Here is a 55974-nt window from a genome sequence, read left to right on the forward strand (position 1 = left end):
GCCGCCGAACTTGAAACGCAACGGGCGGGGTTAACCCCGCCCGTTGCTTCACCCGCGCTCATGCGCAACAACACCGGTCTGTCTCTGGTTGCCGCTGGATGAAAGGCGGGGGTCACGTCAGCCGAAAACCACTTCCGCGCCGCGCTGACGGCGCTTCACGCGGCGGGGGCCGATGCCGCGCAGGGCTGGACGCCGCAACGCCAATCGCGCTTTCTGTCCGCGGTCGCCGATGGCGCGACGGTGCAGGATGCCGCCGCCGAAGTCGGGCTGTCGCGCCGTTCGGCCTATGCCCTGCGCCGCCGCGCGGGGGGCCAGGCGTTCGATCTCGGCTGGCAGGCGGCAGACCTTCTCGCCTGTGACAGTTTGCGCGAAACATTGTGGGACCGTGCGCGCAACGGGCAGAGCTGGACGACCGTGCGCGACGATGGCGAACGCGTCGTCACCACCACGCGCCACCGTTTCGACAATCGCCTCGCCTTGGCGATGCTCACGCGGCTGGAGGACAAGCTGGCCGACGCACCGACAGCACCCGCCGCGCGCATGGCCGGCAAGTTCGAGCATCTCCTCGCGCATATCGAGGCCGGTCCGTGCTCACCCGATACCGCGGCGCTGGTCGACTTTCTCGACCCGCCGCCGTCCGAACCGGATGCCATTGGCACATGTGAACCGTGTGAACCTGAGGCCCAAAAACCTGGAGCCGATCCCGCCGACATGACGGTGGTGTGGTACGACCCCGATGACGAGCAATGGCTGACGCTGCTGCCCGCGCCCGACGGGTTCGACGGCGAGGAACATGGCGGGGAGAAGGACGGCTATTATTACCGGACGCTGAGCGAGGACGAAGAGGCCGCGATCGCCCATCTTGACCCGATGCAATGCCGATTGCCGCGCACCGCCCGCGCGATCGCCGGTGAATCTCTCCGCACCGACTGGTTCGCCGCCGCCGCCCGCGCCCGGCGCATCGAGGATGTGCCGGGGCTTATCGATGAAGCTCTACCATCCCCTCCCTCCGGGAGGGGCNACGGCGCTGGGGCGCCGACGGGGGAGGGCGTCGCGTTAGAGAACTAACCCCTCAATAAGGCGGCTTATCCAACCCCATCGCACTCGCGGTGAAAATCTCGCAGCCGTCCTCGGTAATCCCCACCGAATGCTCGAACTGCGCGCTTAACGTCTTGTCGCGTGTGACCGCCGTCCATCCGTCGTCGAGCACCTTGGTGTCGCCGCGGCCGATGTTGATCATCGGTTCGATGGTGAAGAACATGCCGGGCTTGATTTCGGGGCCGGTGCCGGGCCGTGCGGCGTGGACCACTTCGGGCGCGTCGTGGAAGATCTGGCCGACGCCGTGGCCGCAAAAATCGCGGACGACGCCGTAACGGAATTCCTCGGCATAGCTCTGGATCGCATGCCCGATATCGCCCATCCGGTTGCCGGGCCGGGCCGCCGCGATGCCGCGCATCATCGCTTCGTATGTCACGTCGACCAGACGTTTCGCCTTCACGCCGACATTGCCGACCAGGAACATCCGGCTGGTGTCGCCGTGCCAGCCATTGAGCAGCGGGGTGACGTCGATGTTGACGATGTCCCCGTCCTTCAGCGTCTTGGCGCTGGGGATGCCGTGGCACACGACGTGGTTGATCGAGATGCAGCAGCTATGGGTGTAGCCGCGATAGCCCAAAGTCGCGGGCTGGCCGCCGCCGTCGATGGTCATGCGGCGGACGATGTCGTCGAGGTCCTGTGTCGCCACGCCGGGCACGACATGCGGCACCAGCGCGTCGAGGATCTGCGCCGCCAACCGACCCGCGGCGCGCATGCCGGCAAAGCCCGCGGGGCCATGCAGCTTGATCGCTCCGGTGCGGGACGGGGCAACGGAATCGGCGGTTACATAGGTGGTCATGTGATCGAGTATAGGGAGTTTAGGCCGATTCCGCTACCGCAACACCTTCTCCGCATCCGCGACGTGCACATCCTGCATCATGTCGAGATAGGCGTCGAAATACGGCTTGTGCGTCGCGCCGACGATGACAAGCACCCGCGCGCCGGGATGCGTGACGAAGCTGGCGCGGATGTTCGCGACCATGCGCAGGTTGCGCACTTCCCACCAGCCGACATACCAGCGGCCGTAATGCTGCGGCGAAGGCTCGCGGACCGCCGCGCCCATATCATTGCGGACCATTTCGACGCCCGTGTCAGTCGTGTTGAAGAAGCGATAAAGGTCGAGCGTCGCGGCGGGCGTGCCGAGCGCCTTTTCCTTCGCGTTCATCGTTGCGCGGACGACGGGCATTCCTTGCGCCTGCCACGCCGCTTCGACCGCCTTGCCCTGTGCTTCCGGGGCCATGCCGATGGTCGTATCCGAACTGTGATCGTCCGCGGGATAGACGCGTTCGAGCCCCAGCCGCACCGCCAGCGCGGCGGCGATGTCCACATTCTCGTTGGACTTCTTGCGTGGCTTGTCGAGAATCGCGACCAATTCGGCGTTGAGCCCGTCGCCCGCATGGCGTTCGGCAATGGGCAAGCGCAGCCACTGCACTTGCGCCGACGTGCGGTCGTTCGCGGCGAGAAACAGGCTGGCGAGTTGTCGCCGGTCCACCGCTGTCGGCGTTGCACGCCACGCACCGAGCCGCTTCTCGATCGCCAGCATTGCCTGCGCGACGGTCAAGCCGGTCGCCGCCTGCGCCGCCTTGGTGTCCCAGCAATAAGTGTCCCAGCTGTTGCTCGTCAGCTCGCGATTGACCGCGAGGAATTCGCAATCGCTGCCCGACAGGCTCTCGATCGTGATCACGTCCGGCTTCCACGCCGCCAGCCGGTCGAGCACCGGCGCCAGCGATGCGGGCGTGAATGCGGCCGGCAATTCCGACAAATGCGGCGTACCGAGCACCAGCACTTCGCTCGGCGGCCCGGCAATCGCAGTTTTCAACTGACGTGGATCGAAGGCGGGTTTGCCCGCAGCGATGATGAGGAGCGGCAACAGCGCCACGAGCTTGCGGAGGTTCATGACAGGTGACTTACTCGACTAATACAGCGGTGGCAAGTGGCGATCATATACATGACAAAGCAAGTTGAAGTGGCTACCTCCTCAGGGGACAGGCCGGAACTCGAAATCACTCCCGCGATGATTGAGGCGGGGGTGGAAGCCCTACATCGTTTTTACGACCCCGAAGCTGACGGTTTGGGCAACGCTCGGTTCGCTGTTGGCGCGATCGTCTCCGCTGTCCTCGAATTTGATCATTAGCTCATGCACCTTGACGGAGGCTGCGCGCGCAAACTTGGCTGAAGCAATAAATTCGGAATGGTCGATAGCTAGTATCTCATACTTGCCCACCTCTCCCTTAACGTGCTTCGCAGAAAGGAATGCTATTCGTGTTGGATCGGACGTCATGCGCCCGATAACTTTGCGATGAGCAACCGCGTTTCGGCAAAATGAGTATTCCTTCATCGCGGTGATAAGCTTCGACATGTTTGTCGCCGCCGCTTTGTTGCCGATGTGATCATAGAGAACCTTGATCTTTTCGGCCTTGGTTTTCAGATCCATGTTGCCAATCAGGATGGAGCCGGATCCAGAACTTTCATCCAGATCGAATACCAGCATTATGAGCCGTGATATGCCGGTATCGAGGTCCGCCCACGCGAGGATCGTTTCGGCCATGATAAGCCGGTCATTATCGGTTATGGAGCGATCCAGATCATCCACATCAAAGGTTTTGATTTTGGCAGCCGACAATGAAACCCCCTCCGAAAACGACGTGCTCCGCCGGATGCTGAGCACCCCGCCTAAGCCGCACGAAACGGGCAAAGAGTCAAAGCCGAAGCGGGCTAAAAAGCCGATGACGCCAGCGCCACCACGGCCAGAGGTGCGCCCCGCGGTGCGCGACTAGTCGACTCCGAAAGAGCGGAAGAAGGCCAAGGGCTAGACTCATGGAATTCATCGGGCATAGCCCCCGAGAAAAAGGGGGATGACTGATGGACGCGAAAACGGCGGCTCGAATATTTCACGATTGGGCGGAAACCGAAGGCTTGATGCCAGATGGACCGGTGTCTCCAGTCTCCAGCGCAGCCCTCGAAATGGGGTTGGTCCAACCGGTAACGGATGCTGGAAAGCTGCTCCTCCGGACGAAGCAGGTTAAGGCCGTCAGCTTCAACGAGAAGCGTGGAGAGATCATCGCGTTCCTAAAACGCGCCGCGCCGACTTCCAAAAAGCTCATCTCCCAACTCCCAGCTTTTGTAGACGACGTGCCGATACGTTACCGGATGGGGGTGCCGAGCCAAATCGGCAATGAACCGCCTCAACCGTTTGGGGGACCACCATTCGTGATGCGAACGGTGGCAGGGCAAGAATTCTTTACCTGCGGTAGCTCCATATCCGTCGGCAACTTTCGAGATGCGGGGACATTGTCATGTCTAGTGCGCGATGCTGCCGGGCAGATGTTCGGACTTTCCAACAACCATGTCACAGGCAGTTGCAGTTATGCCGGCATCGGACTTCCGATAGTGGCGCCTGGCGTTATCGACGTTGTGCCTAACGGACTAAACCCGTTTACCCTTGGTTTTCACGCGAAGGCCCTTCCCCTCGTTGCTGGCGCCGCCGATGTTGTGGATCCGAAGGGCAACTCTGACGCTGCAATATTTTCCATCCGCGACGAAGGGCTGGTGTCGTCCTTTCAGGGCAACGCATACGACACTCCGGGCGCAGTCGATGATCTGATCGACAATATGGACGTGGAAAAAGTCGGGCGCACTACAGGCCACACGCGCGGACGCGTACTAGGGCAACTACATGGCGCGTTTTCAGTATCATACCATGCAACTGCGTACGGCTTCTCAGGATCGGTACCATTAGACCCTGTTTTCGCAATATCGGGTGCCGCAGACCTGTTTTCCGACAGTGGGGATTCCGGGTCGTTGATCACAGCTTTAGACGCTAATGGGCAACGAATAGCAGTGGGCATCGTTGTAGCAGGGATGGCAGACACAACTGCTGCTGGCGGCAAGATAACAATTGCTTTACCAATTAAGCCGATTTTGGCTGCCTTGCAGGTAACGCTGGTTTGCGGTCACAATATATGACGAGCATGAGGAGCATTGCAGCGGAGTTTCAGCGGAGCCTGACCGTGCCGGTTGGGGCCGCAAACACGTTAGTGTGCTCCGGCCCCAGCGGCCCATATCTCAGGGTATTCATCGATCCAGCATTCGCTGTTTGGCGTAGCAAAGTGCCGAAAACCTTTCGTGGCATTGCTGTAAAGGTTGAGACGCGGCAGGCAGCGACCGCTACAACGAACTAACGTCTTGGCCTCCAACGCTGATTGCGCGGCTTTGCCGTTGCCTTCGCCTTCGCCTTAGGCGGCGAGGCCGTTAATCCGCCGATAGGTCAGGCGCTTGCCGCCGATCTGGCTAAGCAAGGTAGCAGCGCGGGCTTCGTCGTTGATGCCAAGCGCCGCACGGTTGCTGTAACGGAAGTCGAACTCCGCCAGATAACGCTGCAAGTGCTGTTCGCCGCAGTGCTGATAGATGCCGCGCATCCCGCGTTTGAAGATCGAGAAGAAGCCCTCAATCGTGTTCGTGTGGATGCTGCTATCGCCGCGCTTCACATATTCGCTGGCGCTGTGATTGACCGTCATGTGCCTCGCGAACTTCCAACCAAAGTAGCGATACACGCTGGCTTCGTCGGTCATCAGCTTGGCTTTAGGTGCTAGGTTGGCTTGAACGATCGGCGCGATGGTCACAACGCGGGTGTTAGGCACAACGTGGCTGCGCGCTTCGCCGGTGGCGCGGTCGATAAGCGATAGCACCTTCATCTTGTGCCAAACGCCGCCGCCGATCCTGCCATCGACGCCTTTGATGCGCCCGATATAGGTTTCATCGACCTCTACCATCGTGCCTTCACCGCCCATCGGCGGGAGGTCGCCAGAGGGTGCCATAGCCGCACGGATGCGATGCTCCATGAACCATGCCGTCTTGTAGGTGACGCCTAGATCACGGTGCATCTGGTGCGCGCTGTAGCCCTTCTTGCTGGAGCAAAGGAGGCGCGTCGCCAGCAACCACTTGTGGAGCGGAACCTTGCTGCGCTCGAACACCGTGCCAACGGTGACACTGAATTGCTGGCGACAGGCGTTGCACTGATAAATGCCCTTACGCACGGCCCCGTCAGGGTGAGCCTTGGTCGCACGACCACGCTGCTCGGGAAGGCGCTTTACGGCGAACGCGCCACAGTGCGGGCAATACGCCCCGTCCGGCCAACGCAACGCTTCAAGGTGTTCGCGGGCTGCATCGACATTCGTAAATTGCGGAGCGGTGAGGTTCGTCATTCACCTTAGCTAGTTTCCCGCCATTGCTTTGTCAAGTATATAATCGCCTGGCAAGTTGCGCGGGTGCGGCGGGGCGCTATGTCGCGTTGATGCCCGCCGCCGAACGCATCTGGACCGCCGCTCTCGTCGTCATCGGCGACGAAATCCTGTCGGGGCGGACGCAGGACAAGAACGTCGCGCAGATCGCCTTGTGGCTGAACATCCAGGGTATCCGCCTCGCCGAAGTTCGTGTCGTCGCCGACGATCAGGACGCCATCGTCGAAGCCGTCAACATGCTGCGCGCACGCAACGATTATCTGTTCACCACCGGCGGGATCGGCCCGACGCATGACGATATCACCGTCGATGCGATTGCCGCTGCTTTGGGCGTCGGCGTCGAAATTCATGCCAAGGCGCGGGCCATGCTCGAAGCCTATTACGCCACGCGCGGCGGGATCAACGAGGCGCGGCTGCGCATGGCGCGTGTCCCCGAGGGGGCGACCCTGATCGAGAACCGTATGTCGGGCGCGCCGGGCATACGCCACGGCAACATTTTCATCATGGCGGGGGTGCCGCACATCACCGCCGGAATGCTCCACGCCCTCGACGGGCAATTGGAGGGCGGACGACCCGTCGTTTCGCGCACCGTCGGTTGCTGGACGGCGGAGAGCGAGGTCGCGGACCTGCTGCGCGAAACCGAAGCCGCGCATGAAGGGTGCCAGATCGGCAGCTACCCATTTTTCCGGGACGGACGCGTCGGGGCGAACTTCGTTATCCGATCGACCGACAATGCGGCTGCGGCGGCTTGCACGGATGATCTGATCGAACGGCTCGGCGCGATGGGGCGCGAGGGTATCGACGGCGGCGTTTGATGGCGAACGTCCTGATCGGCTGGGAATTGGGCGGCGGGCGCGGCCATCTGGTGTCGATGAAGCTGATCGCGGAGGCGCTGATCGAACGCGGACACCGGGTCACGATCGCGGCGCAGCGCACCGACGTGCCGCTGACCATGCCGCCGGGGGTGGCGATGTTTCAGGCGCCGATCTGGCCGGGGCTGCTGTCCACGGTCGGCGCGGGCGACGGTCGCGTCTCGACCATCGTTGATGTGCTGGCGCGCCTTGGTCTCGGCCGGCGCGGGGTGCTGGCCGGCATGATCAGTGCGTGGGAAGCGTTGATCGCCCTATCGCGCGCCGATCTGGTCATCGCCGATTACGCGCCGGCTTTGCTGGTCGCGGCGCGTGGCCGATTGCCCTCGGTCAGTGTCGGTCCGGGATTTCAGGTCGCGCCGTCGGACACCGATCCGATCGCACGTCTGGGTGGCGGATCGCCGGGGCATAATGAAGGCAATCTGCTCGACACCGTCGATGCCGAGCTTCGTGCTGCCGGGCGCAAGCCGCTACCGCATCTCGCCGCCCTGTTTGCGACCGACGCGCCGCTTATCGGCAGTTTTCCCGAGCTCGACCCGTATCACCGGAACGATCAAACGGGCCGCTTTATCGCTCCCGGGCTGGACGGCGTTCCGCAACTCGGCGCGGGCCAAGGCGACGAGGTCTTCGTCTATGCCAACAACCCGATCCAGGCGAACAAGCCGTTCTGGCAGGCTGTAGTCGCGACCCGCTTGCCGATCCGCGCACACATTCCGGGCATCGATACCAGTCTGCGTGTGGCCATTGCGGCGATGGGGGTGACGGTCGAGCCGCGTCCGGTGCCGATCGATCGGATCGTCGCGCGCAGCAGGCTGTGCATCAATCACGGCGCGCACGGCATTATCTGCGCGATGATGCTGGGCGGTGTGCCGCAATTGATGTTGCCGCTCGACCTCGAAAAAGGGCTGCACAGTGCGGCTGTGGCGCATGCCGGTCTCGGTGTGCTGCCGCCGATTGATGAAAACACCGTCGCCAACCTCCCCGCGATATTACGCGCCGCCTATCACGATGCCGAACTGGTGCAGCGCGTCCGAGAGGCCACACCGGGTTTTCACGCGCGGATGACGGTGCCTTATGGCCCCGCGGTGGCGGAAGCGGCGGCCGCATTGTTGTGATGCTCCGGCAAGCGGCGGACCAGCACGATGCACACCAGTGCAAACGCCGCCGACACCAGGAACGCCGCGCCGGGCAAATGCACTGGCGCGCCAGATCCGGTGAAATGCGCCATCACGCCGGTGAGCAGCAGAGGCGCGGCAAGCGTGCCGAGGCCCATCGCCATCGATGCGATCCCTTGCGTTTCGCCCTGCGTTTCGGGGGTGGCGCTTCTCGATAACAACGCCATCAGGCTCGGTTGAGTCAGCGCCTGAACCGCGATCACGATCATGATCGCAAACACCTGCCAGCTCGCGGTGACGAACGGATAGAGCAGAAAGGCGCATGTTGCCGCCGTCAGTCCCACCGTGGCGGCATTGCGTTCACCCAGTCGCTTGACCGCAGGCCCGGTGAACAGGCCCTGTGCTAATGCCATGATGACGCCGACAAAGGCGAGGCTTGCGCCGATCATCGCGCTCGACCAGCCGAGCTGGGCGATTGCCCAAAAACTCCAGGTCAGCGGATAGACCAGGCTGGCGATTTGCCACAGGACAAGGATGGCGGCGATCCGCGCCATGCCGGGCGTCGCTTGTGCCACCCGCCAGGCACCCAACGGGTTCGCGCGGCTCCAGTCGAACGGGCGCCGCCGCTCGGGGGGCAGCGTCTCCGGAAACACGAACGTCCCGTAGAGGAAATTGACGGCTGCCAGCGCCGACGCGGCATAAAAGGGTGCGCGGTCGCCCATTTGTCCCAACAGTCCGCCGATCGCCGGGCCGATGATAAAGCCGACCCCGAACGCCGCGCCGACATAGCCGAACGCCTTGGCGCGATCTTCGGGGGCGGTGCGGTCGGCCAGTGCTGCCTGAGCGGGCGCGTAGCTGCCGCCGAAGATGCCCGACATCGTGCGGCCGATGAAGATCAGCGGCAATGTGTGCGCGACGGCGAGCAACAGATAATCGACCGCCAAGCCGCCGAGCGCGAGCAACAGCACCCGGCGTCGGCCATGCGCATCGGACAGTCCCCCCAGCACCGGTGCCGCGAAGAATGTCGCGAGCGCCATAGCAAAACCGATCCACGCGCCGACCGTCATCGCCCGCGGCAGGTCGATCTGTCCAATGTTCATCAGCAGCCGCGGAAGTACGGGCATGATCAGCCCGAAACTCATCGCGTCGATGAAGATGGTGACCAGGACGAACAATGTGGCGTGCGGGCGGGCGTTGGTCATTGATCCCCTGAGAGCAACGCGCGGTGGCGAACGAGCGGGAGACGGGAATCGAACCCGCGTATTCAGCTTGGGAAGCTGCTGCTCTGCCATTGAGCTACACCCGCATGAGCGCCCGTTTGCCACGGCGGGGCGGCGACGGTCAACCGGCGGCGAAGCGGATTGTGCGCGTGCCGGGGTCGGCGCTGGTCAGGCGGACCGACAGCGCATCGCCCGGTTCGGCCGTCGACCCGTCGAGCCGCGCGACCACCGGCAAATCGCGCAGCTGGATGCGCGCGCCGCGTTCGTCCTTGTCCGTCACCACGGCGGCAAAGCTTTCACCGACGCGGCTTTGCAGCAATTGTGCTTCGGCAAGATCGATGACCGTGCGGCCGATCGTTCCGCCCATCGCATCGGCGCGGGCCATCACTTTGGGCAGTCGTCCAAAGGCATCGGTTACCGCTGTCGGAACCCCTTGGCCGTTCGCTACCGCCAGCGCGGCACGGATGACGTAGCGGTCGGCCAAGCGACGCAGAGGGGCGGTGGCATGCGCGTAAGTGGCGGCCATCGGCGCATGCCACGGCGTGACGCCGTCACGAAACGGCGCATAAGTCGCACCCGGTCCCGCGCGTCGGACCGCAAGGAGGAACGCGGCTTCGCGCGGTTTGGCGGGATCGATCGTCCGCTGGAAGTCAGCGAGCGTCATCTGTGCGGGCCATTCGAGGTCATAGGCCTTGGCCGTTGCGCGTAGCCGCCCGACGGCGCGATCGTCGGGCGCGGCCATCACGCGGAACAAGCCCGTCTTGGCGGCGTACAACGCATCCGCCACCGCCATGTTGGTCGCCAGCGATAATGCCGCGTTGCGATCTTCCGAAGCGAGGCGCGGGCGAAACGCGAGGGTGAATCCGCCCGCGCCGTCGGGCGAAACCTCCTGCTCGGGCGGATCGGCTCGCGCCGCGCCGCGCCGTTCCTCCGCGCTCATGATGCGCGTCGCGAGGTCGGCAAAGCCCGGCGGCAAATCGGCATCGGCGACGTTTTCATAAGCCAGCTTCGCGCGGCTGCGGATGATTGCGCGTTCGGCGCCATCGAGCTTCACCCCGCCATCGGGTGCGATGCGGACGCTGAAGACGACCGCAGGCCGGTCCACATTCGGCAACAGGCTCGCAGCGCCTTCGCTCAGGCTCGGCGGGTATAGCGGCACACGCCCATCGGGCAGATACTGGGTCTCGCCGCGCCGCCAGGCTTCCTGGTCGATCGGGTCACCCTCATCGACGAACCACGCCACGTCGGCAATCGCGTAGCGCAACAGCAGGTCGGCACCGATCAACTCGATGGCGAATGCCTGATCGAGGTCGGTCGAACTCGCCGGGTCGAGTGTCACGAACGGCATCGCGGTGCGATCGACATGTGCGGTCAGCGGTCGCGCAATTGCCGCCTGCGCTGCCGCCTCAACCTCCGGCGGGAAGGTGGCCGGCAACTGGAATTCGACGCGCATCGCCGCGAGGCCGCTGCCCAAAGCATGTGTCGGATCGAGCAGGGTTTTCATGGACCGGCTTTACGCGCCTCAGCGTGCCGGTCAAAAAAAGGGGCGGCGCAACCCCCGCGCCGCCCCCATCAGTCCGCCGCTTCGCCTTCAGGCGAGGACGGCTCGGGTCGCACCTTGGCGCCGGCGGGCGACGCCGCCGACGAAACCGAACCCTGAAATGAGCATCGCCCACGATGCCGGCTCGGGAATATTGCCCGTCACATCGCGCAACTGGTATGAGATAGTCACCTGACCGACATCGAATGGCGCGGCGAGGCCAGTTACCGTTTCGTCGAGGCCCAGCCCGTCGAAGCTGAATGCCGCGCCGGGAAATGCTTGTGTGATTGCAGTCAAACAGTTGCTGCACGCCCCGCTTGTGATGTCGCCGCCGCCTCGCGCAGTCGCCCCGCCGTTCAAGCTGAAGCTCACCGTGCCGAAGGCGTTGGTCGATCCGTTCGGCCCCACCGGCGAGTCACCGTTCACATCGTTGAAATTGATCCCGAACAGCTGTTCACCCGACGTCGGCACGAAGAATGCACCGTTGAGCGTGATCGTCGCGAGGATCTGATCTCCCTGTTCCAGTGTGAAGGGAGTGAACGGATCGAGGATCAGATTGCCCGTTTGATAGGTGCTGGCGCCGATCGTGAACGTGTTGAACGTCGTACCGGCCGTCGTCCCCGTCAACGAGATCGTGTGCACGGTCGCGACGGCCGGCGCGGCAAAGGTCAAGGCGGCAGCAAAGGCAAGTAAGCGCATGGTGGTAATCTCCGAGAAAGCTGACGCGGCTGTGCGACAGCGGCCGAACGCGCGCACCTCTCGAATCCGGGGGGGTAAGCATTTGTCCCGAAACGGAACACGGGTTGGCGAAGGTGCGGAGTGTGAGCTACGCTCGACCGCGAACGGAGTCGCTCATGCTCGATACGATCCTCTCGATCGCCGATGGCGCGATCCGTGCGCGGACAGCGGAGGACGCCAGCGCGGCGCTATGCGATGCGCTGCTGCCGCGCGGATTGAGTTACCTCCAGGTGCGCAATTACCACCGGCCGCGCGGGCGGCTGACGTCGGCGGCGCATTGGGCGGCGGGCGGGGTGCTGGCCCGGCACGTCCGGCCCGGCTGGATCGGCAGCGCCAGTTCCAACTACGTCTGCTTCGAGCAGAACCCGCTGCTGCGCCCGATCGCGACGGGGCGCACGCGCTATCGGTTCAGCAGCTATGCACCGCATGGCGACAAGCGCTTCGCCAGCTATTGGGAGGCGATGAGTGAGGGCGGCATCGGCGACGCGTTGTGCGCCACGGCTTATGGCGAGGACGGCACGATCGCGTCGCTGCATATCGGCTTCGACGACGCCGCACTGCCCGCCGCCTTTGCCGAGGCCGTACAATCGGCAGGCAGCATCGTCGCCGAACGCCTGCTCGCCTTTGCGGCGCCCGAAACGCCTGACCGTCCGGCCCTGACGGCCCGCGAGCGTGACGCGATCTCCTATGTTGCCGAGGGCAAGACCGATTGGGAGATCGGCACAATCCTCGGCCTGAGCGAAGCGACCGCCCGGTTCCACGTCGACAATGCCCGCCGCAAGCTGGGCGCAGTCAATCGCGCCCAGGCGGTGGCTTGCTACATCGCCGCGAACGGCTTCGTTTAGAGGACTTCGAAGAGGCCAGCGGCGCCCTGGCCGCCGCCGACGCACATCGTCACGACGACGTATCTGGCACCGCGGCGCTTGCCTTCGATCAGCGCGTGGCCGGTGCACCGCGCTCCAGTCATGCCGAAGGGGTGGCCGATCGAGATCGAGCCGCCGTTGACGTTGAGCAGTTCGTCGGGGATGCCGAGCTTGTCACGGCAATAAAGCACCTGCACCGCGAACGCTTCGTTGAGCTCCCACAAGCCGATATCGTCCATCTTGAGGCTAAAGCGTTCGAGCAGCTTGGGGATCGCAAACACCGGCCCGATGCCCATTTCGTCGGGCTCAGTACCGGCGACCGCCATACCGACGTAGCGGCCCAACGGGGTGAGACCCTTTTTGGCGGCGACAGAGGCTTCCATCACGACGCTGGCCGAGGAGCCATCGCTGAGCTGCGAGGCGTTCCCTGCGGTGATCGTGTAGCCTTCGCCCATCACCGGCTTGAGCGACGCGAGACCCTCCAACGTGGTTTCAGGGCGGTTGCAATCGTCCTTGTTGGCAGTGACCTGGCTGTAGGTGACTTCCTTGGTCTCCTTGTTAACGATCGCCATCGTCGCGTCGCAGGCGATGATTTCGTCGTCGAACTTGCCGGCGGCCTGCGCGGCGGCGGTGCGCTGTTGCGAGCGGAGCGAATATTCGTCCTGCGCCTCGCGGCTGATGCCGTAACGCTTGGCGACCACTTCGGCCGTGCCGATCATCGGCAGATAGGTGTCCTTGTGCATCTTGATCAGCTCGGCATCGGGTTCGATGAAGATCTTGCCGCTGCCCGAGACTTTCGAGATCGATTCCACGCCGCCGCCGACGACGATATCCATGCGATCGACGATGACCTGCTTGGCGGCAGTAGCGATGGCCATCAGGCCCGACGCGCATTGGCGGTCGATCGACATGCCGGGAACGGTGACGGGAAGCCCGGCGCGCAGTGCGATGAGGCGCGCGACGTTGGGGGCTTGTGAACCCTGCTGCATCGCCGCGCCGATGATAACGTCGTCGACTTCCCCGCCCTCAATGCCCGCGCGTTCGAGCGCGGCCTTGACCGAGAAGGCGCCGAGCGTCGGCGAGGTGGTGTTGTTGAACGCGCCCCGGCCCGCTTTGACGAGCGGGGTGCGGGCGGTGGAAACGATGACGGCGTCGCGCATGACGAAAAACTCTCCGGTTTTCGTCACCCCGGACTTGATCCGGGGTCCAGCTTCTTGGTCGTGATGTCACGCCGGAGAAAGCTGGACCCCGGCGCGGAGGCCGGGGTGACGGGTTAAGTATTCAATATGGGTGCGGTGCCGAGGCTCCGCATCCTTTGCTCAAATGAAGAACTGGCTGATCCACTCGGCGATCAGGGCGGGCTTGTCCTCGCCTTCGATCTCGAGCGTGTATTCGACGGTCTGCTGATACTGGCCGGGGCGCTTTTCCTCGATTTCGAGGAGCTTGAAGTGGCCGCGGACGCGTTTTCCCGACTTTACCGGGGACAGGAACCGCGTCTTGTTGCCCCCGTAATTCACGCCCATCTTGATGCCGTCCATCCGCGGCAGATCGGCCTTGGCGGTGAGCACGGGCATCAGCGACAGCGACAGGAAACCGTGGGCGATGGTGGTGCCGAACGGCGTCTTTGCGGCGGCGTCGGGGTCGATATGGATGAACTGATGATCGCCGGTCGCGTCGGCGAACTTGTCGATCATCTCCTGACTGACGGTCAGCCAGTCCGAGGTGCCGATACCTTGGCCGGTCATCGCCTTGAGGTCGTCGAACGTTACCGTCGTCATTGCACTCTCCTGCTTTACGTTCGCGTAAAGCGACGGTTCGCGAGAGTCAAAACGCCGGCCAATTTACCTCTGCAAATGACGGTTTTGTGGATGGGTGGCCCGACCTGCACCGGGGCGATGCGAGAGATTGGCCTATTCCGTTTCGGCCGGAGCAACGACCCCCGGCGTGCCGTCCAGGCCGAGCCAGTCCTTGCGCGTCATGTTGTAGAGGCGGTCGAGATATTCGAGCTGGATCGGCGGCGGGCGCGAGCTTTGCGAATTCCACAGGAGCGCGATGCCGCTGCGGCGCTGGGGGTCGAGCAGGATCGTCGCGCGATAGCCGCGCACCGCGCCCTGATGCCCGACGAGGTGGTGGCCGAGGTAATTATAGTCGCGCCAGCCGAGCGAATATTTGTTCGGCCCCATCGCGCGGTTGAACACGCCGAGGTGGCGGTCGGTCATGATCCGCGGGCGGTGGATTTCGCTGAGCACCGCGTCGGGCACGACTTGCGGATCGACACCCACTTGAGCCTGCATCCAGCGCGCCATGTCGATGATCGAGCTGTTGACGCCGCCCGCCGCGGGGACGCGGTAATAGGTGTCGTTGACCTCCACCGTGGTGCGCCCGACATGCGGCCGCGCCCAGCTTTGCGAGGACATCAGCCCGGCGCGGCTGAGGCTGGCGTCGGTCATGCCGAGCGGTTGGAACAGGCGTTGCGTGACCACCAATTGATACGGGCGGCCGGTGATGTTCTGAACAATTTCCGATGCCGTATCGTAGGACACGTTCTGGTACGCGTGACACAGGCCGGGCGCACATTGTTTGGACAGCGTCGCATACATCGCGCGGAGCAGGCGCGGATCGCCACCGGCTTCGAGCTTGTCGTCGAACGCGTTCTTCACCACGCCGACGCGTTGCGACAGGACATCGTCGACGGTCGCGACATTCTCACCGCCGCCCGGCAGTTTGAGCTGGGTCGAATAACGCGACACGGGGGCTTCGAGGTCGAGGCGGCCTTCATTGGCGAGTTCGGCGACCATCGTCGACGCGACGCCCTTGCTGAGCGAGGCCCAGCGGAACACGGTGTGTGCGCCGACCGGCTCGGTTCCGTTCGCGGTGGTCGTGCCATAGCCCTTTACGAAGGCGATGCGGCCGTCCTCGATGATCGCGACGCCGAGGCCGACCATGTCGGGCTTGGTCATGATCTGCTGAATGCGCGCGTCGAGGCTGGCATAATCGACGCGGTTGCCGAATTGTTGGCGCGGATCGCCGAACAGCCGTGAGACCGAGGCGCCGAAACCGGTCTGTGGCGCCGGCTCCCCTTGTGGCGAGGCCCAGCCGAAACCGACGCAGCCGACCATTGCGACGATGACGGTGGCCGTCGCTCCGACGCGTTTGCCGATCTTCATTGCTGCCCACGCCCTCCCGGGGCTACTGAATCACTTAGATGGGATGGCGGCAACAACATGGTGACTCCGTTCGGCGCGGCCTGCGGGCGCTTCGTCGCTCACATCCTTCGACAGGCTCAGGACAGGGGGCTTCGACATCGCCGAAACAACGAGTTATGATCGAGTCATGGTGAATGTTTCCGGAACGCCGCTGTTAGACGGTGTCGATACCCCAGAGGATTTGCGGCGGCTGAAGCCCGAACAGCTGCGCCAGCTGTCGGACGAGTTGCGCGCGGAGATGATCTCCGCCGTCGGCACCACCGGCGGGCATCTGGGTTCGGGGCTGGGCGTGGTCGAGCTGACCGTCGCATTGCACTACGTGTTCGACACGCCGGGCGACAAGTTGATCTGGGACGTCGGGCATCAGGCCTATCCGCACAAGATCCTGACCGGGCGGCGCGACCGCATCCGCACGTTGCGCCAGGGCGGCGGGCTGTCGGGGTTCACCAAGCGTTCCGAGAGCAAGTACGATCCGTTCGGCGCGGCGCATTCGTCGACTTCGATCAGCGCGGCGCTGGGCTTTGCCATCGCCAACAAGCTGAACAACAAGCCGGGCAAGGCGATCGCGGTGATCGGTGACGGCGCGATGTCGGCGGGCATGGCGTACGAGGCGATGAACAATGCCGAAGGCGCGGGCAATCGCCTGATCGTCATCCTCAACGACAACGACATGTCGATCGCGCCGCCGGTCGGCGGATTGTCGGCGTATCTCGCGCGGATGGTGAGTTCGAGCGAGTATCTCGGGCTGCGCAATCTGGCCAAGAAGCTGGCGGCCAAGATTTCGCACCGCGTCCATAATGCCGCGCAAAAGGCCGAGGAATATGCGCGCGGCATGGCGACGGGCGGGACGTTGTTCGAGGAACTGGGCTTTTACTATGTCGGTCCGATCGACGGGCATAATCTCGAGCATCTGATTCCGGTGCTGGAGAATGTCCGCGACTCAGAGCAGGGCCCGATCCTGGTCCATGTCGTCACCAAGAAGGGCAAGGGCTATGGCCCGGCCGAGGCGGCGGCAGACAAATATCACGGCGTGCAGAAGTTCGACGTGGTGTCGGGCGTGCAGGCCAAGGCGCCGCCGGGGCCGCCGCAATATCAGAACGTGTTCGGCGAAACGCTGGCCAAGCTGGCGGAGACCGACGACCGCATTTGCGCGATCACCGCGGCCATGCCGTCGGGCACCGGCGTCGATAAATTCGCCAGGGCGCATCCCGAGCGGACCTTCGACGTGGGGATTGCCGAGCAGCATGCAGTGACGTTCGCCGCAGGGTTGGCGGCGCAGGGCATGCGCCCGTTCTGCGCAATCTATTCGACGTTCCTTCAGCGCGCGTACGACCAGGTCGTCCATGACGTCGCGATCCAGAATTTGCCGGTGCGTTTCGCGATCGACCGCGCGGGACTGGTCGGCGCGGATGGTGCGACGCATGCCGGGTCGTTCGACGTGACCTACCTCGCCACCCTCCCCAATTTCGTGGTGATGGCGGCGGCGGACGAAGCCGAGCTGGTCCACATGACCAAGACCTGTGTCGAGCATGATTCAGGCCCGATTGCGGTGCGTTATCCGCGCGGCAACGGCACCGGCGTGGCGCTGCCCGAGGTGCCGCAGGTGCTGGAGATCGGCAAGGGTCGCGTTGTCCGCGAGGGCAAGTCGGTGGCGATCCTGTCACTCGGCACGCGTCTGGCCGAGGCGTTGAAGGCGGCGGACACGCTCGATGCCAAGGGACTGTCGACAACGGTCGCCGATCTGCGTTTCGCCAAGCCGCTCGACGAGGCGCTGATCCGCCGCCTGCTGACCAGCCACGAAGTCGCCGTGACGATCGAGGAAAATTCGGTCGGCGGCCTCGGCGCGCACGTCCTGACGCTGGCGAGCGACGAGGGCCTGATCGACGGCGGTCTGAAGCTGCGCACGCTGCGTTTGCCCGACAAGTTCCAGGACCACGCCGCGCCCGACACGCAATATGCCGAGGCCGGCTTGGATGCAGCAGCGATCGTGGAGACGGTACTGAAGGCGCTGCGCCATAACAGCGCGGGGATCGAGGCTGGGGCGCGAGCTTGAGCGACAACGAGTCGCGCACGCCATTCTCGCTCCACGCGCGCAGTCGCAGTTTCTTTTTTGCGTTTCGCGGAATCGCTTATCTGGCGCGTTCGGAACACAATGCGTGGATCCATCTTGCAGCATCAGTTGCCGCCATTGCGCTGGGTGGATCGCTCAAGATCAGTGCAAACGACTGGCGCTGGATCGCTTTAGCCATCACCCTCGTCTGGCTGGCGGAGGCACTCAACACAGCGATCGAGCGGCTATGCGATGTTGTTAATCCGAATTTCGATCAGCGTATCGGTCACGCAAAAGACGTCGCAGCGGGCGGTGTGCTGATCGCGGCGATCGGTGCGGCGGCGATCGGCGCTGTGACTTTCCTGCCTTATCTTTAAGCCGCCAACCTTAAACAGTCCCTTCCCGCTTCCTTCGCCGCGTACAGCGCAAGGTCGGCGCGTTTCAGGGCGCTGGCGGCGTCGTCGGTGGCATTGACGGCGACCATGCCCATGCTGGCCGTGACCGTGTGCTCGCCCGCCTTCCCCGCGTCGAAGCGCGCTTCGGCAAGCGCCTCGCGCAGGCGCGCGCACAGGGCATAGCCTTCGTCGAGCGCGACGCCGGGCAGGAAATACGCGAATTCTTCTCCGCCGATACGTGCGATCAGATCGCTGGCGCGGACTTCGCCGCGCGCCACCCGGGCATAGCTTTGCAAGGCCGCGTCGCCGACATGGTGGCCGAACCGGTCGTTGATCGTCTTGAAATGATCGAGGTCGGCCACGATCAACACGCCTTCGCGGTCGAAGCGCGTGTCGAAGCGCGCGAAGAATGCGCGGCGATTGGCGATGCCGGTCAATTGATCGGTGGTCGCGGCATGTTCGAGTTCGCTTTCGGTGCGTTTCCGCGCCTCGATGTCGCGGATCGCGCTGATCGTCCCGACCGGCAGACCGTCGGCATCGAGCAGCGCGCGCGCGCGCGATTCAAACCATTTGTCGCTGCCGTCGCGCATCCGCACGCGATATTCGAAATCCACCGTGCTCTGTGGATCGGCCATCAGTTTCAGATGCATGGCGACCAGCGCATCGCGATCCTGACGGACGACAAGCTCCGTCGCGAAGCGGCCCAAAACCCAATTCGCGTCGCGTTCGAGCAAAGCCTCGAGCGCGCCGGTCGCCTGAATGATCCGCCCGGCGGCATTGGTGTGAAGCATCGCATCACCCGAATTTTCGGCCATCAGGCGCAGCGCGCTTTCGCTGGTCGACAAGCGTTCGAGCAAGGTGCGGCGCTGTCGCATCAACACCGCGACGGGCAGCAAGGTCACCGCGGTGATGGCGAGGTAGAATTGCAGGAATTGCAGGCGTTCGGCCGCCGTCGATCCCGCAAGGTGATAGATCGGGCCAGAATGATACACCGTTGCTACCGAAGCGATCAACGCGAGCGTCACGGCCGACGCTGCCGCCCCCAGCCGACCGAGCCGCAGGGTTGCCAGCATCATCGGCAACAGCGGCAGGAACAGCAAAGGCTGCGCACCCAAGCTGAAGGTAAACGCGCTGACCGCGGCGACCGGCGACACCCACAGGACGAAGGCCGCCAAACGCTCGCGACGAATTTCCGCGCCCTGATACGCGCGGATCGACCGCAGAACGAGGCTGGCGAGCGGCGCGACCATGATCACGCCCAGCGAGTGACCGACGAACCAGTTGAACATCGTCGGCACCACGGCCTGACCCAACGCGTAATGCGCGACCAGCCCGGCGACCGGCGAGTCCAGCGTCGGAAACAGCGTCGCGACCAAGGCGAATTTGCCGAAGCCGGCGATGCTGTCGAGATAATAGCTATGCCCCAGCCAGCGTCGCAGCACCGCCGCGGTCACCACCGATTCGAGCAGATTGAGGACCGGCAAGCCGAGTCCGCCCCAGCCGACGCCGGTCCACACCGTGGCGATCGCATTGCCCATGATGCAGGTGGTAATGGCCAACGGCCAGAGACGCTGACGATTGAGCGACAGCCACGGGATCAGAAAGCCGTTGGCGACCCAGACCAGCGCCACGCCACCATCGAGCCGGGTATAGCGGATCGTGATCGTCGCCAGCAGCGTGTACACGAGCCCGGCGGTCAGCCACGGCCAGCGGCTGAACGCCGAAGCAAATTTACCGCGCTGCATTTTACGGGGATGCCGTGAAAGTCCTAACGACGCGTTAAGGACCGGCTGATCGTGGTTAAGCGCAGTCCTCGCACCGGCCGCGCACTTCGATCACCGGGCGAACTTCTTGAAATCCGGCGTTTTCCGCAGCACCGCGCACGCGCGCCGTGACGGCATCGTCGTCGATATGCGTCGCCCGCCCGCAATCGTCGCACACCAGAAATATGCAGTCGTGGACGCAATCGGGATGGTCGTTCGCGACATAGGCGTTCGCGCTCTCGAGCTTGCGCGCGAGATTGGCGCCGACGAACAGGTCGAGGATACGGTACACCGTGTTGGCGGCGATCCGGCGGCCTTCCGATTTGGACAGCGCTTCGGCGATGTCATAGGCCGAGGCCGGTTTGGCATGGCCGCTCAACACGTCGAACACCCGCGCCCGGAGCGCAGTCCATTGTTCGCCCGACGATTCGAGCGCACCGCGTGCGGCGACGGTCAGGTCGTCGCCCGAATGATGGGTGTGAGCATGGACGGGCATGAGATGAATGTAGGCGTTCGACCCCCGCGGGTCAAAGCGCGGGCTTATTTCAGGCGAGCGCGGCGCGATTGAGGTGATGCCCCAGTGCCAGCGTCGAAACGCCGACAATCGTCGCCGCCGCCTCGTACATCCCATGGGGCAGGAACAACGCGCCGGCCATAATGCCGAGGCCCAATCCGCCGATCGCCGCCGGGACGACGCGGCGATGCTGCATCGTTCCGCGTCCCAATGCGATCGCGCCGAGGGTAATCGCGATGGCCAGCCCAACCTCATGAACCAACGGGTTGCCCAGAACCGAACCCAGGCTGGCAACAAGCCCGACAAATACCGCTGTCGCCACGCAGTGGATCACACACAGCGCCGAGACGGCGATCGCCACGCGATCGAGCAGCCCTTGCGGCGAAGCGGACGATTCGGCACCCATCTCGAAACGCAGATAGGCGCATGCCGCCAAGGTTACAATATCACATTGGCAAATCTTGTGTGACCAACGCGTAACGCCATATGGGTCGGCAAGGAGAGTTAAATGAACCTCGACGTCTTTACCGATCGCGCAAAGGGTTTCCTGCAGGCGGCGCAGACCGTGGCGATCCGGTTGAACCATCAGCGGATCGGTTCGGAGCATATTTTGAAGGCTCTGCTCGAGGATGATCAGGGCATGGCGTCGGGACTTATCGCCCGCGCTGGCGGCGATGCTGCGGTGGCGCAGCGCGATGTAGATACCACCTTGGCCAAAGTGCCGCAGGTGTCGGGCGGTGGCGCGCAAGCGACGCCGGGACTGGATAATGATGCCGTGCGCCTGCTCGATCAGGCCGAACAGGTCGCCAAGAAAGCGGGCGACAGCTTCGTCACGGTCGAACGGCTGCTCCTGGCGCTGACGCTGGCGACAACGAGTGCGGCGGGCAAGGCGCTGGCGGCGGCGGGGGTGAAGCCCGAGGCGCTCAACACTGCGATCAACGACCTGCGTGGCGGGCGTGCGGCCGACAGCGCCGGGGCGGAGGACCGCTATGACGCGCTCAAACGCTTTGCGCGCGACCTGACCGAGGCTGCCCGTGCCGGGAAACTCGATCCCGTCATCGGTCGCGACGAGGAAATCCGCCGCACGATCCAGGTGCTGGCGCGGCGCACCAAGAACAACCCCGTGCTGATCGGCGAACCCGGCGTCGGCAAGACCGCAATCGCCGAAGGCCTGGCGCTGCGCATCGCGCATGGCGATGTGCCCGATGGCATCAAGGACCGCACGTTGATGGCGCTCGACATGGGCAGCCTGATCGCCGGTGCCAAATATCGCGGCGAGTTCGAGGAACGGCTCAAAGGCGTGCTCGACGAGGTCAAGGGTTCGGACGGGCGGATCATCCTGTTCATCGACGAGATGCACACATTGGTCGGCGCGGGCGCGAGCGAAGGGTCGATGGATGCCTCGAACCTGTTGAAGCCAGCCTTGGCGCGAGGCGAGTTGCACTGCATCGGAGCGACGACGCTCAACGAATATCGCAAATATGTGGAGAAGGACGCGGCGCTCGAACGGCGGTTCCAACCGGTGTTCATTCCCGAGCCAACGGTCCCCGACACGATCTCGATCCTGCGCGGGCTGAAGGAGAAATATGAGCTCCATCACGGCGTGCGGATCACCGACGGCGCGATCGTGGCCGCGGCGACGCTGAGCAATCGCTACATCACCGACCGGTTCCTGCCCGACAAGGCGATCGACCTGATGGACGAAGCCGCGTCGCGGCTGCGTATGGAGGTGGAGTCGAAGCCCGAGGAGATCGAGAATCTCGACCGGCGGATCATCCAGCTCAAGATCGAGCGCGAGGCGTTGAAGAAAGAGACCGACGCGGCGTCGCTCGACCGGCTGAAAACGCTCGAAGCCGAATTGGCCAATCTGGAAGAGCAATCCGAAGCGCTGACTACCCGCTGGCAGGGAGAGAAGGACAAGATCAACGCCGAGGCCGCGATCAAGACGCAGCTCGACGCGGCGCGCGTCGCGCTCGATCAGGCGCAGCGTGCGGGCGATTTGGCCAAGGCCGGCGAACTGCAATACGGCACCCTGCCCGGCCTCGAAAAACAACTCGCCGATGCGCAGGTTGCGTCCTCTTCGGCGATGCTGCGCGAAGAAGTGACCGCCGACGACATCGCCAGCGTGGTCAGCCGTGCGACGGGCATCCCGGTCGACCGGATGATGGAAGGCGAGCGCGAAAAACTGCTGGCGATGGAAGCGACCATCGGCGCGCGCGTGATCGGGCAGGACGTGGCAGTCGCGGCGGTTTCGCGCGCCGTCCGCCGGGCGCGTGCGGGGTTGCAGGATCCCAACCGCCCGCTGGGCAGCTTCATGTTCCTCGGGCCGACGGGCGTCGGCAAGACCGAATTGACCAAGGCGCTCGCCGGCTTCCTGTTCGACGATGACAGCGCCCTCGTCCGCATCGATATGAGCGAGTTTATGGAAAAGCATTCCGTCGCCCGGCTGATCGGCGCGCCGCCGGGCTATGTCGGTTATGAAGAAGGTGGCGTGCTGACCGAAGCGGTTCGCCGGCGGCCCTATCAGGTGGTGTTGTTCGACGAGGTCGAGAAGGCGCATTCGGACATGTTCAACATCCTGTTGCAGGTGCTGGACGACGGGCGACTGACCGATGGGCAAGGCCGCACGGTGGATTTTACCAACACCCTGATCATCCTGACGAGCAATCTGGGCAGCCAATTCCTCGCCAATTTGCCCGACGACCAGTCGATCGAGAGCGTCGAACCGCAGGTGATGGATGTCGTGCGCGGGCATTTTCGCCCCGAATTCATCAACCGGCTGGACGAAATCATTTTGTTCCACCGCCTCAGTGCAGCGAACATGGGTCCGATCGTTGATATCCAGGTCGGCCGGGTGCAAAAACTGCTTACAGATCGTAAAGTCACGCTCGACCTGACCGACGCCGCTCGCGCCTGGCTCGGGCGTGTGGGTTACGATCCGGTATACGGCGCGCGGCCGCTCAAGCGCGCGGTACAGAAATATCTGCAAGATCCGCTCGCCGACGCAATCCTGCGCGGCGAGGTCAAGGACGGGTCGACAGTGCGGGTGGACGAGGGCGATGGCGCATTGGCCATCGTCTCAGAATAGGTTCAGCCGCCGCCGTTGGACTGCGAAACCTGGGTATCGTGGACCACGTCACGGGCATTTTCCGCACGCGCGCGATTGACCTGTTCCCACTCGGCGACCGTGTGACAGACCTTGCGGACCTGAACGAGGCTGCCGATGAGGTCTTCGCGAACGCATTTGACGCGGTCTTTGGGATTGGCGGGTTCCGGAGTCGCCGCGGCCAGCGCCAGCAAGGTCAAAATCATCGTCGTCAGTCCTGGATCTAAAGGTTAGTTGTTGAGGCCGTTGAGTGTGCCGGGTTGAATAATCCGGTGCATCTCGTCGGTTGCGCGCCCCTGAATGTCATTCCATTCGCGCACCGTGTGGCAGACGCGGCGCTTTTGCGTCAGGCTACCAATCACGTCTTCGCGAACGCAACGCACTTTCAAATCAGGATCCATCGATTGAGCGCCTGCGACGGGAATCGCCCCTGCCAACATCATCATTGCAGCCATCATCGACATATCTTGGTCCCACCCGAGTGAATACGCGCGCGACAAATACCGCAATACCGCCCAAGAATCTAGTCGAAGGCGGCCACGCCGTGACCCGCAGCATCGGCGGTCGCGAAGTATCGCGAGACCAAATCACGTTCCGGCGCGGTCAGATAGGGATTCCATACGTCGAAGATGAGGATCGCCCGCGGCCGATCGCTGTCGTTCCACGCTTCATGCTCGATCGTGTCGTCGAACAGCCAGCCCTCGCCCTCGCGCCACTCGCGGGTCTCACCGCCGACGCGAAATCCGCAGCCCGGGGGGATCGACAAAGCGAGATGCCCGATGGTGCGGATGTTAGACACGCCGGTGTGGGGCGGGATCCGCGCGCCGGGCTTGAGCAGCGAGAAGAACACAGTCGGCCCGCGGCCCGGAATGCTCATGCCGGGCACCGCCTCGAGCGCCGCACGCGTGCGGGGACAAGCTTCGAGAATAGCGTGCTGCGGCTCACCATATTTCCACAAATACAGCGCCGACCAGTCGAATGAGTCGCTGAGCGCACTCCACGGATTTTCAGGGGTGCCGGGCGCCAGGCTGACATAGGGCACGAAGCCCGGGTCGCGTTCGCGGATCAGTATCTCCCATTCCGAACGGATCGCCGGAACTTCGGCCTCGAGTGCCGCGAGCCAGGGAAAATGGGCGCGATCGAAATACTCGTCGGCGGGGAGGAACGGGTAATGCAGCCCGGCACATTGGTTGATGTAGAGCGACCGGCGGCCAAGCGCGTGATCGACAGCGGCGGAGATGCGGCGACGGGTCAGCGAATCGGCATCGGCGATGGCCGGACCGAGTTCGGCTTCGACCGCATCGGCTAGCGATTGGGTGCGGCGCGACACGAACTCGCGGGCGCGGGCGATGACCGCTTCGAGCGCTGGGCCAGGTGGCATCTGCGCACCGAGTTGAACGACGGCACTCCAATGCTGGTGAGCGTCGGCGTCCTCACCCCGGCGTTGGTGAAGTTCGGCCTTGCGGACCTGCGCCATGAAATCGAGCTGATCGATCGCCAAGGCTCGCGTCAGTGCGGCATGTTCCCCCGCATCGTTGGCAGCGAGGCGGTGCGCCTTGGCGAGGTTGAGCCACAAGGGTCCAGCGTCGGGGTCGAGCGCGGTAGCTTGTGCAAAGGCGGCAGTCGCCTCGGCAGCGCGACCGGTATTCAGCGCCGCCACCCCCCGATCATTCCACTCACGCGCGCTGGTCATAGCCACGGCATGGCAGGGGCTGCGGCCAAAAAAAAGGGCGGGTCCGAAGACCCGCCCAATTTTATCAGTTGATCTGCGCGATCAGAACTTGAGGCGCGCACCCACCGAGTACTTGCGGCCCAGCGCGTCGTACGTCGACGGGAAGGTGTTGCCGCTGTTGAAGGCAGTCGAACCGGCATAGTTCGCACCGATGACCGGAGCCTGCTTATCAAGGATGTTCTGGGCCAAGATGGTCAGGTCCAGATTCTTGGTCAGGCCGAAGCGCAGCGACAGATCGAAATAGTCGTACGCCTTGATCTCGTTGAAGTTGAACGTCTTGCCGGCACCGTAACCGGCATAACCGGCAGGGGTGTTGTTCAGCACAGCTTTGTTCGTCGGACAGGTCGTGCTCGTTGCCGGCAACGTGTTGATGTACGGGAACAAGCAGTGGTTCGCGAGAGTGAAGCCGCGAGCGAGGAAGTCGCTCTCGGTGCCTTCATACTTCACCTTCGAGATGTGGCGCCACAGGAGCGATACATCAACGTCACCGAAGGTCAGCGTGGTGCGCTGCGACCACTGATACTTCGGCTGGATGCCGCCGCAGTTCGTGGAGAACAACCCAGTGCAGTCACGATCATACGAGGTCGCGCTGTTCTGGTTCGCCTTGAAGTTCGACGAGAAGGTGTAGTTCCCGGTGAAGCTCAAGCTCAGCTTCGTGCCCTCACTGAACGAGTCCATGAAGTGGAGCGGCGTGCGATAGTTGATCGCCACGTCGATGCCGTCGGTCTTGAGCTGGCCCTGGTTGGTAAGCGCACCAAACAGGCCCTTCGAGATCGCCGGATCGCCGTCGAGGCCACCGGTCAGCGTGTTACGACGGATCTGGGTACAAGCCACATTCGTCGCTGCATTCGCCGGGAGGCCTGCGCCGCCATTGCCAGCCGTCGCGCCACCGAAACAGGACTGGATCAAGTCGGCCGTGGTTGGCGTCGTGATCGCATCCTTCACCTTGATGTGGTAGTAATCAACGGTTGCGCTGAATCCCGACAGGAAGGTCGGCTGGAGAACCACACCGAAGGTGTAGCTGTCCGACTTTTCAGGCTTCAGAAGCGGGTTACCACCGGTCGTGATGTTCGCCTGGCCAGCGGTCGGCGCCTGAATGGTACCGACGTTACCGGCGGTTGCACCCTGAGCGATACAAACCGCCTGCAACGCACCCGTTGGGCCGGCCGAGGTGCGAACACCAGCAGCGCTGAGCGAGGCGCAGGGGTCAGTACCGAGCGAGGTCAGAACCGTATTCTGCGGCGCGAACAACTCACCGATGTTCGGCGCGCGGACCGCGTGCGAATAGTTACCACGGAACTTGATGTCGCGGATCGGTTCCCAAGCACCGCCGACCTTCCAGGTCGTGGTGTTGAACTTCGGGTTGGTCGGCGTGCCGATGGTGTAGTGCGAATAACGGACCCCACCTTCGACCGACAGGCTGTTGAAGAACGGCTTGTCCTGGACCAGCGGCACGGCGACTTCGCCGATCGCTTCATACACGTCATACGAACCGTCGATATCCGGGGTCGCGCCACCGGCGCCACCCAGATCACCCCCCTTGGACAAAGCGTCCGAACGGCGCTGACCAGTGTATTTGCGATATTCGCCGCCGACCGCGAAGCTGATCGCGTCGGTTGCGAACGGGCTCGCCACGCCGAAGTCGCCGCTGATGACCGCACGCGCCTGAGCAAGCGTGGTCTTCAGGAAGGTCGACGATTCAGACTGCAGGAACGCGGCCTGAGCAGCGGTGATCGAACCCTGGGGACCGAACACGTTGACGGGGACGCACTTGTTCGCGGTGTTGATACAGGTCGTTGTGTTGTTCGCCAGCAAGCCCTGCACGAAGCGCGAGTTCAGGGTGTAACCCGTGATGCGCTGACGGTTTTCGGATTCGCCATAGCCACCCGAAACGTCCCAATTGATCGTGCTGGTGATACCGCCCTTGAAGCCGAGACGATAGTCGAACAGCGTCGTATCGAATTCGCTAGAACGCGGACCGCCTTCGACAAGACGACGGCTAAGCGAGATGGCCGGGTTTGAGTTGATGGTTTCACCCGGCGCAATCACGCCGTCGCCATTGGCGTCGAACGGGATGATCGTGTTCAGACCGATGACGCGATAGTTGGGATCGCCCGGACCGGTCGCCGTGCGCCCCGCGGCGCATTCGGCCGGGGTGAAGCGCGGACGATAGCCGGCCGCCGTCGGATCGACGTCGAAGGCGCAGAACTGGTTCGCGAGACCGGCGGGCAGATACGGGTTGTTGAGGTTGGTCGCGACAGCGATGCCGAAAGCACCCGACGGCGCGATGATCGTCTTAACCGCGTTCTTCGAGAAGAGGCCGCGGGTATAAACTTCGATCGCGTCCGAAATCTGATAATTGGCCGCGCCGTACATGTTGTAACGCTTAAACGGCGTTTGAAACACGTTGTACGGGTTGAAGTTGAACAACTGACCGGTGCCGGTCGTGCCAGCCGCCGGATTAATGAACACGGTGCCGTTGTTCGCGGTCCCCGCAAGGTTGCGCGTACCGGTGACGCGCGACGGAACCGCCGTGCCCGAACCGCCCAGCGTGCCCGAGAACGAGTCGATCGAGTCACGCGAGAAGTCGCGAGCACCCTGATAGACCGGGTCCGATTCCTGATAGCCGATCGAAAACACCGCATTGCCGCGGCCGTCGTCGAAGTTCGCACCGATGGTCACGTCGGCACGCAGATAGTTGCCGTCGCCCTGTTCGGTGATCTTTTCACCCAGCGACATTTCGATGCCCGAGAAGTTCTTCTTAGTCACGAAGTTGACGACGCCGGCAATGGCGTCGGCACCGTAAGTGGTCGAAGCGCCACCGGTCAGCGCGTCGACGCGCTCGATCAGTGCCAGCGGGATGTTGTTGAGATCGAACACGCCGGCGAGATCGGCGGGAACGATGCGGTTGCCGTCGATCAGAACCAGGTTGCGGTTCGAGCCGAGGCCGCGAAGGTTGACATTTGACGCGCCGCCGTTGCCGTTGTTAACGGCCGAACCGACGTCGGGAACGATACCCGGAATGTCGCGCAGAACTTCTTCAGCGACGTTGTTCTGGCGAAGGTTGATTTCTTCGGCCGTGGTCACGTTGACCGGCTGGGTCTGCGCCAGATTGGGGTTCGACAACAGCGAACCAGTCACGACGATGGTCTGACCTTCGTCAGCCGTCGCAGCCGCATCGGCGGTCGGGTTGGCAGCAGTCGCCTGCCCTTGGGCATGAGCAGCGCTGGTGATCAGCGAGCCGGCGATTATGGTCGACGCGAGCAGCGAGCGACGCGTTGAGGAGCTAAGCATTCGTATGTTCCCCTAGCTAGGACCGGACATTTCCGGGCCTTGAAAGATCTTGGTTCACGGACCCCCCACGGAATCCGAATAAGCCGACTTACGGGCCGCGCCCGCCGCGATGCAACATGAACAGCACATTACCTGCCGTTATCCCGACACCCTGTGGTTTTTTCGTCACAGGTTTGTCATCGGCCGCGTGGCACGGCATGAAGTCGCTGAAAATTCCGGAGAGTATGATGAAAGCCCTGCTGCCCCTCGCCGTGCTCGCGCTCGCCGGAACATCGCTCGCCGCGGCCGATGCGCCCCCGGCGGCGCGCCCCTACACCGCGTTGCAGGCGTGCCGCGCCATCGCGGATCCGGCGCAGCGCCTCGCCTGTTACGACAGCGCCGCCGCCGCGCTCGACACCGCCACCAAGAATCAGGACGTGGTCATCGTGGACCGCCAGGAAGTCAAAAAAGCGCGCAAGGGCCTGTTCGGCTTCAACCTCCCGCGCATCGGCTTCCTCGCCGGGCGCGAAGGCAATGTCGACGATCAGGCCGATGAACAGACGCTCGACGATACCGTCGCCAGCGCGCGACCGCTGCCATACGGCAAATGGCGTATCACGCTGACCACCGGGGGTGTTTGGGAAACGGTGGAGGTCGACAGTCGCTTCACCGATCCGCGCCCCGGCATGGCGGTCAACCTGACCAAGGGCGCGATGGGCAATTACTTCCTGAAAGTCGCCAAGGGCCGCGCCATCAGCGCTCGCCGGATCGGTTAGGCGACAGTAACCATCGCCCGCGTCGCCAGTTCGGCGCTGGCATAGGGTTCCTGCCGCGCCACGCTCCAGTAACGCAACTCGTCGAGGGGAATGCGTTCGCCTGACGCCGCGCAGATGACATGATCGCCAGATGCGAGCAGGCGGAATTGATTGGCCATATAATGGAGCCGGGCGGGCCGCCCTGCGGACATCAGCATGTCATGATCAGCCTTCGAACAAATTGGGTTGTTGCGGCGGAGAATAGGCGCGGCGTGGCGCGCCCTCAACCCGTACGGCGATCTCGGCGTCGCTGAACTTGAGGTTGAGCGCGGCGGCCTTGGTCGCGGCTACGGCGCTGATCAGCGGTTTGCCGTTACGGTCCATGACCAGAGCGTAGCCGCGCTTGAGCGGTTTTTCGGGATGCAGCTGTTCGGCGAGCCGCCACAATCCGGCCAGCCGATCCGCCGCCGCCGCCGCCTGACGTTGCAGCACGGCGGGGCGCAGACCGCCGCTGGTCCGGGCGAGACACTGTCCCGCCGTCGCCGCGCGATCCGACAGGCCACGGCGCAGACGTTCCGCGAGGTCGTCGATTCGTTGCGCTTGCGGTTGGAGCAAGGCCTGCCGCTCGGGCAGCCGCGCGGCGGCGATGTCGAGCCGTTCCTGCCCGCGTTCGACGTAGCGTCGGGCGCACCGCAGCGTTCGAGCGCCGCTCGCATCGATCTGGGCGAGCAATTCGAGCCGCACCGGCACGGCCATTTCGGCGGCTGCGGTTGGGGTCGGCGCGCGGGCGTCGGCGGCGAAATCGCACAATGTCGTGTCGGTCTCGTGCCCGACCGCGGAAATGACCGGGATCGGCGACGCGGCAACCGCACGGACGACGACTTCTTCGTTGAAGCTCCACAAATCCTCGATCGACCCGCCGCCGCGCGCGACGATCAGGAGGTCGGGCCGCTGACCTGCGGGCATCGCGCCGAAGCCGGTGATGGCGGCGGCGATCTGTTCGGCGCTGCCCTGACCCTGCACCAGGACGGGCCAGACGGTGACATGACTCGGGAAACGATCGGCGAGCCGATGCAGAATGTCGCGGATCACCGCGCCGGTGGGCGAGGTAACGACACCGATGTGGCGGGGGACGTAAGGCAAGGGTCGCTTGTTCGCCGGATCGAACAGCCCCTCGGCCTCGAGCGCGCGACGGCGCTTGTCGAGCAGCGCGAGCATCGCCCCCTCGCCCGCCAGTTCAAGGCTTTCGACGACGATCTGGTAGCGCGAACGGCCGGGATAAGTGGTCAGCTTGCCCGTCGCGATGACTTCGATCCCGTCGGCGGCGGCGAAGGCGAGGCGGCGGAACACGTCCTTCCACATCACCCCGTCGATCAGCGCCTTGTCGTCCTTGAGGCAGAAATAGGCGTGCCCCGAAGCGGCGGGTCGCCACCCCGAAATCTCGCCTCGGATGCGAACATGGGAGAAACCGCTTTCGACATGGCGCTTGAGCAGGTGCGACAACTCGCTGACGCTCATCGGCGCCGCGTTGCTCCCCGCGGGCACGTCGGCTACCAGCGGCGGAGATGCAGGGTCGGCGAGCAAATCGGTCATGAATATCCTGCTGGTGGGCGGCGGCGGACGCGAACATGCGCTCGCCTGGAAGCTGGCGCAATCGCCGAGCCTGACGAAACTCTACGCCGCGCCGGGAAATCCGGGCATTGCGCACCACGCCGAATTGGTGCCGCTCAACATCGCCGACAAGGGCGCGGTGGTCGCATTTTGCGGCCGCTTCGCGATCGACCTGGTGGTGATCGGGCCGGAACAGCCGCTGGTCGACGGGCTGGCCGATGCGCTGCGCAATGCGGGAGTTGCGGCATTTGGGCCGGGTGCCACGGCGGCACAGCTTGAGGGATCGAAGGGTTTTACCAAGGATTTGTGCGCGGCGCACAATATTCCGACCGCTGGTTTTGAACGCGTAACTGGTGCGGAGGCGGCGCTGGCGGCGGTGGACCGGTTCGGTGTGCCAGTGGTCATCAAGGCGGACGGACTGGCGGCGGGCAAGGGCGTCGTCGTGGCGATGACGCTGGCTGAGGCCGAAGCGGCCGCGCGAGATGTCTCTGGCGACGCGGTCGTCGAAGAATTCCTGACCGGTGAGGAAGCCAGCCTGTTCGTCCTTACCGACGGCACGACCAGCCGGGTTTTGGGCAGCGCGCAGGATCACAAGCGCGTTGACGAAGGCGATACCGGTCCGAACACCGGCGGCATGGGGGCATATTCACCCGCAACGGTGCTGACGCCCGAGCTCGAGGCGCAAGCGATGCGCATGATCGTCGAGCCAACCGTCCGCGCGATGGCCGAAGCGGGCACACCGTTTATCGGCGTGCTTTATGCCGGTTTGATGCTGACGGCGACCGGGCCGCAGCTTATCGAATATAACGCCCGCTTTGGCGATCCCGAGACGCAAGTGCTGATGCCGCTAATCGAAGGCGATCTGGCGGCGATTCTCTACGCCTGCTCGACCGGGAGATTGGCTGAGGCCGAATTCGCTATTTCAAACCAGGCCGCGCTGACCGTCGTAGTGGCGGCGGAAGGCTATCCCGGCGAACCGCGCAAGGGAGGCTCCATCACCGGGATCGACGGGGCTGAGGCGGTTGGCGCGATCGTGTTTCAGGCGGGCACGCGGCTGCGGGACGGCCAACTCGTCGCCAATGGCGGGCGCGTGCTGGCGGTGACGGCGACGGGGCATGATGTCGCCGAAGCATCCGCACGCGCTTATGCCGCCGTGGACAAGATCGACTTTGCCGACGGGTTTTGCCGCAGTGACATCGGCTGGCGCGAAATCGAGCGGCTGAACAGGGACGGGCCATGACCACCACCGAAGTCTTGCATCACTATTGGCCATTGATCGCCGTCCTGCTGGCGGTCGCGCTGCTGCTGGTGATCGTGCTGCGGCGCGGACGCGGGCAGCGGGTCAACCTGACCGAGCGCGACACGTCGACGCGGACGCTCGACCGGCCGGTGGTCGCACCAGCCGCCGCGCCTTTACCGCAACTGACCGACAGCGAGCTGACGCGGCTCAAGGGTGTTGGGCCAAAACTCGCGGCGGCGCTGTCGGGCGAAGGCTGTGCCACGCTGTCCGCGCTCGCGGCGCTCGACGAGGGGCAGCAGGCCGATCTCGACGCGCGGCTGGGCCCGTTCGCCGGTCGCGTCCGCCGCGACCGGCTGGTCGAGCAGGCGCGTTTGCTGAACGAAAGCCCCGCCGCCTACGAAGCCACCTTCGGCAAGGGCGCCTAGGCTGAGGCATTTCGCCGCATCGCTCGCGCTGTTGCTGGTCGGCGCCGCGCCGCCCGATCCGGCGGCGCTCCTACGCGCCCAACGCACCTCCGAAGCCGACGCGTCGCGGTTCGCGCAAACCGCGCGCAACGCGACTGATTCCGCTGCGAAAGCACGGGCACTCGCCGGCGAACTCGACGCGCGCATCGTCGCGTCGCGCAACGCGGTCGCCGTTTCGCAGGCGCGCCTGTTCGACATCGATGCCCAGCGCCGCACTCTCGAGGCGCAGCTTGCCGAGAAGCGCCAACCGATTGCACGCCTGATCGCTGCGCTGGTTGCGCTGCAACGCCGACCCGCCGCGCTGGCCTTGGTTCACCCCGCTTCGCTCGACACGCAGGCGCATGTCCGCGCGTCGATCCGCGCGCTGGTCCCCGCCATCGAGGCGCGCACCGCAGGGTTGCGCGCGCAAGCGGCAATGCTCGATCGCGTTCGCGCTTCGGCGCTGTCCGAACGCCAGATCCTCTCCATCGCGCAGACCCAGTTGGTGGCGCAGCAGGCCGCGCTCGGTCGCTATGCAGGTTCTCGGCTCCGCGCCGCCGAGGATGCGGCGGGCCGGGGGCTGACCGCGCAGGATCGCGCACTCGTTCTGGCCGACGATGTCGAGCGGCTGCAACGGGCGATCGACGAAGCGCGAGCCGACACGGCCACCGCCGCGCGGCTGGGCGCGTTGCCGCGTCTGCTCGCCCCCGCCGGACCGGTCCAGGCGCGCGTCGCCTACACCCTGCCCGCCGGAACATTGGTGACGGGATTTGGCGAGCGACTCGACGACGGGCGACGTTCGGCGGCATTGGTCTTCGCGCCCTCGCCCGGCGCGATCGTCGGCGCGCCACGCGGCGGGCGTGTCGCCTTTGCCGGCACGCTCAAAGGCTATGGCCGCGTCGTCATTGTCGAGCATGCCGGCGGGCTGACCAGCGTCATCGCCGGACTCGCCGACCTGTCCGTCGTGCGCGGCGACCAGGTCACGGCGGGAGCCCCTGTGGGCCACGCGCTCGCCGTCGATCCCGCCATCCGGCTGGAACTGCGCCAGAACGGCACCCCCATTGCACCGACGCGACTTGCGGGGTGAGCCGTGCCGCGCGTAAGCTCCAGGCCATGAAGAACGCGCTCCGCCTCGCCCTGGCCACCTCCGCCGCTGCGATGATCCCGATACTCACCGGGGCGATGGGCAGCGTCGATCCGTCGACCGCGAAGGAACTCGACACGTTCATGGAGGTGTTCGACCGCGTCCGCGCCGATTATGTCGACAAGGTCGACGACAAGGTGCTGATCCGTGGTGCCGTCGACGGCATGCTCGCCGCGCTCGACCCGCATTCGGGATACGAGGCCGGCACCGACTACGCCAATCTGCGCGCGCAGACCGATGGCGAATATGGCGGCCTGGGCCTGACTGTCACGATGGAAGACGGCGCGGTCAAGGTGATCACCCCCGCCGAGGACACGCCGGGCGCCCGGGCCGGGATCAAGTCGGGCGATTACATCACGCATCTGAACGGTCAGTTCATCGTCGGCGGGACGCTGGACGAAGCGGTCGACCAGATGCGCGGCAAGCCCGGCACGACGATCATGCTGACCCTCGTACGACCCGGTCGCGACAAGCCGTTCGACGTCACACTGACGCGCGAGATCATCAAGCTGCGCCCGGTCAAATGGGAAGTGAAGGGCGATGTCGGCTACATCAATATCAACGCCTTTTCGCGCGACACCGGCGGGGCCGTGCGCGCGGCGCTGATGGGTGTCGACAAGGCGCTGGGGCATCAGCCCGCGGGCTATGTCGTCGATCTGCGCGAAAACCCCGGCGGCTTGCTGGACGAGGCGGTCGCGGTCAGCGACGCGTTCCTCGACAAGGGCAATATCGTGTCGCAGCGCGGCCGCGATCCGCGCCAGAACGAAAGCTGGGACGCCGCGCCGGGTGATTTCGCGCACGGCCTGCCAGTCGTCGTGCTGGTCGATGCGGGCTCAGCCTCGGCGGCAGAGATCGTCGCCGGCGCTTTGCGCGACAATCGCCGCGCGATCGTCATGGGCGAACGCAGCTTCGGCAAGGGATCGGTGCAGACCGTCGCCCCCTTAAGCGAAAACACCGCGCTGCGCCTGACCACCGCGCGTTACTATACGCCGTCGGGCAAGAGCATTCAGGAAGGCGGCATCGAGCCCGACATCATCGTGCCGCAGCTGACCGACCCCGATTACAAGGATCGCCCGCGCATCCGCGAGGCCGATCTGCGCAAGCATCTGCTCAATCAGGCGAAGGTCGACAACTCAGTCCTCGAATCGGACGCCAAAGCCGATCCGCGCTTCGCCGCGACCCCCGAACAGCTAAAAGCCAAGGGCATCGACGACTTCCAGCTCGATTACGCGCTGAAGACCGTCGCGCGCCTCGCGACGACGACGCCGACACGGGTTGCGGCGCGCAAGTGACACCGCTTGCCCGCGCCAACGCTCTCGCGCTTGCCGCGCCCGCCATCGCCATGGCGGGGGCGCTGGGCTCGCAATATATCGGCCACCTCTATCCGTGCGAGATGTGCCATTGGCAGCGCTGGCCGCACGAAATTGCCATCGCGCTGGCCATCCTCGCCTTCTTCCTGCCGCGCGATCCGCGCCGCAGCTTGATCGGGCTCGCCGCCGTCGCGATCCTGATCTCGGGCGCGATCGGCATTTTCCACGCCGGCGTCGAATATCATTGGTGGGAAGGCTTCACTACCTGTTCGCGCACTGGTGGCGCGGTAACCTTGGATAGCATCATGGCGACGCCAATGATCCGCTGCGATTCCGCGCAATGGACGTTCCACGGCGTTTCGCTGGCAGGCTTCAACGCACTCTGGTCGATCCTTGGCGGGATCGGCGTGTTTGCTTTATTAAAGCGCGCACGATGATGGAGCCAGACACCAAATCGATGATCCGCGTCGATCAGGCGGGCGAATATGGCGCCACGCGCATCTATGCCGGGCAGCTCGCGATCATGGGGTCGCGGAGCAAGGCGGCGCGGACCATCGCGGGCATGGCGGCGCAGGAAGAGCGCCACCTCAGACGCTTCAACGCGCTGATCGCCGAGCGCCGCGTGCGGCCGACCGCGCTGCAGCCGTTGTGGAGCGTCGCGGGCTATGCGCTGGGCGTGGCGACCGCGCTGATGGGACCGGAAGCCGCGATGGCCTGCACCGCCGCGGTCGAGACCGAAATCGACAAACATTATGCCGATCAGCTGCGCGAGCTCGGCGACAGCGATCCCGAACTCAGTGAAAGCATCGCCGATTTCCAGGCCGAGGAACTCGAACATAAGGAACAGGCGCTGGCCGCCGGTGCCGAACGCGCGCTTGGCTATCCGTTGCTGTCCGCTGCGATCCGCGCGGGATGCCGCGCCGCAATCCAATTGTCCAAACGCATCTAGACGCGACATCGTGCGTTCAGGTCAAAGCCCCAAGGATGGACCGATGAAGAAACTGCTTGCCGCCGCCCTGCTCCTGGCCCAGATGACGGCGCCCTTGCCCGCACTGGCGCAGGATCGCGTGCTGACGATTTTCGGCGAGGACAAGTGCCCCGAAAACACGATCTGCGTGCGCGCCAAGGAAAGTGAACGCTTCCGCATTCCCAAGGATTTGCGCCAGGACGCGATCATCGCCCCAAACCGCCAGGCCTGGGCCGCGCGCGCGCAATCGACGATCGACGCGGGCGCCAAGACCGGCACGGGCAGCTGCACCGCGGTCGGCCCGGGCGGTTACACCGGCTGCTTCGTCGAACAGGCCCGCGCCGGCAAAGCCGAACGCGCCCAGGCCGCGAAACAGAATGCGACCGGGCTGGAAGACGGAAATTAGGGTAAGGATTTTCGTCACCCCGGATTTGATCCGGGGTCGATTGGCGCTCCGTCCAAAGCCGAAGACCAATGGACCCTGACTTTCGTCAGGGTGACGGCTAAGCCGATTATTAAATTACGCCTTACGCGCCGCGATCCAGCGATTGATTTCCGCTTCGAGCACGTCGAGCGGCACCGCACCCTGCCCGAGAACCGTGTCGTGGAACGCGCGCAAGTCGAATTTCGGCCCCAGTTCCTGTTCAGCGCGCAAGCGCAATTCGCGGATTTTGAGCTCACCCATCTTGTAACCGAGCGCTTGTCCCGGCCAGCTGATATAGCGATTGACCTCCGCATCGATATTCTTGTCGCTTAACCCCGTTTCGGTGCGCATGAACGTCACCGCCTGCGCCTTCGACCAGCCTTTCGAATGTACGCCGGTATCGACGACCAGCCGGCACGCCCGCCACATCTCGTAGCTCAATCGCGCCATGTCGCGCTGTGGCGTGTTGTACAGTCCCATCTCGATACCGAGATGCTCGGTGTAGAGCGCCCAGCCCTCCACATACGCGGTGAAACCCGCGACGTATTTGCGGAATTCGGGGAGGTCGAGCTCCTGCTGCAGCGACAGCTGCGTCTGATGCCCCGGCGATGCTTCATGCGCGGTCAGCGCGGGCAGTTCGTACAAGGGTCGCTGGTCGAGCCGTGAGGTGTTGACCCAATAGGTTCCGGCGATGCCGCTGGCGATGCTGCCCGGCTGCGAATAAGCGGTGGTCGTCCCCTCCGCGGTCTCCGCGGGGATGGCCTTCACGCCGTAGGTCAGCCGCGGCAACTTGCCGAAATAGCGCGGCAGCAAGCCATCGATGCGCTTGTTCTGGTACGCCGCCGCCGCAAGCAATTCCTCCGCGTTACGCGCATGCTGCGCCGGATCGGCGGTCATCTGCGCGACCATCGCCTTGCGGTCGGCAAAGCCGTTCTTGCGCGCCAGCGCGTCCATCTCGGCGCCGATTCGCTTGACCTCGTTCAGCCCGATTTGATGAATCTGATCTGGGGACAGCGCAGTCGTGGTGCGGCGCGCGACCTGCAGCGCATACCAATCGCGACCCTGCGGCAGGTCCGCCGCGCCGACGGTCGCGCGGCATTTATACTCCTTGCCGTACCACTCGGCGATCTTGCCATATTCGGGCTCGACCGTCCCCTTGATCACCTGCGCCGCGCGGGTTTTCAGCGCTGCCCAATCCGCATCGCTGACCGTTGCGGGCTTGGGGCGCAGGAACGGCTCGTAGAACCGCGATTGCGCGACATCGGGCTTGATCACGCCGGTGATGGTGCCGGCCATCCCGTCGAGCACCGCGCAAGGCTGAACATAGCCCTGCGCCACCGCCTGGCGGCTGATCTTGAGATATTCGGTGTTCTGCGCCGGGAATTTACCGAGGCGCGTCAAATAATTGTCGTAGTCGGCGCGGGTCGAAAACCGCAGTCCTTCGGGCAGCGACGCGAACCCCTGCCACCAGCTATAGTAACTGGTGAACAGCATTTGCCGCTCCCCGAACTTCGCTGCGGCCACATCCTCGCGCAGCAGGCGGGACAGGATCGCCTTGTTGATGCGGCCCTGCTCATCGAGCCCGGCATCGGAAATCGCGGTCAACCGGTCGAGAAAACCCTGTTCGTCGCGCGCCTGCCGGTCCTGATTGGCAAGGCTCGGATCGCTGACCAGGGCATCATATTCGTGATGGCCCAGCCCCGACGCCTGTTCGGGATTGTTGGCCAGATACCATGCCCAGTGATCGGCGATGGCCTTTTGCAGATCGGTGGCGGGAGCAGCCTGGGCGGCCGAAGCGATAAGCGCGATCGCGCTGACGAAGGACTTGAGCATGCGCCGATGTTAGCGCATCGTCGCGCGGGGTCGAGGGGCGATATTCATGGCGACGGCGGCGTTGATTGCGGAAAAGCGGCATCCGTTCGCGCCCGACGTCTATGAACGCATCCTCGCGTTCGGTGCCGCGATCCTGCTCGCCGCGATGGTCACGGCAATCCTCAAGGGGCGCGCCGATTGGGGACAGATCATCTGGCCGGTGTGGTTTCACCTCGCCACGATGACCGTGGCTTTGGTGCTGACGCCCGTCATGCTGTTGCGTTCGCGCGGGGATCGCCTGCACCGCCAGCTCGGCTGGGTCTGGTCGACGGCAATGCTGCTCACCGCAGTCGACAGCCTGTTGATCCGCCAGGTCAACGCCGGCGGTTTCTCTTTCATCCATATCCTCAGCGTGTGGGTGGTGATCCAGGTGCCGGTCATCATCCTGTCGGCACGCGCGCATAATCTGAAGCGCCATCGCCGCGCGGTTCGCGGCATGGTCACCGGCGCTTTGCTGATCGCCGGATTCTTCACCTTCCCCTTCGACCGCCTGCTCGGCCATTGGCTGTTCAGCTAAACAGGACGACCTTCCGACCATGAGCATTGCCGAACCCGGCGAGCCCGAACTCGCCCCCGCGCACGACCGCAGCTTTGTCGGCCATCCCAAGGGGCTCGGCTATCTGAGCTTTACCGAGGCGTGCGAGCGATTTTCCTATTACTCGATGCAGACGCTGCTCGTGCTGTACATGGTCAAGTACCTGCTGCTGCCCGGCCATATCGAAGGCGTCATCGGTCTCGATTGGTTGCGCGCGCATATCTTCCCCGGCCTCGACGGCCAGCCGTTGGCGAGCGCGATTTTCGGCACGTATACCGCAATGGTCTATGGCACCCCGCTGCTCGGCGGGGTCATCGCCGACAAATTGCTCGGGCGGCGCACGACGATGATCATCGGCGGATTGCTGATGGCACTCGGTCATTTTCTGATGGCGTTCGAGGGCAGCTTCTTGTTCGCGCTCGGTGCGCTCGTCATCGGTGTCGGGTTCTTCAAAGGCAATATCGCCAGTCAGGTCGGCGCGCTCTATTCGGATACCGACCTCCGCCGCGCCATGGCGTTCCAGATCTTCTACATTTTTATCAATGTGAGCGTGATCGCCGCGCCGCTGATCTCGGGTACGCTGGGACAGAATGTCGGTTGGCATTGGGGCTTTGGTTGCGCGGGCGTGGTCATGGTCACCGGCCTCGGCATCTATTTGTCGGGCAGCCGCTATCTGCCGCCCGACAATCTGCGCAAGGCCAGCGAGCCCAAAATTCCGCTGACCGGCGACGACTGGAAACGCATCGCCTCACTGCTCCTGCTCGTCCCCGTGATTGCAGTGGCGCTGTTGACCAATCAGGAAATCTTCAACGCCTATCTCGTCTGGGGTGACGCGCACTTCAACCTGACTTTTGCTGGCAAGACACTGCCGTCGAGCTGGCTGATCACACTCGACGCCACACTCAGTTTTTCGATGCTCGTCGTCGTCGCGGCGTTCTGGAACTGGCGCGGCAAACGCGGTTGGGAACCCGACGAACTCGGCAAGATGATCATCGGCAGCGTGTTCACGATGGCGGGTGGCATGTGCCTGTTCGCCGCCGCCGCGACGCAAGGGGCGGGCAAGATCGGGCTGTTCTGGCCGTTCATGTTCCACCTCGTGAATTCGATCGGCTTCGCGCACATCCTGCCGATCAGCCTGGCGCTGTTCACCAAGCTGTCGCCCAAATCGGTGACGTCAACGATGCTCGGCTTCTACTACCTCGCCTTCTTCGCCGCGAACGCGATCGTCGGTTATGTCGGCGGGCTGTACTCGTCGCTGCCGACGACGACCTTCTGGCTGATCCATGTCGCCAGCGCGGGCGTCGGGCTGGTCGCGTTCATCCTGTTCAAACTGTTCGTGTCCGATCCGATGAACCGCAAGGCAGCCTTGGCCTAAGTCACTGACTCGACACGGACGGCGGCGGAACCTATACGGAACATGTGGCCCAGCTCGACGTCCAGAAAAAGCTCGAAATTCTCGCCGATGCGGCGAAATACGATGCGTCGTGCGCGTCGTCGGGGACAGCCAAGCGCAGCTCCGCGGGCAAATCTTCGGGCATCGGGTCGACCGAGGGCATGGGTATTTGCCACGCCTACGCACCCGATGGCCGCTGCATTTCGCTGCTCAAGATCCTTCTGACCAACAGCTGCATTTTCGACTGTCATTATTGCATCAACCGCAAGAGCAGTAATGTGCGGCGCGCGCGCTTCACTGCAAAGGAGGTCGTCGACCTCACCCTAGCATTCTACAAGCGCAATTACATCGAGGGCCTGTTCCTCTCCTCGGGCATCATCCACACGTCAAACTACACGATGGAGCAGTTGGTCGAGGTCGCGCGGAGCCTGCGAGAAGATCACGGCTTTCGCGGTTACATCCACCTCAAGACCATCCCCGATGCCGATCCCGAACTGGTCGCGGCGGCGGGGCGGCATGCCGACCGCGTGTCGATCAATGTCGAGTTGCCTACCGTCCCCGGCCTCGCGCGCCTCGCACCCGAAAAGTCGATCGACCAGATCGAAGGCGCGATGGGCGACATGAAGCTGTCGATCCTCGACGCGCGCGACGCGAAAAAGCATTTCAAATCCGCGCCGCGCTATGCCCCCGCCGGCCAATCGACGCAGATGATCGTCGGCGCAGACAGTGCGACCGATGGCGACATCGTAAACCGCGCGAGCAATCTTTACGACCGCTTCGGCATGCGCCGCGTCTATTACTCGGCGTTCTCACCGATCCCCGATGCCAGCGCGGTTTTGCCCCTAAAGCGTCCGCCGCTGATGCGCGAACACCGGCTATATCAGTCCGACTGGCTGATGCGCTTTTACGGTTTCGCGCCGAAGGAAGTTGTCGCCGCAACCGACGACGGCATGCTGCCGCTCGACATCGACCCAAAGCTCGCCTGGGCGCTCAAGTTCCGCGAAAGCTTCCCTGTCGACGTCAACCGTGCGCCGCGCGAAATGCTGTGGCGCGTGCCCGGTCTGGGGACGAAAGCGGTCAAGGCGATCCTGCAAATCCGCCGTCACCGTAAATTGCGGCTCGACGATCTGGCGCGGCTGACCGTGTCGGTCGCCAAGATCCGCCCGTTCATCGTCGCCGCCGATTGGCGTCCCATGTTCCTGACCGACGCCGCCGATCTGCGCGCGAGACTGACGCCGCCGGCGAAACAGATGGAGCTTTTCGCCGCCTGAGCGTTTCACCCCTGAACAGGAGAAACGGCATGGCTGACGTCACGATTTTCGACCGCTTGAAACAGGACCACGACAAGCACCGCGCGATGCTGGTCGAGATCGCCGACAGCGCGGGCGATGCCGACAAGCGCGGCAAGCTCCTCGAGGCGTTCCGCATCGAAGTGTCGGCGCACGCCGCCGCCGAGGAACAGACGCTTTACGCCACGATGCTCGCCGACCCCGAATTGCAGGAGGACGGCCGCCACTCGGTTTCCGAGCATAAGGAAATCGAGGACATGATCCTCCACCTCTATGAAGTGAAGGTTGACGGCGCGGCGTGGCGCAAGGGGTTCGACGAACTCCGCACCGAATATGACCACCACATCACCGAGGAAGAGGAAGAAATGTTCCCCGAAGCGGCGGAGCGGATCGACGACGCCCAGGAAGTGGAACTCGCCAAGATTTTCAACGAGCGCAAACCCCACGAAATCGAAAAGGCCGAAGAGACCGACCCGGTCGAAAAGGCCAAGGAGGAAAAGGAAGATTGAGCGCAGCACACGCGCTGCAAACCTCTGCCATCGCCCTGCCCGCACCGGACGATTTCGACGCGTGGCGGGACGCGGCACGCGGGTTACTGTTGGCGCGCGTGCCGCCCGAAGCGGTGGTGTGGCGCGTCGGCGAGAGCGATGACCTGTTCGCCGCGCCGCCGCCCCCGGCCGCCGGTCTTGTCGGCAATCTCACCGTCCCCAAGTCATTCCTGACGCTGGCGCAAACCGCGATCCTGCATTCGGACCATGAGCGGTTTGCCCTGCTCTATACCCTGTTGTGGCGGCTCCAGACCGACCGCGCGCTGATGGACGACCATGCCGATCCGCTGGTCGACCGCCTTGAAGATATGGCCAAGGCGGTCCGCCGCGACATCCACAAGATGCGCGCGTTCCTGCGGTTTCGGGAACTGGACGGCAGGTTCGTCGCGTGGTTCGAACCCGAACACCACATCGCCCGCCACAACGCCGGCTTCTTCATCCGCCGGTTCGCGACGATGCACTGGTCGATCCTCACGCCCGAAGTGTCGGTGCATTGGGACGGCGAGACACTGACCGAAGGCCCGCCCGCGTCCAAGGCCGATGCCCCCGCGGGCGATCCGGTCGAGGAGGTGTGGAAGACCTATTACGCCAACATCTTCAACCCCGCGCGCGTCAAGGTTGGTGCGATGTTGAGGGAAATGCCCAAGAAATACTGGAAGAACATGCCCGAGACTGTGCTGGTCCCCGAACTGCTGGCCAAGGCGCAGGCGCGCGAAACCGCGATGGTCGAGCGTTCTCGCACGAGCGTCGGCGGCAACGCGCAAATCGCATGGGAACGGCTGCGCGAGGAAGCCATGCACTGCACCCGCTGCGACCTCTACAAATGCGCCACGCAAACCGTGTTCGGCGAAGGCCCGGTCGATGCGCCGCTGGTGCTGGTCGGCGAACAACCGGGCGATCAGGAGGATCTGGCGGGCCACCCGTTTGTCGGTCCAGCGGGGCAGAAACTGGACGAGGCGCTGGCGGATGCGGGCATCGACCGCGCCAAAGCGTACGTCACCAACGCAGTCAAACACTTCAAATTCGAACAGCGCGGCAAGCGGCGCATCCACTCCAAACCCGGCGCGGGCGAAATCGAGGCATGCCGCTGGTGGATCGACCAGGAGCGCGCGATCCTGTCGCCCAAAGTCACCGTCGCGCTGGGTGCCACCGCCGCGCGCAGCCTGTTCGGCAAGGTCATGACGATCAACGCCAATCGCGGCCGCGCGCTCGAGCTCCCCGGCGGCGGTGAGGCATGGATCACCGTTCACCCCAGCTACCTCCTGCGCATCGACCCCGCGCAACAGGCGGACGAATATGCGCGCTTCGTCGATGATTTGCGGATGGTGCGGGCGCGCCTCGCCGCCTGAAAAAGCTGTCCTACACCGGCCCGCATGTGCCAGTGTCTCCACAGCGAGATTGACGGGGCGAATTGAATGACATTGGCACATGTGAATCGTGTGAACTTGGCCCGATGACGCCCGATCGCTCGCTGCCCGAAATCACCGTGCGCGGCGTGCTGCTGGGCATCGTTCTGACGTTCCTGTTCACCGCCGCGAACCTGTATCTGGGGCTGAAGGTCGGGCTGACCTTCGCCACCTCGATCCCCGCCGCGGTCGTCTCGATGGCGCTGCTGCGCGCGTTCAGGGACGCCAACATCCTCGAGAACAACATCGTCCAGACGGTCGCATCGGCGGCGGGGACGATCGCGTCGGTGGGCTTCGTCCTGCCCGGCCTGATCATGACCGGATGGTGGACCGGCTTTCCGTTCTGGATGAGCTTTTCGGTGTGCGCGGTCGGCGGCATCCTCGGCGTGTTGTTCTCGGTGCCGCTGCGCCGCGCGCTGGTGACCGGTTCGGACCTGCCGTACCCCGAAGGCGTCGCCGCCGCCGAAGTGTTGAAAGTCGGCAGCGCGGGCGCGGAAAGTGCGGCGGAGAACCGCGCGGGCCTCCGCACCATCGTCATGGGGTCGGTCGCCGCCGTCGGTTATTCGCTGACCGCCGCAATGGGGCTGACAGCGAGCGCGATCACCAAATGGTTTCGCATCGGGCCGGTCGGCACCGGCGTGGATTTCGGCATGCAGCTGGCGCTGGTCGGCGCGGGGCATCTGGTCGGGCGCGCGGTCGGGCTGGCCATCGGTTTCGGCGTCGTCATCGGCTTTTGGGTGGTGACGCCGATCCTGACATTCATGCAGCATAATCCCGAAGCCGCCGAACTGGTCTGGGCCAAGCAAGTCCGCTTCTTCGGTGTCGGCGTGATCGGCATCGCGGCGATCTGGACGCTGGCGATGATCGCACGGCCGGTGATCGGCGGGCTCCTGCAATCGATCGCGGCATCGCGCGCGCGCAACGCAGGCAAAACGCTGGCCATCGAGGAACGGGATTTGAGCGTCGGCACGATGGGCATCGGCATCATCGCGATGCTCGGACTGGCGGGCGTGGTGCTGTACATTTTCGCCGCCAGCGGACCGCTGGCCGCATACGCCCTGCCGCTCAGTATCGGCGGGCTGGTCTATGTGTTTGTCATCGGCGTGCTGGTGTCGGCGGTGTGCGGCTACATGGCGGGGCTGGTCGGATCGTCCAACTCGCCGGTTTCGGGGCTCGGCATTCTCGGCGTCGTTGCGGCGGCGGGTTTGCTCGCTTTGTTCGTCAAGCCGGGCCTGCCGGACGGCGCCAACGCGCACCTCGTCGCCTTCGCGCTTATCGCGACCGCCATCGTGTTCTGCGCGGCGACCATCGCCAATGACAATCTGCAGGATTTGAAGACCGGGCAACTGGTCGGCGCGACGCCGTGGAAGCAACAGGCGGCACTGGTCATCGGCGTATTGGCCGGGTCGGCGGTCATCCCCGGCGTGCTCGATCTGCTCAACAAGGCCTATGGCTTCGCGCCGCTCGTCGGCACCGCCCCCGCCCATCCGCTCGGCGCGCCGCAAGCGACGCTGATCGCGACTTTGGCGCAGGGTGTGCTCGGCAAGGGTCTGGACTGGACTTTGATCGGCAGCGGCGCGGCATTCGGTGTGGTGTTGATCCTGCTCGACATCATCCTCAAACGGAGCGGTCGTTACGGCTGTCCGCCGCTCGCGGTCGGCCTTGGCATCTATCTGCCGATGGGGGCGACGCTGCCCGTCGTCATCGGCGCGCTGATCGGCGACTGGTTCGATCGTGCCGCGAAGGACGACGAAACGCGGCGGCGCGGCGTCCTCCTCGCCTCGGGCTTCATCGTCGGCGACGGGCTGTTCGGCGTGGCACTGGCGGGGCTGATCGTCGCCACCGGCAGCGGCTCGCCATTGGCCCTGGTGGGCGAGAGCTTCGCGACTCCCGCCATCTTCACCGGCGCATTGCTGTTCGCCGCACTGACGGTGTTGACCTATCGCCGCACCTTGCGCCCCGGCGGCTGAGCTTTAGGGGGCGCAGGCATGGGGCTGCTGGATCAGGTTATCGCCGTCGTCGCCGGCTGGGCCACTGCGGTCGTGCTGGCGCTTGGCCTGCCCGGCATTACCTTGCTCATGGCCATCGCCGCCGCGTGCGTGCCTTTGCCCAGCGAAGCGATCCTGCCGTTCGCGGGTTATCTCGCCTCGCTCGGCCATTTCAGCATCCTCGGCATCGTCATCGCGGCGGTGATCGGTGAGAATATCGGCGCGGCGATCGCTTACCAGATCGGCAAGCGCGGCGCCCGGCCGTTCATCGCGCGCTATGGCCGCTGGCTGTTGCTCGACGTCCACCATCTCGATCTTGCCGAGCGTTTCTTCTCGCGCTTCGGCAGCGCGGCGGTATTGATCGGGCGCATGCTGCCGATCGTCCGCGCGTTCGTCGCCTTGCCCGCGGGCCTCGCGCAAATGAACCGCGTCAAATTCCACGTGTTCACGACCATCGGCTCGATCGTCTGGTGCACGGCGCTGGCCACCATCGGCGAACGCTTGGGTCGCGCGTGGAACACCGATCCGCGCGTGCATGACGCGTTTCGCAGCGCCGAACTGGTGATCGTGCTGGTCGTCGTTGCGCTGATCGCCCTGATCGTCTGGAGCAAGCTGCGCCAGCGCAAGACCTAGACGAAGCCGATATTCGCCGCCCCGTAATTGCCGATATTGGGCAGCACCGTCGGCAAATCGCTGGCACTGACCCCGAACCAGCTGGCCAGGGTCGCACCATATTGATCGACCGAGGTCGTCGGGACCAGCCGCCCCTGCCCGACATCGTCGGCGGTGTTGTTCCCGACCGCGGGCGCGGTGCCATAGAACCGCCCGCCCTTGACCGCGCCGCCGACGACGAAATGATGGCTGCCCCAGCCATGATCCGACCCGTCGTCGTTCGACGTCAGCGTCCGCCCGAAATCGGACGCGGTGAACGCCGTGACCTTGTCGGCCACGCCCAAAGTCACCGTGGCATTGTAGAATGCGGCCATTGCATCCGCGACCTGTCCGACCAATCCGCCATGTTTGGCGACCAGCGCATCGTGCAAATCGAACCCGCCGAGCGATACGAAGAACACTTGCCGCTTGGCACCCAGTTCCTGGCTGACCGCGACCATCCGCGCGACCATCTTCATCTGATCGGCCAGGCTGTTGCCGGCGGGAAATGTCGTGAAGTTGCCCGCCGGCACACCCGCCAGCGCACCGCTGACCTGCGCGTAAAGATCGAGCGAGCGCCCCGCGACCTTGCCATGCTCGTTCGCCAGATTGTTGGTCGCGTTGGTCGCGGTCATCAACGATTTGAGCGCCGACGATGCGGTGGCCGAACCATACAGGCTCGACGACGCGTTGAGCGCCACGGGCCCGTTCGTGCCGATGGCATATTGCACCGCCGCCTTGCCGGTCAGATACACCGCATTCCCGGCGACGCTGATACACGTCAGCGATGCTGTACCGTTCCCGGACTGGAACAGGTCGCCCAGCCGCCCGCCCCACCCGCTCGCCGCGCCTTCGGGGCTGGAGGCTTGCCAATAGCTTTGCTGGTCGTTGTGGCTGAACAATTTGGGCGGCAGCGGCACGCTCGCCTGTTGATATTGCGTCTTGGTGGTCGGGCGGACCAGCGTGCCGACGTTGAGCACCGTCGCCATCTTCCCCGCAGTCCATATCGGCAAGAGCGAAGTCATCGTCGGCGCGAGCGCATATTGCCGTCCGCCCGGCAGCGCGACGGTGGGCGTCAGCGCGGTGGCGGTCAGGTTCGCCCGGGCATGCGCGATGTTGGCGCGCTCGGCGAAATACAGGTCGTAACTTGCCTGGTCGTAGGGCGGCAGCGTATTCGCATAATCGTTGCCGCCGTACAGGAAGATGCACACCAGCGCCTTGTAATCGCTGGCGGTTGCCGCCGCCGCTTCACCGATCGCCGCGAGATTGGTGACGAACGGCGCCGCTGCCCCGGCAATGCCCATCGCCCCCGATCGCTTGAGGAAGGCCCGGCGCGACTGATCTCCACGGTAAACCATCGCGCTCACCTCAATGTCAGATAATCGGGCGACGCCATCGTCAGCAGGATGGCGGTATAGACCCGGTTGGCGGTGTTCGCCGCGGCGATCGAGTCGACCGCGCTGCGAATGGTGGCGATCGTCGCGGCACTTAATTGTCCCGCGGCGACGATGATGTTGACCTCGTCGACCAACGCCGCGCTATCCGCAGCCTTGGCGGTGATCGCGGTGTAATCGGCCTTGAAATCGCCCATCCCGTTCTGGATCAGCGTCTGCATGAAGTTGATATACGCGATGGTCGAGACTTCGTTGGTCACCTGGAATTCGGGCGCGACCAGCCCGGCGGCGGACAATGTCGTGGCGGGCGGGACATAGCCTGGCCGCCACCAGTTGAAGACCGATGGACTGCGCCCCATCGATTCCCCCAGCCGGTTGTTCTGGCTGCTGGTATCGCCGATCGGCCAGGCATTGGACGCGCTGGTCGCGCCGAACGCGCGGGCCCAGCCGGTCAGCCGCATCACCGGTTCGCGCAGCTTGCCGGCATTGGCGCCCGTCGGCACCGTCCGCGCCTCATCGTCGAGCAACAGCGCACGCACCGTCGCCTTCAAATCGCCGCGCGTACCGCTGCCGTTATTGGCGAACACCGCCGCGACGCGACCGACATAGGCCGCGCTGGGATTGCTGGTCACCAGGCGCTGGATCAACTGGCGCGACACGAACGGCCCGACATTGGGATGCGCGAAAATCGTGTCGAGCGCGATCTTGACCGCCCCGGCACCATCGGTTCCCGCCGGCACCGTCGCGCCCAGAAACGTCGACACACCCGTCTCATGCTGCCCGGCGTTGAAGATCAGCGGCCGCCGCAACCGGTCGGGGGTCGAATTGTCCGCCGAATCGAGCGTCAGGCCGGTGAACACGCGCGCCAGCCCGCTGACATCGGCGGGGACATAGGTTTCCTGCGCCGGCGTCTTCTCGGTTCCGTCGGCATTGAGCTGACGCAACCCGAGCGTGAACAACTGCATCAGTTCGCGCGCGTAATTCTCGTCGGGCTCGGCACCCGTGGCCGCATTGGCTTTCTTGTTGCCGAGGAACGTCAGGAACGTCGCCATCCCCGCATTGGTGGTGATCTTGTCGAGCAACGTGCGGAAATTGCCGAACGCGTTGTCGAACAGCACATCGACATAAGCGGCGAGCGCGAACTGACGCCAACTGACGTTCAGTCCCGAAATGCCGACCACCATGATTTCGAGCAGTGCGGTGGCGACGCGCTGGCGCAACTGATCAGGCTCGGCGAGCAACGCGCGCCACATCGACGGATCGAAGCCCGCCTCGCTATTGATGTACGTCGCGTTGTTATAGCCCTGCGCGACCAGATAGTCCCACAAGGTCTGGCCGCGCGGCTTGGCGAATTGCGCGTCGAGCCAGCCGGCATAACCCATCGACACGACCTCGGCGATATCGGCGCGGCTCGATCCCATCGCCGATTGCGCCAGAAAGCGCGACGCCTGGGTATCGCTGATCGTCGGCGGCGGTGGGCTGGGTGGCGGCGCGGGCGGCGGTGGCGGACTCGACCCCGTCGAACCACCCGACGGCGTGCTGCCGCCCCCGCCGCATGCCGCCAGCGCGAGCGTGGAGACCAGGATTTCACCAGGCATGCGCGACGGTGTTTCCACCTCCGGTGCATCGGCATATGGCACGACCGTCGGCTCTGTATCCAGCATGGTCCCCACCCTCCGGCACGATTCCCTCCGGAACCGCGTGGCGTAACTCTTGCCTAACGAAGGTTAACGTGGAGTGACCGGATTTACAAAGGCTTAGCCATGAAGCCGCAACCACTCCGGCGGCCCGGCTCGTTCCGACCGCAATTGGTTGGCCGGCTCGGTCAAATCTTCATGACCCAGCGCCATGCCGCAGAACAGCATGCGCCCGGCGGGCATGCCGATCGCCGCACCGACCGTCTGCGGATACATCGCCCAGCATTCCTGCGCACAGGTCGCGAGGCCGTCCTCGACCGCCAGCAACATCAGGCTCTGCAGGAACATGCCCAGGTCCGACCATTGCGGCGGCCCCATCCGCCGATCGATGCTGACGAACAACGCGACCGGCGCGCCGAAGAACGCGAAATTGCGCGCAAACCATTGCCGCCGCGCCGCCTTGTCGTCGCGCGGAATGCCGATATGCCCGTACATCGCCTCACCGACGGCAAAGCGCCGGTCCTTGTAAGGCATGTCGAGTTCGGTCGGATAAATCGGATATTCGGGCGTCTCGACTTCGCCCGCCATCAGCTTGCCGGCCATCAGCATCTTGAACGCGGCAAGCGGTTGGCCCGTCATCACATCGACATGCCACGGCTGAAGATTACCGCCCGAAGGTGCGCGCGATGCGGCGAGCAGCAATCGCTCGACCTGCGCCACATCGACCGGGTGATTGGTAAAACCGCGCACCGATCGTCGTGCCACCAACGCTTCGCTTACCCGCATCGCCATCTCCCTTGCGCCCGTCTCCGGCTTGGGCAATGGCAGACTCACAGGTTTACGTAAACGGAAAGGAACTTCGATGCCCGAGGCCTATATCGTCGAGGCGGTTCGCACCGCTGGCGGCAAGCGCGGCGGCAAGCTGGCGGGTTGGCATCCGGCCGACATGGCGGGGCACGTCCTCGACGCCGTGGTCGATCGCAGCGGTATCGATCCCGCAGCAGTCGAGGACGTCATCATGGGCTGCGTCAGCCAGGGCGGCGAGCAATCGTTCCAGGTCGGGCGCGGCGCCGTGCTCGCATCCAAGCTTCCCGAAAGTGTTCCTGCGGTGACGATCGACCGCCAATGCGGCAGTTCGCAACAAGCGATCCAGTTCGCCGCGCAGGCGATCATGTCGGGAACGCAGGACGTGGTCATAGCCGCCGGCGTGGAATCGATGACGCGCGTGCCGATGGGCTCGACCGGCATGCTGTTCCATCAGGCGGGTTTGGGCAAAGCAAAGTCGTCCCGCCAGGAAGCCCGCTATCCCGGCGTGCAATTCAGCCAGTTCATGGGCGCTGAAATGATCGCCAAGAAATATGGCTTCACCCGCGATCAGCTCGATGAATATGCGCTCGAAAGTCACCGTCGCGCCGCCGCCGCTACCGAACGCGGCGACTTCAAAGCCGAAATCGTGGGTCTCGAGATCGACACGCCCGAGGGCGAGCAGTGCCACACCGTTGACGAGGGCATCCGTTTCGGCGCGACCTTCGAGGGTGTCCACGGCGTTAAATTGATCAGCGAAGGCGGTGTCATTTCCGCCGCCAATGCCAGCCAGATTTGCGATGGGTCGTCCGCGGTGATGGTGGTCAGCGAACGCGCGCTCAAGGAACATGGCCTCAAGCCGCTGGCGCGTATCCACAACCTTACCGTCACCGGCGGCGACCCGATCGTGATGCTCGAAGAGCCGCTGTTCGCCACCGACAAGGCCTTGAAGCGCGCCGGCCTCAGCATCGCCGACATCGACTTGTACGAGGTCAATGAGGCGTTCGCGCCGGTGCCGATGGCGTGGATGAAGCATACCGGCGGCGATCACGCCAAGCTCAACGTCAACGGCGGCGCGATCGCGCTTGGTCATCCGTTGGGCGCGTCGGGTACCAAGCTGATGGCGACGCTCGTTCACGCGCTGCACAAGCGCGGCGGGCGCTACGGCCTGCAGACCATGTGCGAAGGCGGCGGGTTGGCCAATGTTACCATTGTGGAGCGTTTGTAAGATGAAACTCGACAACACTGTCTCGGCCGTCATCACCGGCGGCGCCTCGGGCCTCGGCGCTGCAACTGCGCGCGCACTGGCCGCCAAGGGCGTCAAAGTCGCCCTGTTCGACCTGCAAAAAGACAAGGGCGAAGCCGTCGCCGCGGAAATCGGTGGCGTGTTCTGTGAGGTCAACGTGACATCGGACGAGAGCGTCATCGCCGGCTTCGAAAAGGCCCGCGCGGCGCATGGCCAGGAGCGGATCCTCGTCTGCTGCGCGGGCACCGGCGCGGCGATGAAGACTGCCAGCCGCTCGAAGCAGGATGGCAGCATCAAGCACTATCCGGCCGATGCGTTCAACTGGCTCATCCAGATCAACCTCGTCGGCACCTTCCGCTGCGTGGCCTTGTCGGCGGCGGGGATGATGACGCTCGAGCCGCAGAATGAAGACGGCGAGCGCGGCGCGATCGTCAACACGGCCTCGGTCGCGGGCGAAGATGGTCAGATGGGCCAGGTTGCCTATGCCGCGTCGAAGGCGGGCGTCATCGGCATGACGCTCCCCATCGCGCGCGACCTGATGTCCGAAGGCATCCGCGTGAACACCATCCTGCCCGGGATTTTCGAAACCCCGCTGATGCTCGGCGCGCCGCAACAGGTGAAGGACGCGCTCGCCGCCTCGGTCCCGTTCCCCAAGCGCCTCGGCAAGCCCGAGGAATATGCGGGCCTCGCGCTGACGATGATCGAGAATTCGTACTTCAACGGCGAGGACGTCCGCCTAGACGGTGCAATCCGCATGGCGCCGCGCTGATAGCTCACAACCGCGTCATTCTCGCGAAAGCGGGAATCCATCTCCTGAACAATCGGTAGCAGACGGGTTCCCGCTTTCGCGGAAATGACGAAAATAGGTTTACCTTATGCCCAAACCCGCCCCTTATCGTACGCAACTCGAAACCTACCCGTTCACCGCCGACATCCCGACGCGCTGGGCGGATCTCGATCTGCTCGGGCACATCAACAATGTCTCGATGGCCGGGCTGTTCGAGGAAGGGCGCGGGCGGTTCAACCGTTCACTCGAACTGCCGCGCGACCGCAAGACGACGCGCTGGCTGATCGCGGCGGTGGAGATAAATTATCTCGCCGAAGCACATCATCCGCATGACGTGACGATCGCTAGCGGTATCGGCCGTGTCGGGACGCGCAGCTGGCAAATCTTTTCCGGGGCATTTCAACACGGCGACTGCGTTGCGACCTGCGACACGACACTGGTGTTCACCGATGAAACCGGCGCCGCCGAATTTCCCGACAGCTTTCGCGCCAAATTCGCAGCGACGATGGTCCGAATTCCTGCTTAGCCGTCACCCCGGACTTGATCCGGGGTCCATTCGCACTCTGATCGAGATGACAGGCCAATGGACCCTGACTTTCGTCAGGGTGACGGATCAGTCGTAAAACTTGGCTGCCCGCTTGCCCATATTGGCGGCGACGGCCTCCATCATATTGGGCTTGCCGATCACCGCGACCTGTTCGTCGGTTTCCATCTCCAGCATCGCGCGCGGATCGAGATCGTGCGCGGCGTTGCACAGCCGCTTGGCCCCGCGGATCGCATGCGGGCTGCGCGCGGCAATCTCCTTCGCCAGCGCCAGCGCGGCCGCATGGGGATCTTCAGACAGGCGCGTGACAAACCCGTGTACCAATGCCTCGGCGGCCCCGAATTCGCGCGCGGTATAGACCAGCTCGCGCAGCACATCGTCGCGCACCTGCGTCCGCCACAGCGGGAACCCCGCCATATCGGGCACCAGTCCCCAGTGCACCTCGCGGATCGCAAAACGCGTATCGGGATGTGCGATACGAATATCCGCCCCGGCCATCATCTGGAACCCCCCGCCGAACGCCACGCCGTGCACCGCCGCGATCACCGGCATCGGCAATTGCCGCCAGCCCCAGCTGACATGCTGCGGCAGGATCGACCCCTGATCGTTACGCTCGCGCCCCGTCCCCGATCCGCCGCCCGCTATGCTCGCCATGTCGAGGCCCGCGCAAAACGCTCGCCCCTCGCCCGACAGCACGACGCAGCGCACATCCTGGCGCTGGTGCAATTCGTCGATGGCTGCACCGATCGCACGGAATTGTTCGGGGTCGAGCGCGTTCATCTTGTCCGCGCGGTTGAAGCGAACGTCGGCGATTTGGTCGGCGACGCTAATCGTAACGCGGTCAGCCAATGCGGTTCTCCTTGCCCCAGAATTTGTCGCGGATCAGCCGCTTGTAGAGTTTACCCGTATCGTGGCGCGGCAGCTCGGCCATAAACTCGACGCGGCGCGGCGTCTTCACGCCAGACAGCGCGGCGCGGCAATGGGCGATCAATTCGGCCGCCAGCGCATCGTCGCCGACGACACCCGGCGCGGGCTGGATCACCGCCACCACGGCCTCACCCATTTCGTCGTCCGGCGCCCCGACCACCGCAACATCCGCGACCTTCGGGTGCGTCACCAAATGGTTCTCGATCTCCTGCGGATAGATGTTCACGCCACCCGAAATGATCATGAAGCTCTTGCGATCGGTCAGGTACAGGTAGCCCTCGTCATCGACCCAGCCGACATCGCCCAAAGTCGAGAACCCGCGGGCATTACGGCTGTCTGCGGTCTTCTCCGGATCGTTGTGATATTCGAACTGCCGCGCGCTTTCGAAGAACACCATACCTTCGGCGCGCGGTGGCAGGTCGTTGCCGTCCTCGTCGCAGATATGAAGCTTGGCCTCGCCGATCGCACGTCCGACCGACCCGGGATGCGCCAGCCACTCCGCAGCTTTCAGCGCCGTAAAGCCATTCCCCTCCGTCCCCGCATAATATTCGTCGAGCACCGGTCCCCACCACTCGATCATCGCGCGCTTGACCGGCACCGGACATGGCGCGGCGGCGTGGATCGCGACTTGCATCGACGACACGTCGTATTTCGTCCGCGCATCTTCAGGCAGCTTGAGCATCCGCACGAAATGCGTCGGGACGAACTGCCCCGAATTGCATGCATAACGCTCGATCGCCGCCAGCGCGGCTTCGGCATCGAACTTGCGCATGAGGACGATCGTGCCGCCCAGTTTTTGCACGGTCATCGTCCATGACAGTGGTGCCGCATGATAAAGCGGCGCGCTGGATAGATAGATGCTGTCGGGCCCAAGTCCGAAGAACCCCGAAGCAAGCATCGCCAGCGCGGTCGGCGCGTCGATGGCCGGGTCGGCTGGCGCGGGCAGTTTGACCCCCTTGGGCCGCCCGGTCGTGCCGCTCGAATACAGCATTTGATAGCCCGCACTTTCATGGGCGATCGGCGATGAATCCTGCATCGCCAGCGCCGCCTCGACGCGTTCGACATCGCCTTCGTCCGCACCGTGGACCAGCTTGGCGACATCCGCTTGCCCGCCCGCCAGCCCGGCGGAAAACACCAGCAGCCTGGCCCCCGAATCCTCGAGGATGTAATCGACCTCGGGCGCAGTCAGCTTGGTCGAGATCGCGACGAACAACAGCCCGCTCCGTTGCGCACCCCACACCAGACCGTAATAATCGACCGTATTCTCCATGAGGATCGCAACACGGTCTCCCGGACGCAATCCGTGCGCCCGGTAAAGATGCGCGGCACGGTTCGATGCGCGATCGAGTTCGGCATAGCTCAGTGTCTCACCGCTTTCGGCATTGATCACCGCGGCCTTGTCGGGCGTTGCCTGGGCGTGGCGGAAGGGATGCATCCTCGTCTCCTGTGGGAACGCTTGCCGCGCCGCCTGTTTTCCGCTTGTGACGGTAGCAAGGAGCGCGCGTGTCACAAGAGCCAAATCCACCGGGCGTTACCCTTGATCGCGCATTCGATCCGTCGCGCTTCATCGCGGGAATGGCGCGCAGCGGGCATAACGGCATGATCGGCACGCGCTATCGTGCGCACGGGCCCGATTGGGTCGAACTCGAACTGCCTTATGACGAACGTCTGATCGGCGATCCCGCGACCGGCGTATTGGCCTCGGGGCCAGTCATCACCCTGATGGACATGGTCACCTCGATCTCGATCTGGCTGAAATCTGGCAAGTTTCGGCCACAGGCGACACTCGATCTGCGCGTCGACTATCTACGGCCAGCAGAGCCCGGCAAGACGATCACTGGCCGTGGCGAGTGCTACAAGCTGGGCAAGTCGATCGCGTTTATCCGCGGCGAAGCGCATGATGGCGATCCGTCACGGCCCATCGCTCATGCCAGCGGGACGTATATCTTCACCGATGTCTGAATTCGGCTCGCCTTATGCCCGGACGATGGGCTTCACCGTCTCGCGCGATGACGGGCTGGTCGTGACCATGCCACCAGGTGACGGCGTGATGGGGCGCCCCGGATTCCTGCATGGCGGCGCGATTGCCGGCCTGCTCGACTTTACCGCCTGGGTCACCCTGTTCGATGCGCTCGAAGATGGCGCGACGATCAAGCCGATCAGCATTTCGACCGATTTCATGCGCGGCGGCAAACCCGAGCCGCTTCACGCCCGTGCGACGATCGTCCGCCTTGGCCGCCGCGTCGCCAATGTAGGCGTGGTCGGCTGGCAGGATGACGAGACAAAGCCCGTCGCCGCCGCCAACCTCAAGTTTTTGATCGAACGCTAGGCGTCGATCGA

The 55974-nt window shown here is 64.3% G+C and carries 53 protein-coding genes, 1 tRNA gene and 1 pseudogene (1 of these 55 only partly in view); 28 read left to right on the plus strand and 27 right to left on the minus strand.

Annotation, left to right across the window (positions count from 1 at the left end):
* Nucleotides 1–240: 240 nt before the first annotated feature.
* A pseudogene (locus ACM9ME_RS13830) lies at nt 241–1020 on the plus strand (hypothetical protein); the annotation flags it as partial.
* A gap of 52 nt (nt 1021–1072) precedes the next feature.
* On the opposite strand, the gene map reads toward ACM9ME_RS13830, so the two are convergent.
* From map to ACM9ME_RS13845, 3 genes are all read right to left on the minus strand, one after another.
* A complete protein-coding gene (gene map, locus ACM9ME_RS13835; RefSeq protein WP_415644049.1) occupies nt 1073–1894 on the minus strand; it encodes a type I methionyl aminopeptidase in 822 nt (273 codons plus the stop codon).
* Between the two features lie 33 nt (nt 1895–1927).
* The gene (locus ACM9ME_RS13840) at nt 1928–2992 is read right to left on the minus strand and encodes a DUF5694 domain-containing protein (protein WP_415644050.1); all 1065 of its coding nucleotides are present in this window, start codon (nt 2990–2992) and stop codon (nt 1928–1930) included.
* 141 nt (nt 2993–3133) lie between these two features.
* Entirely contained in the window at nt 3134–3718 is a 585-nt protein-coding gene (locus ACM9ME_RS13845; protein ID WP_415644051.1) for a hypothetical protein, read from the minus strand.
* A gap of 239 nt (nt 3719–3957) precedes the next feature.
* Here ACM9ME_RS13845 and ACM9ME_RS13850 point away from each other — a divergent pair, with 239 nt between their 5' ends.
* A complete protein-coding gene (locus tag ACM9ME_RS13850; protein WP_415644052.1) occupies nt 3958–5061 on the plus strand; it encodes a chymotrypsin family serine protease in 1104 nt (367 codons plus the stop codon).
* A gap of 269 nt (nt 5062–5330) precedes the next feature.
* Here the strand turns inward: ACM9ME_RS13850 and ACM9ME_RS13855 are convergent, their stop codons facing one another.
* Complete coding sequence (locus ACM9ME_RS13855) at nt 5331–6299, minus strand: IS1595 family transposase (protein WP_415644053.1); 969 nt, start codon at nt 6297–6299, stop codon at nt 5331–5333.
* Between the two features lie 89 nt (nt 6300–6388).
* Between ACM9ME_RS13855 and ACM9ME_RS13860 the strand changes: the two genes are divergently transcribed.
* Together ACM9ME_RS13860 and ACM9ME_RS13865 are read left to right on the plus strand one after the other, a co-directional pair.
* Complete coding sequence (locus tag ACM9ME_RS13860) at nt 6389–7150, plus strand: competence/damage-inducible protein A (RefSeq protein WP_415644054.1); 762 nt, start codon at nt 6389–6391, stop codon at nt 7148–7150.
* On the plus strand, nt 7150–8319 hold the full coding sequence (locus ACM9ME_RS13865; RefSeq protein ID WP_415644055.1) for a glycosyltransferase: 1170 nt from the start codon (nt 7150–7152) through the stop codon (nt 8317–8319). Before ACM9ME_RS13860 ends, ACM9ME_RS13865 begins: the two co-directional genes overlap by 1 nt.
* On the opposite strand, the gene ACM9ME_RS13870 is transcribed toward ACM9ME_RS13865, so the two are convergent.
* The 4 genes from ACM9ME_RS13870 to ACM9ME_RS13885 form a co-directional block, all read right to left on the minus strand.
* Nucleotides 8277–9521 carry a TCR/Tet family MFS transporter gene (locus tag ACM9ME_RS13870; protein WP_415644056.1) on the minus strand — a complete coding sequence of 415 codons (1245 nt, stop codon included), beginning with the start codon at nt 9519–9521 and terminating at the stop codon, nt 8277–8279. The genes ACM9ME_RS13865 and ACM9ME_RS13870 overlap by 43 nt on opposite strands.
* A 33-nt stretch (nt 9522–9554) precedes the next feature.
* Nucleotides 9555–9625: transfer RNA gene (locus ACM9ME_RS13875), tRNA-Gly, on the minus strand.
* A 35-nt stretch (nt 9626–9660) separates the two neighbouring features.
* Nucleotides 9661–11043, minus strand: coding sequence for an RNB domain-containing ribonuclease (locus tag ACM9ME_RS13880; protein WP_415644057.1), 1383 nt, complete (start codon nt 11041–11043; stop codon nt 9661–9663).
* Nucleotides 11044–11130: 87 nt separating this feature from the next.
* On the minus strand, nt 11131–11778 hold the full coding sequence (locus ACM9ME_RS13885; RefSeq protein WP_415644058.1) for a PEPxxWA-CTERM sorting domain-containing protein: 648 nt from the start codon (nt 11776–11778) through the stop codon (nt 11131–11133).
* 155 nt (nt 11779–11933) lie between these two features.
* Here ACM9ME_RS13885 and ACM9ME_RS13890 point away from each other — a divergent pair, with 155 nt between their 5' ends.
* A complete protein-coding gene (locus tag ACM9ME_RS13890; protein ID WP_415644059.1) occupies nt 11934–12662 on the plus strand; it encodes a helix-turn-helix domain-containing protein in 729 nt (242 codons plus the stop codon).
* Here ACM9ME_RS13890 and ACM9ME_RS13895 read toward each other — a convergent pair.
* The 3 genes from ACM9ME_RS13895 to ACM9ME_RS13905 all read right to left on the minus strand — a co-directional run bounded on the left by ACM9ME_RS13895 (nt 12659) and on the right by ACM9ME_RS13905 (nt 15847).
* Entirely contained in the window at nt 12659–13840 is a 1182-nt protein-coding gene (locus tag ACM9ME_RS13895) for an acetyl-CoA C-acyltransferase (protein ID WP_415644060.1), read from the minus strand. The two genes, ACM9ME_RS13890 and ACM9ME_RS13895, sit on opposite strands and share 4 nt — an antisense overlap.
* A gap of 159 nt (nt 13841–13999) precedes the next feature.
* Complete coding sequence (locus tag ACM9ME_RS13900; RefSeq protein ID WP_415644061.1) at nt 14000–14458, minus strand: MaoC family dehydratase; 459 nt, start codon at nt 14456–14458, stop codon at nt 14000–14002.
* A gap of 132 nt (nt 14459–14590) precedes the next feature.
* On the minus strand, nt 14591–15847 hold the full coding sequence (locus ACM9ME_RS13905; RefSeq protein WP_415644062.1) for a serine hydrolase domain-containing protein: 1257 nt from the start codon (nt 15845–15847) through the stop codon (nt 14591–14593).
* A 166-nt stretch (nt 15848–16013) separates the two neighbouring features.
* Here ACM9ME_RS13905 and dxs point away from each other — a divergent pair, with 166 nt between their 5' ends.
* On the plus strand, nt 16014–17939 hold the full coding sequence (gene dxs / locus ACM9ME_RS13910) for a 1-deoxy-D-xylulose-5-phosphate synthase (protein ID WP_415644063.1): 1926 nt from the start codon (nt 16014–16016) through the stop codon (nt 17937–17939).
* Nucleotides 17936–18313: a diacylglycerol kinase family protein gene (locus ACM9ME_RS13915; RefSeq protein ID WP_415644064.1), complete on the plus strand. Its 378-nt coding sequence runs from the start codon at nt 17936–17938 to the stop codon at nt 18311–18313. The genes dxs and ACM9ME_RS13915 overlap by 4 nt, the downstream gene beginning before the upstream one ends.
* On the opposite strand, the gene ACM9ME_RS13920 is transcribed toward ACM9ME_RS13915, so the two are convergent.
* From ACM9ME_RS13920 to ACM9ME_RS13930, 3 genes are read right to left on the minus strand one after another with little or no spacing between them, the layout of a single operon-like run.
* On the minus strand, nt 18310–20076 hold the full coding sequence (locus tag ACM9ME_RS13920) for a sensor domain-containing diguanylate cyclase (RefSeq protein WP_415644065.1): 1767 nt from the start codon (nt 20074–20076) through the stop codon (nt 18310–18312). The genes ACM9ME_RS13915 and ACM9ME_RS13920 overlap by 4 nt on opposite strands.
* A 55-nt stretch (nt 20077–20131) precedes the next feature.
* Complete coding sequence (locus ACM9ME_RS13925) at nt 20132–20590, minus strand: Fur family transcriptional regulator (RefSeq protein ID WP_415644066.1); 459 nt, start codon at nt 20588–20590, stop codon at nt 20132–20134.
* Nucleotides 20591–20639: 49 nt separating this feature from the next.
* Nucleotides 20640–21014: a MerC domain-containing protein gene (locus ACM9ME_RS13930; protein ID WP_415644067.1), complete on the minus strand. Its 375-nt coding sequence runs from the start codon at nt 21012–21014 to the stop codon at nt 20640–20642.
* Nucleotides 21015–21116: 102 nt separating this feature from the next.
* Between ACM9ME_RS13930 and clpB the strand changes: the two genes are divergently transcribed.
* Nucleotides 21117–23696 (plus strand): ATP-dependent chaperone ClpB, encoded by a 2580-nt coding sequence (gene clpB, locus ACM9ME_RS13935; protein ID WP_415644068.1) that lies wholly within the window; start codon nt 21117–21119, stop codon nt 23694–23696.
* A 2-nt stretch (nt 23697–23698) separates the two neighbouring features.
* Here clpB and ACM9ME_RS13940 read toward each other — a convergent pair whose 3' ends face one another.
* The 4 genes from ACM9ME_RS13940 to ACM9ME_RS13955 all read right to left on the minus strand — a co-directional run bounded on the left by ACM9ME_RS13940 (nt 23699) and on the right by ACM9ME_RS13955 (nt 28740).
* Nucleotides 23699–23920, minus strand: a complete 222-nt coding sequence (locus ACM9ME_RS13940; protein ID WP_415644069.1) for a hypothetical protein — start codon at nt 23918–23920, stop codon at nt 23699–23701.
* A gap of 24 nt (nt 23921–23944) precedes the next feature.
* Nucleotides 23945–24172, minus strand: coding sequence for a hypothetical protein (locus tag ACM9ME_RS13945; protein WP_415644070.1), 228 nt, complete (start codon nt 24170–24172; stop codon nt 23945–23947).
* Nucleotides 24173–24237: 65 nt separating this feature from the next.
* A complete protein-coding gene (locus ACM9ME_RS13950; protein WP_415644071.1) occupies nt 24238–25407 on the minus strand; it encodes an aspartyl/asparaginyl beta-hydroxylase domain-containing protein in 1170 nt (389 codons plus the stop codon).
* Between the two features lie 81 nt (nt 25408–25488).
* Complete coding sequence (locus tag ACM9ME_RS13955) at nt 25489–28740, minus strand: TonB-dependent receptor domain-containing protein (protein ID WP_415644072.1); 3252 nt, start codon at nt 28738–28740, stop codon at nt 25489–25491.
* A gap of 224 nt (nt 28741–28964) precedes the next feature.
* Here ACM9ME_RS13955 and ACM9ME_RS13960 point away from each other — a divergent pair, with 224 nt between their 5' ends.
* Nucleotides 28965–29495, plus strand: a complete 531-nt coding sequence (locus tag ACM9ME_RS13960; protein ID WP_415644073.1) for a hypothetical protein — start codon at nt 28965–28967, stop codon at nt 29493–29495.
* Here the strand turns inward: ACM9ME_RS13960 and ACM9ME_RS13965 are convergent.
* Together ACM9ME_RS13965 and xseA are read right to left on the minus strand one after the other, a co-directional pair.
* Entirely contained in the window at nt 29492–29692 is a 201-nt protein-coding gene (locus ACM9ME_RS13965) for a DUF2093 domain-containing protein (RefSeq protein ID WP_415644074.1), read from the minus strand. The genes ACM9ME_RS13960 and ACM9ME_RS13965 overlap by 4 nt on opposite strands.
* Before the next feature lie 7 nt (nt 29693–29699).
* Entirely contained in the window at nt 29700–31067 is a 1368-nt protein-coding gene (xseA, locus tag ACM9ME_RS13970) for an exodeoxyribonuclease VII large subunit (protein WP_415644075.1), read from the minus strand.
* Here xseA and purD point away from each other — a divergent pair.
* From purD to ACM9ME_RS14005, 7 genes are read left to right on the plus strand one after another with little or no spacing between them, the layout of a single operon-like run.
* Complete coding sequence (purD, locus tag ACM9ME_RS13975; RefSeq protein WP_415644076.1) at nt 31066–32325, plus strand: phosphoribosylamine--glycine ligase; 1260 nt, start codon at nt 31066–31068, stop codon at nt 32323–32325. The genes xseA and purD overlap by 2 nt on opposite strands.
* Nucleotides 32322–32750 (plus strand): hypothetical protein, encoded by a 429-nt coding sequence (locus ACM9ME_RS13980; protein ID WP_415644077.1) that lies wholly within the window; start codon nt 32322–32324, stop codon nt 32748–32750. Before purD ends, ACM9ME_RS13980 begins: the two co-directional genes overlap by 4 nt.
* A 31-nt stretch (nt 32751–32781) precedes the next feature.
* Nucleotides 32782–33855, plus strand: a complete 1074-nt coding sequence (locus tag ACM9ME_RS13985; protein ID WP_415644078.1) for a murein hydrolase activator EnvC family protein — start codon at nt 32782–32784, stop codon at nt 33853–33855.
* A 26-nt stretch (nt 33856–33881) separates the two neighbouring features.
* Nucleotides 33882–35204 carry a S41 family peptidase gene (locus ACM9ME_RS13990; protein WP_415644079.1) on the plus strand — a complete coding sequence of 441 codons (1323 nt, stop codon included), beginning with the start codon at nt 33882–33884 and terminating at the stop codon, nt 35202–35204.
* Nucleotides 35201–35659: a disulfide bond formation protein B gene (locus ACM9ME_RS13995; RefSeq protein ID WP_415644080.1), complete on the plus strand. Its 459-nt coding sequence runs from the start codon at nt 35201–35203 to the stop codon at nt 35657–35659. Before ACM9ME_RS13990 ends, ACM9ME_RS13995 begins: the two co-directional genes overlap by 4 nt.
* A complete protein-coding gene (locus tag ACM9ME_RS14000; protein WP_415644081.1) occupies nt 35656–36171 on the plus strand; it encodes a demethoxyubiquinone hydroxylase family protein in 516 nt (171 codons plus the stop codon). The genes ACM9ME_RS13995 and ACM9ME_RS14000 overlap by 4 nt, the downstream gene beginning before the upstream one ends.
* Nucleotides 36172–36214: 43 nt before the next feature.
* Nucleotides 36215–36595 carry a hypothetical protein gene (locus ACM9ME_RS14005; RefSeq protein ID WP_415644082.1) on the plus strand — a complete coding sequence of 127 codons (381 nt, stop codon included), beginning with the start codon at nt 36215–36217 and terminating at the stop codon, nt 36593–36595.
* Between the two features lie 114 nt (nt 36596–36709).
* On the opposite strand, the gene ACM9ME_RS14010 is transcribed toward ACM9ME_RS14005, so the two are convergent.
* Nucleotides 36710–38446, minus strand: a complete 1737-nt coding sequence (locus tag ACM9ME_RS14010; protein WP_415644083.1) for a DUF885 domain-containing protein — start codon at nt 38444–38446, stop codon at nt 36710–36712.
* Between the two features lie 46 nt (nt 38447–38492).
* Here ACM9ME_RS14010 and ACM9ME_RS14015 point away from each other — a divergent pair, with 46 nt between their 5' ends.
* The 7 genes from ACM9ME_RS14015 (at nt 38493) to ACM9ME_RS14045 (ending at nt 46277) form a co-directional block, all read left to right on the plus strand.
* Nucleotides 38493–39002, plus strand: coding sequence for a DUF2306 domain-containing protein (locus ACM9ME_RS14015; protein ID WP_415644084.1), 510 nt, complete (start codon nt 38493–38495; stop codon nt 39000–39002).
* A gap of 19 nt (nt 39003–39021) precedes the next feature.
* Nucleotides 39022–40395 (plus strand): peptide MFS transporter, encoded by a 1374-nt coding sequence (locus ACM9ME_RS14020; RefSeq protein ID WP_415644085.1) that lies wholly within the window; start codon nt 39022–39024, stop codon nt 40393–40395.
* 44 nt (nt 40396–40439) lie between these two features.
* Complete coding sequence (locus tag ACM9ME_RS14025) at nt 40440–41684, plus strand: putative DNA modification/repair radical SAM protein (RefSeq protein WP_415644086.1); 1245 nt, start codon at nt 40440–40442, stop codon at nt 41682–41684.
* 29 nt (nt 41685–41713) lie between these two features.
* Nucleotides 41714–42211 (plus strand): hemerythrin domain-containing protein, encoded by a 498-nt coding sequence (locus ACM9ME_RS14030; protein WP_415644087.1) that lies wholly within the window; start codon nt 41714–41716, stop codon nt 42209–42211.
* Nucleotides 42208–43599, plus strand: coding sequence for a UdgX family uracil-DNA binding protein (locus ACM9ME_RS14035; protein ID WP_415644088.1), 1392 nt, complete (start codon nt 42208–42210; stop codon nt 43597–43599). The genes ACM9ME_RS14030 and ACM9ME_RS14035 overlap by 4 nt, the downstream gene beginning before the upstream one ends.
* Before the next feature lie 104 nt (nt 43600–43703).
* Nucleotides 43704–45626 (plus strand): OPT family oligopeptide transporter, encoded by a 1923-nt coding sequence (locus tag ACM9ME_RS14040; protein WP_415644089.1) that lies wholly within the window; start codon nt 43704–43706, stop codon nt 45624–45626.
* An 18-nt stretch (nt 45627–45644) separates the two neighbouring features.
* Nucleotides 45645–46277 (plus strand): DedA family protein, encoded by a 633-nt coding sequence (locus ACM9ME_RS14045; RefSeq protein ID WP_415644090.1) that lies wholly within the window; start codon nt 45645–45647, stop codon nt 46275–46277.
* On the opposite strand, the gene ACM9ME_RS14050 is transcribed toward ACM9ME_RS14045, so the two are convergent.
* The 3 genes from ACM9ME_RS14050 to ACM9ME_RS14060 form a co-directional block, all read right to left on the minus strand.
* Complete coding sequence (locus ACM9ME_RS14050) at nt 46274–47653, minus strand: DUF1501 domain-containing protein (RefSeq protein ID WP_415644091.1); 1380 nt, start codon at nt 47651–47653, stop codon at nt 46274–46276. The genes ACM9ME_RS14045 and ACM9ME_RS14050 overlap by 4 nt on opposite strands.
* Before the next feature lie 5 nt (nt 47654–47658).
* Nucleotides 47659–49353 (minus strand): DUF1800 domain-containing protein, encoded by a 1695-nt coding sequence (locus ACM9ME_RS14055; RefSeq protein WP_415644092.1) that lies wholly within the window; start codon nt 49351–49353, stop codon nt 47659–47661.
* A gap of 93 nt (nt 49354–49446) precedes the next feature.
* Nucleotides 49447–50112, minus strand: a complete 666-nt coding sequence (locus tag ACM9ME_RS14060) for a nitroreductase (RefSeq protein WP_415644093.1) — start codon at nt 50110–50112, stop codon at nt 49447–49449.
* Between the two features lie 76 nt (nt 50113–50188).
* Here ACM9ME_RS14060 and ACM9ME_RS14065 point away from each other — a divergent pair, with 76 nt between their 5' ends.
* The 3 genes from ACM9ME_RS14065 to ACM9ME_RS14075 all read left to right on the plus strand — a co-directional run bounded on the left by ACM9ME_RS14065 (nt 50189) and on the right by ACM9ME_RS14075 (nt 52689).
* Nucleotides 50189–51358 (plus strand): acetyl-CoA C-acetyltransferase, encoded by a 1170-nt coding sequence (locus tag ACM9ME_RS14065; RefSeq protein ID WP_415644094.1) that lies wholly within the window; start codon nt 50189–50191, stop codon nt 51356–51358.
* A 1-nt stretch (nt 51359) separates the two neighbouring features.
* A complete protein-coding gene (locus ACM9ME_RS14070) occupies nt 51360–52145 on the plus strand; it encodes an SDR family NAD(P)-dependent oxidoreductase (RefSeq protein WP_415644095.1) in 786 nt (261 codons plus the stop codon).
* Nucleotides 52146–52251: 106 nt separating this feature from the next.
* A complete protein-coding gene (locus ACM9ME_RS14075) occupies nt 52252–52689 on the plus strand; it encodes an acyl-CoA thioesterase (protein WP_415644096.1) in 438 nt (145 codons plus the stop codon).
* 87 nt (nt 52690–52776) lie between these two features.
* On the opposite strand, the gene ACM9ME_RS14080 is transcribed toward ACM9ME_RS14075, so the two are convergent.
* Together ACM9ME_RS14080 and ACM9ME_RS14085 are read right to left on the minus strand one after the other, a co-directional pair.
* Nucleotides 52777–53556, minus strand: a complete 780-nt coding sequence (locus ACM9ME_RS14080) for a crotonase/enoyl-CoA hydratase family protein (RefSeq protein WP_415644097.1) — start codon at nt 53554–53556, stop codon at nt 52777–52779.
* Complete coding sequence (locus ACM9ME_RS14085; RefSeq protein WP_415644098.1) at nt 53549–55069, minus strand: acyl-CoA synthetase; 1521 nt, start codon at nt 55067–55069, stop codon at nt 53549–53551. The genes ACM9ME_RS14080 and ACM9ME_RS14085 overlap by 8 nt, the downstream gene beginning before the upstream one ends.
* Before the next feature lie 68 nt (nt 55070–55137).
* On the opposite strand from ACM9ME_RS14085, the gene ACM9ME_RS14090 reads away from it, so the two are divergent.
* Both ACM9ME_RS14090 and ACM9ME_RS14095 read left to right on the plus strand, forming a co-directional pair.
* Nucleotides 55138–55596, plus strand: coding sequence for a PaaI family thioesterase (locus ACM9ME_RS14090; protein ID WP_415644099.1), 459 nt, complete (start codon nt 55138–55140; stop codon nt 55594–55596).
* Complete coding sequence (locus ACM9ME_RS14095; RefSeq protein ID WP_415644100.1) at nt 55589–55963, plus strand: PaaI family thioesterase; 375 nt, start codon at nt 55589–55591, stop codon at nt 55961–55963. Before ACM9ME_RS14090 ends, ACM9ME_RS14095 begins: the two co-directional genes overlap by 8 nt.
* Here ACM9ME_RS14095 and ACM9ME_RS14100 read toward each other — a convergent pair.
* Nucleotides 55960–55974, minus strand: partial view of an SDR family oxidoreductase gene (locus ACM9ME_RS14100; RefSeq protein ID WP_415644101.1) — the final stretch only. Its footprint extends 774 nt past the window's final position; only the last 15 of its 789 coding nucleotides appear in the window; the start codon falls outside the window, past its right edge; the stop codon is at nt 55960–55962. The genes ACM9ME_RS14095 and ACM9ME_RS14100 overlap by 4 nt on opposite strands.

Origin of the sequence: Sphingomonas antarctica, assembly GCF_965137005.1 — a bacterium.
In the GTDB taxonomy this organism is placed as follows: Bacteria; Pseudomonadota; Alphaproteobacteria; order Sphingomonadales; family Sphingomonadaceae; genus Sphingomonas_O; species Sphingomonas_O antarctica.

Excerpts from the sequence above, each read along its gene's own strand:
- ACM9ME_RS13905 (WP_415644062.1), bottom strand. The coding sequence starts at position 15,847 with ATGAAGATCGGCAAACGCGTCGGAGCGACGGCCACCGTCATCGTCGCA.
- ACM9ME_RS13870 (WP_415644056.1), bottom strand. The coding sequence starts at position 9,521 with ATGACCAACGCCCGCCCGCACGCCACATTGTTCGTCCTGGTCACCATC.
- ACM9ME_RS13955 (WP_415644072.1), bottom strand. The coding sequence starts at position 28,740 with ATGCTTAGCTCCTCAACGCGTCGCTCGCTGCTCGCGTCGACCATAATC.
- ACM9ME_RS13980 (WP_415644077.1), top strand. The coding sequence starts at position 32,322 with ATGACCACCACCGAAGTCTTGCATCACTATTGGCCATTGATCGCCGTC.
- ACM9ME_RS13890 (WP_415644059.1), top strand. The coding sequence starts at position 11,934 with ATGCTCGATACGATCCTCTCGATCGCCGATGGCGCGATCCGTGCGCGG.
- ACM9ME_RS13885 (WP_415644058.1), bottom strand. The coding sequence starts at position 11,778 with ATGCGCTTACTTGCCTTTGCTGCCGCCTTGACCTTTGCCGCGCCGGCC.
- ACM9ME_RS13960 (WP_415644073.1), top strand. The coding sequence starts at position 28,965 with ATGATGAAAGCCCTGCTGCCCCTCGCCGTGCTCGCGCTCGCCGGAACA.
- ACM9ME_RS14055 (WP_415644092.1), bottom strand. The coding sequence starts at position 49,353 with ATGCTGGATACAGAGCCGACGGTCGTGCCATATGCCGATGCACCGGAG.
- ACM9ME_RS14050 (WP_415644091.1), bottom strand. The coding sequence starts at position 47,653 with ATGGTTTACCGTGGAGATCAGTCGCGCCGGGCCTTCCTCAAGCGATCG.
- ACM9ME_RS13920 (WP_415644065.1), bottom strand. The coding sequence starts at position 20,076 with ATGCAGCGCGGTAAATTTGCTTCGGCGTTCAGCCGCTGGCCGTGGCTG.
- ACM9ME_RS14030 (WP_415644087.1), top strand. The coding sequence starts at position 41,714 with ATGGCTGACGTCACGATTTTCGACCGCTTGAAACAGGACCACGACAAG.
- ACM9ME_RS13965 (WP_415644074.1), bottom strand. The coding sequence starts at position 29,692 with ATGCTGATGTCCGCAGGGCGGCCCGCCCGGCTCCATTATATGGCCAAT.
- ACM9ME_RS13880 (WP_415644057.1), bottom strand. The coding sequence starts at position 11,043 with ATGAAAACCCTGCTCGATCCGACACATGCTTTGGGCAGCGGCCTCGCG.
- ACM9ME_RS14015 (WP_415644084.1), top strand. The coding sequence starts at position 38,493 with ATGGCGACGGCGGCGTTGATTGCGGAAAAGCGGCATCCGTTCGCGCCC.
- ACM9ME_RS13850 (WP_415644052.1), top strand. The coding sequence starts at position 3,958 with ATGGACGCGAAAACGGCGGCTCGAATATTTCACGATTGGGCGGAAACC.
- ACM9ME_RS14010 (WP_415644083.1), bottom strand. The coding sequence starts at position 38,446 with ATGCTCAAGTCCTTCGTCAGCGCGATCGCGCTTATCGCTTCGGCCGCC.
- ACM9ME_RS13900 (WP_415644061.1), bottom strand. The coding sequence starts at position 14,458 with ATGACGACGGTAACGTTCGACGACCTCAAGGCGATGACCGGCCAAGGT.
- xseA (WP_415644075.1), bottom strand. The coding sequence starts at position 31,067 with ATGACCGATTTGCTCGCCGACCCTGCATCTCCGCCGCTGGTAGCCGAC.
- ACM9ME_RS14020 (WP_415644085.1), top strand. The coding sequence starts at position 39,022 with ATGAGCATTGCCGAACCCGGCGAGCCCGAACTCGCCCCCGCGCACGAC.
- ACM9ME_RS14060 (WP_415644093.1), bottom strand. The coding sequence starts at position 50,112 with ATGCGGGTAAGCGAAGCGTTGGTGGCACGACGATCGGTGCGCGGTTTT.
- ACM9ME_RS13855 (WP_415644053.1), bottom strand. The coding sequence starts at position 6,299 with ATGACGAACCTCACCGCTCCGCAATTTACGAATGTCGATGCAGCCCGC.
- ACM9ME_RS13945 (WP_415644070.1), bottom strand. The coding sequence starts at position 24,172 with ATGATGGCTGCAATGATGATGTTGGCAGGGGCGATTCCCGTCGCAGGC.
- ACM9ME_RS14040 (WP_415644089.1), top strand. The coding sequence starts at position 43,704 with ATGACGCCCGATCGCTCGCTGCCCGAAATCACCGTGCGCGGCGTGCTG.
- ACM9ME_RS13895 (WP_415644060.1), bottom strand. The coding sequence starts at position 13,840 with ATGCGCGACGCCGTCATCGTTTCCACCGCCCGCACCCCGCTCGTCAAA.
- ACM9ME_RS14085 (WP_415644098.1), bottom strand. The coding sequence starts at position 55,069 with ATGCATCCCTTCCGCCACGCCCAGGCAACGCCCGACAAGGCCGCGGTG.
- ACM9ME_RS13925 (WP_415644066.1), bottom strand. The coding sequence starts at position 20,590 with ATGCCCGTCCATGCTCACACCCATCATTCGGGCGACGACCTGACCGTC.
- purD (WP_415644076.1), top strand. The coding sequence starts at position 31,066 with ATGAATATCCTGCTGGTGGGCGGCGGCGGACGCGAACATGCGCTCGCC.
- ACM9ME_RS13860 (WP_415644054.1), top strand. The coding sequence starts at position 6,389 with ATGCCCGCCGCCGAACGCATCTGGACCGCCGCTCTCGTCGTCATCGGC.
- ACM9ME_RS14070 (WP_415644095.1), top strand. The coding sequence starts at position 51,360 with ATGAAACTCGACAACACTGTCTCGGCCGTCATCACCGGCGGCGCCTCG.
- ACM9ME_RS14000 (WP_415644081.1), top strand. The coding sequence starts at position 35,656 with ATGATGGAGCCAGACACCAAATCGATGATCCGCGTCGATCAGGCGGGC.
- ACM9ME_RS13950 (WP_415644071.1), bottom strand. The coding sequence starts at position 25,407 with ATGACCAGCGCGCGTGAGTGGAATGATCGGGGGGTGGCGGCGCTGAAT.
- map (WP_415644049.1), bottom strand. The coding sequence starts at position 1,894 with ATGACCACCTATGTAACCGCCGATTCCGTTGCCCCGTCCCGCACCGGA.
- ACM9ME_RS13990 (WP_415644079.1), top strand. The coding sequence starts at position 33,882 with ATGAAGAACGCGCTCCGCCTCGCCCTGGCCACCTCCGCCGCTGCGATG.
- ACM9ME_RS14045 (WP_415644090.1), top strand. The coding sequence starts at position 45,645 with ATGGGGCTGCTGGATCAGGTTATCGCCGTCGTCGCCGGCTGGGCCACT.
- ACM9ME_RS14095 (WP_415644100.1), top strand. The coding sequence starts at position 55,589 with ATGTCTGAATTCGGCTCGCCTTATGCCCGGACGATGGGCTTCACCGTC.
- ACM9ME_RS13865 (WP_415644055.1), top strand. The coding sequence starts at position 7,150 with ATGGCGAACGTCCTGATCGGCTGGGAATTGGGCGGCGGGCGCGGCCAT.
- ACM9ME_RS14065 (WP_415644094.1), top strand. The coding sequence starts at position 50,189 with ATGCCCGAGGCCTATATCGTCGAGGCGGTTCGCACCGCTGGCGGCAAG.
- clpB (WP_415644068.1), top strand. The coding sequence starts at position 21,117 with ATGAACCTCGACGTCTTTACCGATCGCGCAAAGGGTTTCCTGCAGGCG.
- ACM9ME_RS14005 (WP_415644082.1), top strand. The coding sequence starts at position 36,215 with ATGAAGAAACTGCTTGCCGCCGCCCTGCTCCTGGCCCAGATGACGGCG.
- ACM9ME_RS14075 (WP_415644096.1), top strand. The coding sequence starts at position 52,252 with ATGCCCAAACCCGCCCCTTATCGTACGCAACTCGAAACCTACCCGTTC.
- ACM9ME_RS13940 (WP_415644069.1), bottom strand. The coding sequence starts at position 23,920 with ATGATTTTGACCTTGCTGGCGCTGGCCGCGGCGACTCCGGAACCCGCC.
- dxs (WP_415644063.1), top strand. The coding sequence starts at position 16,014 with ATGGTGAATGTTTCCGGAACGCCGCTGTTAGACGGTGTCGATACCCCA.
- ACM9ME_RS13930 (WP_415644067.1), bottom strand. The coding sequence starts at position 21,014 with ATGGGTGCCGAATCGTCCGCTTCGCCGCAAGGGCTGCTCGATCGCGTG.
- ACM9ME_RS13840 (WP_415644050.1), bottom strand. The coding sequence starts at position 2,992 with ATGAACCTCCGCAAGCTCGTGGCGCTGTTGCCGCTCCTCATCATCGCT.